Origin of the sequence: Brachybacterium sp. EE-P12 (assembly GCF_003711805.1) — a bacterium.
GTDB lineage: Bacteria > Actinomycetota > Actinomycetes > Actinomycetales > Dermabacteraceae > Brachybacterium.
Window position 1 is genome coordinate 174584 of sequence record NZ_QXCP01000001.1, and the last position, 57671, is coordinate 232254.

48 protein-coding genes (1 of these 48 cut by a window edge) are annotated in these 57671 nt (G+C 71.8%); 26 read left to right on the forward strand and 22 right to left on the reverse strand.

The genetic code is table 11. The features are described from left to right. The 6 genes from D1648_RS00840 to D1648_RS00865 all read right to left on the reverse strand — a co-directional run. Window positions 1-350: RpiB/LacA/LacB family sugar-phosphate isomerase (locus tag D1648_RS00840; protein ID WP_164518529.1), on the reverse strand; the 350-nt coding region annotated here is incomplete at its 3' end. 236 nt (window positions 351-586) lie between these two features. Then, window positions 587-2302, reverse strand: coding sequence for a dihydroxyacetone kinase family protein (locus D1648_RS00845; RefSeq protein WP_122938903.1), 1716 nt, complete (start codon window positions 2300-2302; stop codon window positions 587-589). A gap of 184 nt (window positions 2303-2486) precedes the next feature. Continuing rightward, window positions 2487-4001, reverse strand: a complete 1515-nt coding sequence (locus D1648_RS00850) for an SLC13 family permease (protein WP_122938904.1) — start codon at window positions 3999-4001, stop codon at window positions 2487-2489. Window positions 4002-4064: 63 nt separating this feature from the next. After that, window positions 4065-4967, reverse strand: a complete 903-nt coding sequence (locus tag D1648_RS00855; RefSeq protein ID WP_122938905.1) for a phosphogluconate dehydrogenase C-terminal domain-containing protein — start codon at window positions 4965-4967, stop codon at window positions 4065-4067. 145 nt (window positions 4968-5112) lie between these two features. After that, window positions 5113-5955 (reverse strand): sugar phosphate isomerase/epimerase, encoded by an 843-nt coding sequence (locus D1648_RS00860; RefSeq protein ID WP_122938906.1) that lies wholly within the window; start codon window positions 5953-5955, stop codon window positions 5113-5115. Between the two features lie 267 nt (window positions 5956-6222). Beyond that, a complete protein-coding gene (locus tag D1648_RS00865) occupies window positions 6223-6972 on the reverse strand; it encodes a FadR/GntR family transcriptional regulator (RefSeq protein ID WP_122938907.1) in 750 nt (249 codons plus the stop codon). 124 nt (window positions 6973-7096) lie between these two features. On the opposite strand from D1648_RS00865, the gene D1648_RS00870 reads away from it, so the two are divergent. From D1648_RS00870 to D1648_RS00915, 10 genes are all read left to right on the forward strand, one after another. Then, window positions 7097-8026 (forward strand): sugar phosphate isomerase/epimerase, encoded by a 930-nt coding sequence (locus D1648_RS00870; RefSeq protein ID WP_122938908.1) that lies wholly within the window; start codon window positions 7097-7099, stop codon window positions 8024-8026. Between the two features lie 34 nt (window positions 8027-8060). After that, on the forward strand, window positions 8061-8864 hold the full coding sequence (locus D1648_RS00875; RefSeq protein WP_122938909.1) for an SDR family NAD(P)-dependent oxidoreductase: 804 nt from the start codon (window positions 8061-8063) through the stop codon (window positions 8862-8864). A 244-nt stretch (window positions 8865-9108) separates the two neighbouring features. Then, entirely contained in the window at window positions 9109-10464 is a 1356-nt protein-coding gene (locus D1648_RS00880; RefSeq protein WP_206424747.1) for an MFS transporter, read from the forward strand. 183 nt (window positions 10465-10647) lie between these two features. Next, window positions 10648-11619, forward strand: a complete 972-nt coding sequence (locus D1648_RS00885; RefSeq protein WP_122938910.1) for a 3-hydroxyacyl-CoA dehydrogenase family protein — start codon at window positions 10648-10650, stop codon at window positions 11617-11619. Between the two features lie 183 nt (window positions 11620-11802). Further along, entirely contained in the window at window positions 11803-13203 is a 1401-nt protein-coding gene (locus tag D1648_RS00890; protein ID WP_122938911.1) for a GntP family permease, read from the forward strand. Window positions 13204-13246: 43 nt separating this feature from the next. Then, window positions 13247-14608 carry a four-carbon acid sugar kinase family protein gene (locus D1648_RS00895; protein ID WP_164518522.1) on the forward strand — a complete coding sequence of 454 codons (1362 nt, stop codon included), beginning with the start codon at window positions 13247-13249 and terminating at the stop codon, window positions 14606-14608. Between the two features lie 40 nt (window positions 14609-14648). Beyond that, window positions 14649-15539, forward strand: coding sequence for an NAD(P)-dependent oxidoreductase (locus D1648_RS00900; protein WP_122938913.1), 891 nt, complete (start codon window positions 14649-14651; stop codon window positions 15537-15539). A gap of 72 nt (window positions 15540-15611) precedes the next feature. Further along, window positions 15612-16916, forward strand: a complete 1305-nt coding sequence (locus D1648_RS00905; RefSeq protein WP_122938914.1) for an alpha-hydroxy acid oxidase — start codon at window positions 15612-15614, stop codon at window positions 16914-16916. After that, window positions 16913-17914, forward strand: coding sequence for a 2-hydroxyacid dehydrogenase (locus tag D1648_RS00910; RefSeq protein WP_122938915.1), 1002 nt, complete (start codon window positions 16913-16915; stop codon window positions 17912-17914). The genes D1648_RS00905 and D1648_RS00910 overlap by 4 nt, the downstream gene beginning before the upstream one ends. Further along, entirely contained in the window at window positions 17911-18705 is a 795-nt protein-coding gene (locus D1648_RS00915; RefSeq protein WP_122938916.1) for an SDR family NAD(P)-dependent oxidoreductase, read from the forward strand. Before D1648_RS00910 ends, D1648_RS00915 begins: the two co-directional genes overlap by 4 nt. Here the strand turns inward: D1648_RS00915 and D1648_RS00920 are convergent. The 3 genes from D1648_RS00920 to D1648_RS00930 all read right to left on the reverse strand — a co-directional run bounded on the left by D1648_RS00920 (window position 18680) and on the right by D1648_RS00930 (window position 22210). After that, window positions 18680-19948, reverse strand: coding sequence for a nitrate/nitrite transporter (locus D1648_RS00920; RefSeq protein WP_122938917.1), 1269 nt, complete (start codon window positions 19946-19948; stop codon window positions 18680-18682). The genes D1648_RS00915 and D1648_RS00920 overlap by 26 nt on opposite strands. A 7-nt stretch (window positions 19949-19955) precedes the next feature. Further along, on the reverse strand, window positions 19956-21062 hold the full coding sequence (locus D1648_RS00925) for a 2-keto-3-deoxygluconate permease (protein WP_241155300.1): 1107 nt from the start codon (window positions 21060-21062) through the stop codon (window positions 19956-19958). 203 nt (window positions 21063-21265) lie between these two features. Beyond that, window positions 21266-22210, reverse strand: coding sequence for a LysR family transcriptional regulator (locus tag D1648_RS00930; protein ID WP_122938919.1), 945 nt, complete (start codon window positions 22208-22210; stop codon window positions 21266-21268). Window positions 22211-22495: 285 nt separating this feature from the next. On the opposite strand from D1648_RS00930, the gene D1648_RS00935 reads away from it, so the two are divergent. The 3 genes from D1648_RS00935 to D1648_RS00945 are packed head-to-tail and all read left to right on the forward strand — an operon-like array spanning window position 22496 to window position 25756. After that, window positions 22496-23548 carry a tripartite tricarboxylate transporter substrate binding protein gene (locus tag D1648_RS00935; RefSeq protein ID WP_122938977.1) on the forward strand — a complete coding sequence of 351 codons (1053 nt, stop codon included), beginning with the start codon at window positions 22496-22498 and terminating at the stop codon, window positions 23546-23548. Continuing rightward, a complete protein-coding gene (locus tag D1648_RS00940) occupies window positions 23545-24192 on the forward strand; it encodes a tripartite tricarboxylate transporter TctB family protein (RefSeq protein WP_122938920.1) in 648 nt (215 codons plus the stop codon). The genes D1648_RS00935 and D1648_RS00940 overlap by 4 nt, the downstream gene beginning before the upstream one ends. Before the next feature lies 1 nt (window position 24193). Next, window positions 24194-25756: a tripartite tricarboxylate transporter permease gene (locus D1648_RS00945; RefSeq protein WP_122938921.1), complete on the forward strand. Its 1563-nt coding sequence runs from the start codon at window positions 24194-24196 to the stop codon at window positions 25754-25756. A 1-nt stretch (window position 25757) separates the two neighbouring features. On the opposite strand, the gene D1648_RS00950 is transcribed toward D1648_RS00945, so the two are convergent. Next, window positions 25758-26519, reverse strand: a complete 762-nt coding sequence (locus D1648_RS00950; RefSeq protein ID WP_122938922.1) for an SDR family NAD(P)-dependent oxidoreductase — start codon at window positions 26517-26519, stop codon at window positions 25758-25760. Between the two features lie 329 nt (window positions 26520-26848). Here D1648_RS00950 and D1648_RS00955 point away from each other — a divergent pair, with 329 nt between their 5' ends. The 3 genes from D1648_RS00955 to D1648_RS00965 are packed head-to-tail and all read left to right on the forward strand — an operon-like array spanning window position 26849 to window position 29992. Next, window positions 26849-27925: a zinc-binding dehydrogenase gene (locus tag D1648_RS00955; protein WP_122938923.1), complete on the forward strand. Its 1077-nt coding sequence runs from the start codon at window positions 26849-26851 to the stop codon at window positions 27923-27925. Beyond that, complete coding sequence (gene rhmD, locus D1648_RS00960) at window positions 27922-29106, forward strand: L-rhamnonate dehydratase (protein ID WP_122938924.1); 1185 nt, start codon at window positions 27922-27924, stop codon at window positions 29104-29106. Before D1648_RS00955 ends, rhmD begins: the two co-directional genes overlap by 4 nt. 37 nt (window positions 29107-29143) lie before the next feature. Then, window positions 29144-29992: a fumarylacetoacetate hydrolase family protein gene (locus D1648_RS00965; RefSeq protein WP_122938925.1), complete on the forward strand. Its 849-nt coding sequence runs from the start codon at window positions 29144-29146 to the stop codon at window positions 29990-29992. A gap of 91 nt (window positions 29993-30083) precedes the next feature. Here the strand turns inward: D1648_RS00965 and D1648_RS00970 are convergent, their stop codons facing one another. Continuing rightward, window positions 30084-30572, reverse strand: coding sequence for a hypothetical protein (locus D1648_RS00970; RefSeq protein WP_122938926.1), 489 nt, complete (start codon window positions 30570-30572; stop codon window positions 30084-30086). Continuing rightward, window positions 30569-32053 (reverse strand): Nramp family divalent metal transporter, encoded by a 1485-nt coding sequence (locus tag D1648_RS00975; RefSeq protein ID WP_122938927.1) that lies wholly within the window; start codon window positions 32051-32053, stop codon window positions 30569-30571. Before D1648_RS00975 ends, D1648_RS00970 begins: the two co-directional genes overlap by 4 nt. Window positions 32054-32420: 367 nt before the next feature. Between D1648_RS00975 and D1648_RS00980 the strand changes: the two genes are divergently transcribed. After that, window positions 32421-33389 (forward strand): C-terminal binding protein, encoded by a 969-nt coding sequence (locus tag D1648_RS00980; protein WP_122938928.1) that lies wholly within the window; start codon window positions 32421-32423, stop codon window positions 33387-33389. A 68-nt stretch (window positions 33390-33457) separates the two neighbouring features. Here D1648_RS00980 and D1648_RS00985 read toward each other — a convergent pair whose 3' ends face one another. After that, the gene (locus tag D1648_RS00985) at window positions 33458-34246 is read right to left on the reverse strand and encodes an SDR family NAD(P)-dependent oxidoreductase (RefSeq protein WP_122938929.1); all 789 of its coding nucleotides are present in this window, start codon (window positions 34244-34246) and stop codon (window positions 33458-33460) included. Window positions 34247-34436: 190 nt separating this feature from the next. On the opposite strand from D1648_RS00985, the gene D1648_RS00990 reads away from it, so the two are divergent. The 6 genes from D1648_RS00990 (at window position 34437) to D1648_RS01015 (ending at window position 41219) form a co-directional block, all read left to right on the forward strand. Next, entirely contained in the window at window positions 34437-35225 is a 789-nt protein-coding gene (locus D1648_RS00990; protein ID WP_241155301.1) for a FadR/GntR family transcriptional regulator, read from the forward strand. Between the two features lie 202 nt (window positions 35226-35427). After that, entirely contained in the window at window positions 35428-37146 is a 1719-nt protein-coding gene (locus D1648_RS00995; RefSeq protein ID WP_122938978.1) for an IlvD/Edd family dehydratase, read from the forward strand. Window positions 37147-37608: 462 nt separating this feature from the next. Beyond that, a complete protein-coding gene (locus D1648_RS01000; RefSeq protein ID WP_122938931.1) occupies window positions 37609-38961 on the forward strand; it encodes an enolase C-terminal domain-like protein in 1353 nt (450 codons plus the stop codon). A gap of 29 nt (window positions 38962-38990) precedes the next feature. Beyond that, entirely contained in the window at window positions 38991-39329 is a 339-nt protein-coding gene (locus D1648_RS01005; protein ID WP_122938932.1) for an L-rhamnose mutarotase, read from the forward strand. Next, complete coding sequence (locus D1648_RS01010; RefSeq protein ID WP_122938933.1) at window positions 39326-40342, forward strand: aldo/keto reductase; 1017 nt, start codon at window positions 39326-39328, stop codon at window positions 40340-40342. Before D1648_RS01005 ends, D1648_RS01010 begins: the two co-directional genes overlap by 4 nt. Further along, entirely contained in the window at window positions 40329-41219 is an 891-nt protein-coding gene (locus D1648_RS01015) for an amidohydrolase (RefSeq protein WP_241155303.1), read from the forward strand. Before D1648_RS01010 ends, D1648_RS01015 begins: the two co-directional genes overlap by 14 nt. Window positions 41220-41229: 10 nt before the next feature. Here the strand turns inward: D1648_RS01015 and D1648_RS01020 are convergent, their stop codons facing one another. Beyond that, complete coding sequence (locus D1648_RS01020) at window positions 41230-41922, reverse strand: FadR/GntR family transcriptional regulator (protein WP_122938934.1); 693 nt, start codon at window positions 41920-41922, stop codon at window positions 41230-41232. 173 nt (window positions 41923-42095) lie between these two features. On the opposite strand from D1648_RS01020, the gene D1648_RS01025 reads away from it, so the two are divergent. Then, window positions 42096-43385 (forward strand): alpha-L-fucosidase, encoded by a 1290-nt coding sequence (locus D1648_RS01025; RefSeq protein ID WP_122938935.1) that lies wholly within the window; start codon window positions 42096-42098, stop codon window positions 43383-43385. 30 nt (window positions 43386-43415) lie between these two features. Here the strand turns inward: D1648_RS01025 and D1648_RS01030 are convergent, their stop codons facing one another. Genes D1648_RS01030 through D1648_RS01040 form a run of 3 tightly spaced genes read right to left on the reverse strand, consistent with a single transcriptional unit; the run spans window position 43416 to window position 46565 of the window. Continuing rightward, a complete protein-coding gene (locus tag D1648_RS01030; protein WP_122938936.1) occupies window positions 43416-44309 on the reverse strand; it encodes a carbohydrate ABC transporter permease in 894 nt (297 codons plus the stop codon). 1 nt (window position 44310) lies between these two features. Beyond that, window positions 44311-45264 (reverse strand): carbohydrate ABC transporter permease, encoded by a 954-nt coding sequence (locus D1648_RS01035; protein ID WP_122938937.1) that lies wholly within the window; start codon window positions 45262-45264, stop codon window positions 44311-44313. Continuing rightward, entirely contained in the window at window positions 45261-46565 is a 1305-nt protein-coding gene (locus D1648_RS01040) for an extracellular solute-binding protein (RefSeq protein WP_122938938.1), read from the reverse strand. The genes D1648_RS01035 and D1648_RS01040 overlap by 4 nt, the downstream gene beginning before the upstream one ends. 254 nt (window positions 46566-46819) lie before the next feature. Here D1648_RS01040 and D1648_RS01045 point away from each other — a divergent pair, with 254 nt between their 5' ends. Further along, complete coding sequence (locus D1648_RS01045; RefSeq protein WP_122938980.1) at window positions 46820-48112, forward strand: glycosyl hydrolase; 1293 nt, start codon at window positions 46820-46822, stop codon at window positions 48110-48112. Window positions 48113-48156: 44 nt separating this feature from the next. Next, window positions 48157-51240 carry an alpha-mannosidase gene (locus D1648_RS01050; protein ID WP_122938939.1) on the forward strand — a complete coding sequence of 1028 codons (3084 nt, stop codon included), beginning with the start codon at window positions 48157-48159 and terminating at the stop codon, window positions 51238-51240. Between the two features lie 139 nt (window positions 51241-51379). Here D1648_RS01050 and D1648_RS01055 read toward each other — a convergent pair whose 3' ends face one another. The 5 genes from D1648_RS01055 to iolD all read right to left on the reverse strand — a co-directional run. Next, a complete protein-coding gene (locus tag D1648_RS01055) occupies window positions 51380-52555 on the reverse strand; it encodes a Gfo/Idh/MocA family protein (RefSeq protein ID WP_122938940.1) in 1176 nt (391 codons plus the stop codon). Between the two features lie 40 nt (window positions 52556-52595). Further along, a complete protein-coding gene (locus tag D1648_RS01060) occupies window positions 52596-53465 on the reverse strand; it encodes a sugar phosphate isomerase/epimerase (RefSeq protein ID WP_122938941.1) in 870 nt (289 codons plus the stop codon). A gap of 13 nt (window positions 53466-53478) precedes the next feature. Next, window positions 53479-54411 (reverse strand): TIM barrel protein, encoded by a 933-nt coding sequence (locus D1648_RS01065; protein ID WP_122938942.1) that lies wholly within the window; start codon window positions 54409-54411, stop codon window positions 53479-53481. A gap of 170 nt (window positions 54412-54581) precedes the next feature. Further along, window positions 54582-56078 carry a CoA-acylating methylmalonate-semialdehyde dehydrogenase gene (locus tag D1648_RS01070; protein WP_122938943.1) on the reverse strand — a complete coding sequence of 499 codons (1497 nt, stop codon included), beginning with the start codon at window positions 56076-56078 and terminating at the stop codon, window positions 54582-54584. Window positions 56079-56130: 52 nt separating this feature from the next. Then, on the reverse strand, window positions 56131-57671 hold the 3' portion of the coding sequence (gene iolD / locus D1648_RS01075) for a 3D-(3,5/4)-trihydroxycyclohexane-1,2-dione acylhydrolase (decyclizing) (protein ID WP_122938944.1). Its footprint extends 439 nt past the window's final position; 1541 of the gene's 1980 nt are visible here — the last part of the coding sequence; its start codon lies off the right edge, out of view; the stop codon is at window positions 56131-56133.

Here is a 57671-nt window from a genome sequence, read left to right on the forward strand (position 1 = left end):
CCGATCACGCGCTCGCCCATGGTGAGGACCTGGGCGTTGTTCGACAGCACCGAGCGCTGCACCGAGTAGAGGTCGTGCGCGGTCACGGCGCGGACGCCGGAGACCTTGTTCGCCGCGATCGCCACGCCCAGCCCGGTGCCGCAGACCAGCAGGGCACGATCCGCCTCGCCGGCGGCGATCTTCTCCGCCGCCTCAACCGCGACGTTCGGGTAGTAGGTGCCGTCCTCACGGCCGGTCACGCCCACATCGATGACCTTCTCCACGCGGGGGTCGTTCTCCAGCAGCTCCTTGAGCGCGGACTTGTGGCCGTAGCCGGCATTGTCGCTGCCGGTGACGATGGTCAGAGCCATGATGTTCTCCTTCAGATCAGATGATGCGCCGCCGGGACGACCCCGACGCGCGTGACGGTGATGGATCGGTGTGCGAAACGTGGACGAGCCGCCCGTGTCAGGATCTCAGCCGTTCCCGGGCCGGAAACGGCTGAGAACCTGACACTCGCGGACCACCCGGCCCCGGGGAGGGGCCGGAGCCGGGGAGGGTTGGGCCGGCGCCGGCCGGGGCCGGGCCGCGGACAGGTGCCCGACGGTCAGGACAGATGCTGGCCGAGCTCCTTCATGAGGATCGAGAAGGAGATCGCGCCGGGGTCCGGGGTGCCGACCGACTTCTCGCCGAGCACTCGGGCGCGGCCCAGGGTCGCGGTGATGTCGGCGGTCGCGTCGGCCGCGGTCCGGGCGACGTCCGCAGCCTGCAGGATCGCATCCGCCGCGTTCTCGCCGCTGAAGGCCTTCGCGAGCTCTTCGCGGAAGGGCACGGCGGCGTCGACCATGGTCTTGTCGCCCACCTGGGCGCCGCCGAGGCGCTGGATCGCGTCGATGCCCGCGTCGACCGCGTCGACGACGGTGCGCGCCTCCGCCCCGGCCTGGTCGTCGTAGACGGCACCGGCCGCGATGAGCGCCGCGCCCCACAGCGCGCCGGAGGTGCCGCCGGCGGACTCGGACCAGGCCTCCCCGGCCCGGACCAGCAGGGTGCGGGCCCCGGCGCCGTCCTCGAGCGCCTGCCGGGCCGCGGCCGCGGCGCCCTTGGAGCCGTAGGCCATGCCCTGGCCGTGGTCGCCGTCGCCGGCGATCGCGTCGATGCGGCCCAGCTCGGCCTCCTCGCGCACGCACACGGACTCGAAGAGGTCCAGCACCGCGGCGATCCTCGCGGCGACCTCGCGGGACTCCTCGCTCGCGGCGGGGGTCTCGTCGGTCCCGGCCTCCCAGAAGGAGGTGCGGCGCGGGCGCTCCGCCGTCGGCATGGCGCCGCGGTGGAAGGCGGGGGTGTCGACGGGCGCGAGCCAGTGCTGCTCGAGCTCCTCGTCCAGGAACACCAGGGTGAGCGACAGCCCCGCCATGTCCAGGCTGGTCACGAGCTCGCCGACCTCGGGGCGGACGGGGGTGATGCCTGCGGCCTCGAGCAGCTCGGCGACCTTCGCGTAGACGACGAAGAGCTCCTCGTACTTCACGGTGCCCAGGCCGTTGACGAGCACCGCGGCGCGGCCCTGGTAGCCGCCGTCCGTGCGCTCGGGCTGCTCGGCGAGCACGCCCTCGACCAGCATCGTCGCGATCTCCTCGGCGGTGCCGATCGGCTCGTCGCGTACGCCGGGCTCGCCGTGGATGCCCAGGCCCACGCCCATCTGCCCCTCGGCGACGTGGAAGAGGGCCTCGCCGGCGCCGGGCAGGGTGGGGCCGTCGAAGGCGACGCCGAAGGAGCGGGTCGCGTCGTTGGCCTTCCAGGCGATGCGCTCGGCCTCGGCGAGGTCGGCGCCGGCCTCGATCGCGGCGCCGGCGATCTTGAAGACGGGCAGGTCGCCGGCGATGCCGCGGCGGTCGCGGTGGTTCTCGGCCGTGTTGGAGACGATGTCGTCGCTGACCTTCACGATCCGCACGTCGATCCCCTCGGCGCGCAGCTTCTCCGCCGCGGCGCCGAAGTGCAGCACGTCCCCGGCGTAGTTGCCGAAGCCGAGGATCACGCCGCCGCCGTTCTCGGCATTGCGGGCGACGGAGTACACCTGCGAGGCCGACGGGGAGGCGAACACGTTGCCGCACGGGGCGCCGTGCCCCATGCCCGGGCCCACCCAGCCGGCGAAGGCCGGGTAGTGGCCGGAGCCGCCGCCGATCACCAGGGCGGGCTGGCCCTGCGGGGTCTCGGTCGCGCGGACCACGCCGCCGTGGACCACGGCGACGTGAGCGGGATGGGACAGGGCCAGGCCCTTGACCGCCTCGGCGGCGAAGGCGGCCGGGTCGTTGAAGAGGTACGTCATCGTGGGGGTCCTCCGTGTGCTGCCGTGCGGGGGCCGACGGCGCGGGGTCGTGGGGGAGCCGGGCGCGGGACGCCTCGGCCATCATGATCCTATAGGAAACGAACGTGGCCGGACAGGGCCGTCCGCCCCGGCTCCTGCGATGATGGGATGTCGCGGCGGGGGAGCAGGACGGATCCACCGGTGGTCAGACCACCAGCCACACCAGCGACAGCAGGAGCATGCTCGTGAAGCCCAGGACCGTGGTCAGCACGGTCCAGGTGCGCAGGCCGTCGGCCACGGACAGCCCCAGGAACTTCGTGGCGATCCAGAAACCCGAGTCGTTGATGTGGGAGAGGGAGACCGAGCCGAGCCCGATGGCGAGGATGATCAGGGCGATCTGCAGCGAGGAGTAGTCCCCCGCGAGCACCGTGCCCTGGACGATCCCCGCCGCGGAGAGCGTCGCGACCGTGCCCGAGCCCTGGGCGACCTTGAAGGCGAGGGCGACCAGGAAGGCGAGCAGGAGGATCGGCACGCCCGCATCCAGCAGCAGCCCGGAGACCGCATCGCCCACCCCGGTCTCGGTGAGGACCTTCGCGAACACGCCGCCCGCGCCGGTGACCAGGATGACGATCGCGGCCGGGCCGAGCGCGGCGTCCATGACCTCGCTGATCTGCGCGCGGCCCCAGCCGTGCATGAGGCCCAGCAGGTACATCGCGGCGAGGGTCGCGACCAGGAGCGCGAAGGCCGGAGCACCCAGGAAGGAGACCACGTGCGCGGCTGTGGAGCCCTCGTCGACCACGAGCCCGCCGACGGTGCCGACCGCGATCAGGATGATCGGCAGCAGGATCAGGGCGATGACGAGCGAGGCCGGGGGACGCCGCCCCTCGACGGGGCCGTCCGCGACCGCGACGGCGGAGCCGCCGGCGGTGTCCGGGCCGCCCTCGCCGGAGAGGGCCGCCCCGTCGGCCGACCGCGACGCGGCGGCACGGGAGCTCGCGGCACGATCCCCGCGGCGGCTGCCGTCGGCCTCCGCGGTGACCGCGGCGAGGTCCGCCGCGCCGGCTCCCGCGTACTTCTCCTGGATGTCGGAGGTGAGCACGAAGGCCCGCGCCGTGACGCGCCGACCGACCACGTGCACCAGCACGCACATCGGGATCGCGAGCACGATGCCGCAGAGCGTCACCAGCCCCATCAGGTCCTGGCCGAGCAGCGTCGTGGAGCCGACGATGCCCGGATGCGGCGGGACGGTGTTGTGGATGAACACCATGAACACCGCCACCGGCATGCCGATCGCGATCGGTGCGCGGTGCCCGGCGGCCTTCGCGAACGCGAAGATGATCGGGACCAGGATGATGAAGGCGACGTCGAAGAAGATCGGGATCGCCACCAGGCCCGAGGCGATCAGCAGCGCCTGGGCCAGGCGTTGCTCGCCGAGCACGCGCGCGGCGGCATGGGCGATGACCTCGGCGCCGCCGGTGCGCTCGATGATGCCGCCGAGCATCGCGCCGAGGCCGACGAGCAGGGCGACGCTTCCCAGCGTGCCGCCCATGCCCTCGATCATGAGGGGGACGACGTCCTGGACGGGGATGCCGCCGGCCAGCGCGGTGAGCACGGCGACGAAGAGCAGCGCGACGAAGGCCGGCCACTTGAGCTTGATGACGGTGAACAGCAGGATCGCGATCGCGCCGGCCGCGATGCCGACGAGGAGAAGGGGGTCCATCGGAACCTCTCGGAGAGAGCCGGGGCGATCGTCAGCGACCGCCCCGGCAGGTGGATGTGCTGGTCAGCGCTCGATCTTGTCGAGGTTCAGCATCTGGGCGAGGACGGTGTCGAGCTCCTCGTCGTCCCAGACCTTCGCCCAGTCGGGCTTGATGATGTTCTCGCGGCCGTAGTCCATGGCGCGCAGGCACGCCTCGGAGAACGGGTTCGAGCCGCGCAGGGCATTGGTCAGCGAGATGAAGATGTGCCCGTAGAACAGGGCCTTCACCGCCTTCTCGGGGATGCCGACCTCGTTGATCGCGTGGTCCATCGAGTCCTTGAGGAACTGGCCGATCATGCAGCCGGTGGTCTCCACCAGGGTCGGCTCGAGCTGAGCGAGCTGCTTGACCGTCACCCAGTGCACGTCGATGACAGGGGCGTAGATCGCGCGGATGACCTCCGCGGTGCGGTCGCGGACCTGCTCGTCCGCGCCCTCGTAGGCGGCCACGACCTCCTGCGGCGCGGCGATCCCGCCGAAGGTGTCGGCCCACTCGTCGGGCGTGGTGCGCTCGAGGAAGACCGACGGGTGGGCGGGGTGCGCGCAGGCCTGGTGGACGCCTTCGCGCTCGGCGAGCAGGCCGGCGTAGGCGGCCGCCGGATCGAGGGTCAGCAGCACCGAGCCGTCCTTCATCAGCGGCACGACCTGCTCGGAGAGCTTCCCGAGGATCACGTCGGGGACGGCGAGGATCACGACGTCGGCCGCCTGGGCGGCGTCCTCGAGGGTGCTGACCTCGCGGCCGAGCTCCTTCAGCCGCTGCTGACCCGCCTCGGACGCCTCGACGTAGAGGATCGGGGCATCGGTGAGGTTGAGGTTGTTGGAGACGCGGGTGCCCATCTTCCCGGCCGCGCCGACGACGGCGACGGTGATCGACGGGTCGAGCACGACGGTCTTTCCGTACAGGGGGTTCAGTTCCTTGCTGCTGGTCATCGGTGACTCCTTCTTCGGCGCGACGGATGTCGCGGGTGGGGGGGCGGCGGGGCCGCGGATCGGTGCGACACGAGGCCGCGGGATGGGGACCGGCGGGGCCGGTGCTGGTCGGGGCGGGCCGACGGGGTCGTCGTCGGCCGACGGGTCAGGCGGGGGAGAGGCGGTGCGCCTCGCGCCAGTCGCGCAGCGCCGCGAGGGTGCGGTCGGTCCAGGCGCGCTCGGTCTCGACGGTGGTGTCGAGGTCGCCCTGCCAGGGCAGCCAGTGCTCGACGATCGCGGACGGGGCACGGTCTCCGACCGACGCGGCGGGGTCGCCGGAGTAGACGTGGCGCAGCTCGTGGTCGAGGTCGAGCAGGCCCTCGCCGAGCGGGGCGCCGGAGTAGGTGAAGCCCACCCAGCCCTCCTGGCGTGCGAAGGCGAAGTCCTTCACGTGGAGGTTCACGGTGCGCGGGGCGCAGGCCTCGACCACGTCCTTCGGGTGCTCGAGCGCGGAGACGCAGTTGGCGGGATCCAGGCAGATCCCCACGTGCGGGGAGTCGAGCTCCTCGACGAGGCCGAGCAGCGTCCTGGTGGGGACCTGCTCGTAGGTCTCCAGGGCCAGGGTGATGCCGGCGCTCTCGAGGCGGGGGAGCGTGGCGCGCAGCTCGGCGACCGCGGCGGCGGGGCCGCCCTCGATCTCCTGGGACTGGACCATCGAGCGCAGCGTCCGTGCCCCGAGCGCCTCGGCGATCTCGACGTAGCGGCCCAGGTGCTCGCGGCCGATCGTGCGGGTGCCGAGCTCGAGCTCGATGCCGAGGAGCTCTGCCCGCTCGCGCAGGTCGTGCAGGCCGGCGGGGTCGAGCTGCTCGATGCGGGGGTCGTCGCAGATCTGGAAGACGTCGCAGCCGAGCTGCGCAGCGCGGTCGATCATCCCCGGGATGTCGAGTGGGGAGGGGTTGCGGCTCTCGAACTCCCAGAACAGGGAATAGCTGCCGATGCCGATCTTCATCGTTCGGGGTGCTCCGTCGTGATGGCGTGCGGGGGTTGGTGCCGTCACGGTAGACCCCCGGACGCCAACTGGTCAACCGGTTGGCCATGGGTGGGTGCGCGGGGCGGTTGGGTGGGTGCGCGGGGGCGGTTCGGGGCGCCGGGTGTCGAGGCGCGGGGCCATCCCGTCTGAGGTGTCGGAATCACCTGGTCATTCCGACAGCTCAGACGGGATGGATCCCCGTAGCGACAGCTCGGAGGAGCTGGAAGGTGTCCGCGGGCGGCGGGGTCAGCCCGCGTCGGCGCTCTCGTCGGCGTGCAGGATCCGCGCCCGGGCGGTGGCCATGTGCGCGATCATCGCCGAGGCGGCACGATCGCCGTCCCGCGCCTCGAGCGCCTCGAGGATCGCGGCGTGCTCCTCGAGGGCGATGCGCATGTCCTCGGCCTCGTGCACCGAGCGGTCGTTGTAGACGCGCAGCAGCTGCCGGCTCACGGCGAGCAGGTCGGTGACGATCGGGTTGCCCGCGGCGACGCCGAGGACCGCGTGGAAGGCCGCGTCCGCGGTGACGAAGGCGTCGAGGTCCTCGAAGCCCGCGCGCATGCCCTCGATCGACTCGCGCAGGGCGTCGATCTGCTCGGCGTCGATCCGCTCGGCGGCCAGGCGCGCGCAGTAGCTCTCGAGGCCCGCGCGCAGCTCCATGAGCTGGTCGGTGCTGCGCTCGCCGATCATGAGGCCCCAGCTGAGGGTCTGGGGGAGCAGCTCGCTCGCGCTGCCGCGCAGGTAGGTGCCGGAGCCGGGGCGCACGTCGACGATCCCGAGGATCTCGAGCGCCGCGAGCGCCTCGCGCACCGCGGATCGGCCCACTCCGAGCGCGCTCGCGAGCTGTCGCTCCGGCGGCAGTCGCGTGCCGGGCTCGAGGTCCCCGCCTGTGAACAGCTCGAGCATCTGCCCCGCGACGCCGGAGACCGGCGTTCCCGTGGGGACGGCGGACAGCGCCGCGGCGAGGGTGTCGGAGGTGCTGTCGGAGAAGGCGGGCATGTCTGGAAAGGTACCAAGAGGAGGGTGTGTCCCCTCGGACGACGCGGATCCGGCGACGCGCTTCCCCTCCACCCCAAGTTCCTATAGGATCGACGGCACGAGAGACCCCCGTGAAAGGACGACGATGTTCACCGCAGAGAACTGGCCCATCGGTGCCAACATGCTCTCGTTCGGCAGCACCACGCCGGACGGCACTCCCACCCTCGAGGCCTCCTCGAGCGTCTGGGCCTCCCAGCTGCGACAGGTCAAGGAGCTCGGCGTCGACCAGATCGACCCCACCGACGCCTGGCTGCCGCTCGCGAAGCTCTCCGACGAGCGGGTGGAGGAGTTCCGTCGCGTGCTCGACGGCGAAGGAATGACCCTCTCCTCGATCTCCATGACCCGCAACTCCGTCGTCGACGTCGAGGGCGGCGAGCAGAACCTCGCCGATGCGCTGCGCTTCATCGAGCTGGCCCCGAGCCTCGGCGTGACCGTGGTGAACACCGGCTTCATGCAGGCCCTCACCGAGGAGCAGTCCCGAGCGATCTGGTTCTGGCTCGCCGACGGCCACGTCGACGACCCAGCTCTGCGCGATCTCGCGATCGAGCGGGTCCGGATCCTCGGGGACGCCGCGAAGGCGCAGGGCATCGAGGTCAGCCTCGAGATGTACGAGGACACCTATGTGGGCACCGCCGACGAGGCCGTCGCCTTCCTGCGCGACGTCGACCACGAGAGCGTGGGCCTGAACCCGGACCTCGGCAACCTGGTGCGCCTGCACCGCGAGGTCGAGCCCTGGGCGGACATGTTCGAGAAAGTGCTGCCGCACTCGAACTTCTGGCACATCAAGAACTACACCCGCGACCTCGACCCGGCCACCGGCGCCTACTCGACCGCCCCCATGCCGCTGAAGTACGGCTACATCAACTACCGCCAGGTGATCCGCCGCGCCCTGGATCTCGGCTACACCGGACCGTTCTGCTGCGAGCACTACGGCTCCGACTCCCTCGGCGTGATCGCCGAGAACGTCCAGTACATCCGCCAGGTGCTCAGCTCGGCGCTGGCCGAGGACGCCTGAGCGCCCACCGCACCCGTTCGAAGGAGAGCCCCAGATGACCATCGAGACCCGCACCATCCAGCCCTTCCCTGCGCGCCGCACCGCAGTCGTCACCGGCGCCGGCGCGCCGCGCGGCATCGGCCGACGCGTCGTCCGCAAGCTGCTGGCCGAGGGCTGGAGCGTCGCCGCGGCCGACATCGACGCCGCGGCCGTCGAGGAGTTCGCGGCCGAGCTGAGCGCCGAGCTGCCCGCCGAGTCCGACGTGGCCGTGATCGGCGTCGGCGTCGACATCTCCGACCAGGCCTCGGTCGACGCCGCCTTCGCGCGCATCGACGCGGAGCTGCCGCAGGTGGTGGGCCTGGTGAACCTCGCCGGGATCCCCAGCCCGCACTCCTTCTTCGAGCTCACCTCGGAGATCTGGGACCGCGTCATGGACGTCAACGCCAAGGGCACGCTGCTGATGACCCAGGCTGCGGCGACGCGCATGATCGACGGCGGCGTGGGCGGGCGCATCGTCAACACCGCCTCGATCACCGCCCTCGACGGCGGCGGCACCTTCTCCAAGACCGGCTACGCCGCCGCGAAGGCCGCCGTGCAGGGCCTGACCCGCGGCTTCGCGCGCGAGCTCGGCCAGTACGGGATCACCGCGAACGTCATCCTCCCCGGACCGATCGACACCGACATCATGGGCGGCACCCTCACCGACGAGCGCAAGGAGGGGATGAGCTCGAACATCCCCCTGCAGCGCGTGGGGCAGCCCGAGGAGGTCGCCGGCCTGATCGCGTTCCTCGTCGGCGAGGACTCGAGCTTCGTGAGCGGCACGTCGATCAACGTCGACGGCGGCAAGCACATGCACTGACCCGCTGGACGGGCGCAGGGGACCGCCCCGACCCGACCACCGCTTCCCTCCCGTGGGGCCGACCGCCGACCGCGGCGGCCGGCCCCACGCCGCGCAGCATGCCTCAGCACGGCATCGCACGACCCCCTCATGCGGCACGCCGCCACCTCTCCGGATCCCCGGGGCCGGTGGGGCAGCTCCCTCCGAGCCGCCGCCCGCTCACCGCCGAGCCCGCTCATCGTCGAGCTCACCAGAAGGAGATTCCGTGTCCACCAGCTCCATCCCGCGGGGGACCTCCGTCGCCCAGGGCGACGAGGCCTACACCCCCGCGACGAAGTCCGCGACGCGCAAGGCGCTGAAGCGGCTGCTGCCGTTCCTGCTGCTGATGTACGTCATCGCCTTCATCGACCGCACCAACATCGGTTTCGCCGAGGAGTCGCTCGAGATCCATGCCGGGCTCTCGACCGCCGCCTACGCCTTCGGCGCCGGACTGTTCTTCATCGGCTACGCGGTCTTCGAGGTGCCGTCGAACCTGATCATGCACAAGGTCGGGGCGCGCTGGTGGATGGCGCGGATCATGATCACCTGGGGCATCGTCGCGACCCTGTTCATGTTCACCACCGGGCCGACGATGTTCTACATCCTGCGGTTCCTGCTCGGCGTCGCCGAGGCCGGCTTCTTCCCGGGCGTGATCCTCTACCTCACCTACTGGTTCCCGCGCCGCCGCCGCGCGCAGGCGACCGCGCTGTTCTACATGGGCCTACCGATCGCGAACATCGTCGGCGGTCCGCTCTCCGGCGCCCTGATGGAGCTCGACGGCTTCCTGGGCCTGTGGGGCCACCAGTGGATGTTCATGATCGAGGGTCTCATCGCGGTCGTCGTCGGCGTGGTCGCGTTCTTCTACCTCACAGACCGTCCGGCGAAGGCCGCCTGGCTCACCGAGACCGAGCGCACCGAGCTGCAGGCCACCCTCGACGCCGAGCACGAGCAGAAGCAGGAGACGCACGGGCTGAGCTGGTGGCGGGCCCTGGTCAACGGGCGCATCCTCTACTTCTGCTTCGTGTACTTCACGATCCAGGTCTCCGTGTACGGTCTGACCTTCTTCCTGCCCCGCCAGATCGCAGGAATCGCCGGGCGCGACGTCGGCCTGATCGTCGGGCTGCTCTTCGCGATCCCGTGGGTCATGGGCCTGCTCGCGAACTTCTTCTCGGGCCGCTTCGCCGACAGGTCCGGCAACTACCGCGACATCGCCACCGTGCTGCTCGTCGTCTCCGGGGCGGGGCTGCTGATCACCGGCCTGCTCGGGAACCCGGTGCTCGTGATGATCGGGCTGTGCCTGGCCGCCATCGGCTTCTGCTCCGCCCAGCCCATCTTCTGGAACATCCCCACCTCCTACCTCTCGGGTGCGGCGCTGGCCTCCTCGATCGGCCTCATCAACGGGGTCGGCAACCTGGGTGGCTTCGTGGCGCCGAATCTGCGCGTGTGGGTCGTGGACGTCTTCGGCACCGAGTCCGCGGGGCTGCTGATGCTCGCCGTCATGCCGCTGCTGGGCGCGCTGTTCCTCGCCGGCACCCGCCTGTTCGACGCGCACGATCGCCGACGGGGCGTGACGGCCGCGTGACCGGGGCGTGACCGGTCCCCGGCCGCGGACCGCCTCCGGGCCGGCCCGCGGCCACCCCTGGTCAATATCCAATAGGAATACTAGGCTCGACTGCACGAGCCCACCGGGAGCGCCTCGAGGAGGTGCCCACCCGCGTGACTGCGCCGCCGACCGAGCGGCGCCCCGGATGAAGGAGTCCCCCGAATGACCATCTCCACCGTGACCATCGTCGGCGCCGGCTACATGGGCGGCGGTATCGCCCAGGTCCTCGCCATCGCCGGCTTCGACGTCACCATCGCCGACGTCAGCGTCGAGACCGCGAACGCGTCCCTCGAGCGTCTGCAGCGCGAGGCGCGCGAGTTCGAGGAGCAGGGCCTGTTCTCCCCCGGCTCGGCCGAGCTCGTCGCGGAGAACATCACCGCCGGCAAGACGATCGAGGAGGCCGTCGCCGACGTCGACTTCATCGAGGAGGCCGTCTTCGAGCGCCTCGACGTCAAGCGCGACGTGCTCGGCACGATCTCCGCCCACGCCCGCCCCGACGCGATCATCGGCACCAACACCTCGACCATCCCGGTGGGGGAGCTGGTCAGCGCCGTGAAGAACCCCGAGCGGTTCCTCACCGTCCACTTCTCCAACCCCGCCCCCTTCATCCCCGGCGTCGAGCTCGTCGCGGGCGAGGCCACCACGGCCGAGACCGTCGCCGCGGTCAAGGAGCTGCTGGAGAGGTCCGGGAACCAGGGCGCCCAGGTCGCCGACACCCCCGGCATGGTGCTCAACCGCCTCCAGTACGCGCTGCTGAAGGAGGCCACCTCCATCGTCGAGGAGGGCGTCGCGACCGCCGAAGACGTCGACACCATCGTCCGCACCACCTTCGGCTTCCGCCTGGGCTTCTTCGGACCCTTCGCGATCGCCGACCAGGCGGGCCTGGACGTCTACGCGAACTGCTTCGTGACCTTCGAGGACGCCTTCGGCGACCGCCTGGCCACCCCGAAGATCCTCACCGACGCCGTCGCCGCGGACCGCAAGGGCGTCAAGAACGGCAGGGGCCTGCTGGGCGACTACGACGAGGCGACCTCCGCGGAGCTCATCGCCTACCGCAACAAGGCCTACGCCAAGATGTCCCAGCTCCTGGCCGAGCTGGGCCCCGCCCCGAAGGCCTCGCCCTCCGAGGGCTGAGCAGGCCGCGCCGTGCACGGCACCGCGCCTTCGAGAGATGTGTATTTCTGAGCCGCTTCCGGCTCGAAAGCGGTTCAGAAATGCACATTCCCCGGGCGGCGGCCGGGCCCGGCAAGGCCCTGCTCCGCTCTTCTCCGCTCCGCATCTCGCCCACCACCATCACCCTCGTCAACGGAGACGCCCATGGAAGACCTCGTCCTCGCAGATCGGCCCGTGTGGCTGCTGCTGACGATCGCCGTCGTCGCGATCGCCGTCCTGCTGTTCCTCATCATCAAGACGCGCCTGCACGCCTTCTTCTCCCTGCTCATCGTCGCCGTGCTCACGGGCCTCGCCGCCGGCATCGGCGTCGGCGACGTGATCGACGTGGTGATCGGAGGGTTCAGTACGACCGTCGGCACCGTCGCCCTGCTGGTCGGCTTCGGCGCCGTGCTGGGCCGGCTCATCGAGATCACCGGCGGCGCGCAGGTGCTGGCCGACAAGATGCTCGACACCTTCGGGGAGAAGCGGGCGCCGCTCGCCCTCGCCGTCGCCTCGCTGTTCTACGCCTTCCCGATCTTCCTGGACGCCGGCTTCATCGTGATGCTGCCGGTGATCTACACGGTCGCCCGGCGCCTGGGCGGCTCGTTCATGCTCTACGTGCTGCCCTCGATCGCGTCGTTCATGATGATGCACGCGCTCCTGCCCCCGCACCCGGGGCCCACCGCCGCCGCGACCGTCATGGGCGCCGACGTCGGCCTCGTGATCGTCGTGGGCCTCCTCATCGGCCTGCCCACCTGGTACTTCGGCGGTTACCTCGTAGCGCGCGTGATCGCCAGGCGGTTCCCGGACACCCCCGTCCCGGCCCTGCTCGGCGAGCCCCGCGACGTCCCCGTCGAGGAGCGGCCTGCCTTCGGCGCGATCCTGCTGGTCCTGCTCATGCCGCTGGTGCTGATCTTCTTCAACACGGGGCTGTCCACCATGGAGGCGGCCGGCTCGGTCACCGACGAGAACGTCCTCCTCCAGCTCTCCCGCCTGATCGGCGCGACCCCGGTCGCGATGGCGCTGTCCGCGCTGGTGGCGATGCTGCTGCTGTTCGTCCTCCCGCGCCGCCGCGCGGGGAAGCCCGTCGGCGGACTGCTCGAGGAGCTCGTGGACGACGCGCTGGCGCCGGTGTGCTCGATCATCCTGATCACCGGTGCGGGCGGTGCCTTCGGCGCGATCCTCACCGAGACCGGGATCGGCGGCGAGGTCGCCGAGGGCCTGGACCAGATGGGGCTGCCGCTGATCATCGCCGCCTATCTCGTGACCATGGCGATGCGCATCGCGCAGGGCTCGGCGACCGTGGCCGCGACCACCGGCGCGTCGATCATGGCCCCGGCGATCATGGCCGGCGACTTCGGGGCCGTCGCGGTCGCCGCCGTCGTCGTCGCGATCGGCGCCGCCTCCATCGGCTGGTCGCACGTGAACGACTCCGGCTTCTGGCTGATCGGCAAGTTCTGCGGCTTCGACACCGTCACCACGTTCAAGACCTGGTCGCTGGTCGGCACGACGATCTCGCTGCTCGGCTTCGCCCTGTCCTCGGTCGTCTTCGTGATCGCCGCGTAGCCTGCGGTCGTCCCCTCCCGCCCCGCTCCTGGAAGAAGGCCCCGTGTCCGTCACCGCACCCGCTGACCGTCGCCTGCTGATCCTCGACGACGACCCCACCGGCTCGCAGTGCGTCGCCGGGATCGACGTCGCCTTCGACCTCGACCCCGCGATCCCCGTCGGCGCCCTCGCCGAGCCGGGCAGCGCCTGCTTCGTCCTGACGAACACTCGCGCGCTGGACGAGGCGGAGGCCGTCGCGCTGAACCGCCGGGTCCTCGCCGGGGTGCTCGACGGGGGAGTGCCCCCGGCGGGGCTGCACGTCGTCTCCCGCTCGGACTCGACCCTGCGCGGGCACGTGATCGCCGAGCCCATGGCGATCGCCGACGAGCTCGGCGCGCGCGGCATCGACGTCGATGCGATCGTGCTGTGCCCCGCGATGCTCGAGGCCGGGCGCTTCACCGAGGGCGACGTGCACTACGCACGCGTCGACGGGGAGGCGGTCGAGGTGGCGCGGACGGACTTCGCCCGCGACGCCACCTTCGGGTTCAGCAGCTCCGACCTGCGGGACTTCCTCGAGGAGCGCTCCGGAGGCGCGGTGCGCGCGGGCGAGGTCCTGTCCCTCTCCCTCGCCGACATCCGCGAGGGCGGCGCCGCGCGGGTGCGGGAGCTCCTCGCCGCCGCCCGCGACCGCCGCTGGGTGGTCGTCAACGCCACCGAGTACGGGGACCTCGAGGTCGTCGCCGAGGCGATGGCCGGGCTCGAGGCGGAGGGGCGCACCTTCGTCACCCGCTGCGCCCCGTCCTTCGTGCGCCCGTTGGTCGGCCAGCACGGCGCCGAGGTCGTCGACCCGGCCTCGATCGAGATCCCGTCGGGGCGCCTCGACCACGGCCTGGTGGTCGTCGGCTCCCACGTCGGCCTGACCACCACGCAGCTGCGCGCCGTGCAGCGCCGCGGCACCCTGGCCGAGCTCGAGATCCACGTCCCCTCCGTGCTCGACGCCCGCCGCGAGGAGCATCTCGCCGAGGTCGCCGCGCGGGCGCAGCAGACCCTCGCGAGCTCCGACTGCGTCGTCTACACCAGCCGCGACCTGGTGGCCGCCGACGACCCCGCCGAGTCCCTCGCCATCGCCCGCAGCGTCTCCGACGCCGTGGTCGAGGTGGTGCGACGGGTGCGCGGGGCGAAGCCCGCCTGGGTCGTCGCCAAGGGCGGGATCACCTCCCACGAGGTCGCCGAGAAGGGACTCGGGATCCGCCGCGCCCGCGTCGAGGGGCAGTTCTGGCCCGGGCAGGTCTCGCTGTTCTCCGCCCAGGAGGCACCCGCCGAGGTGATGGGAGCCCCCTACGTCGTCTTCCCCGGCAACGTCGGCGGCGAGGAGGCGCTGGCCGATGTGGTCGATGTGCTCGCCGCCGCCGTCGCCGCCCGCTGACCCCCGCCCGTCCACGACGCCCCACCCCGAGGAGCTCACGATGACCACCGCCCCCGTCGTCGCCTGGATCGGACTGGGCGCCATCGGCGCCCCCATGGCCCGCGCCCTCGCCGGGGCCGGCCTGCCCCTGACCGCCTACGACCTCTTCCCCACCGCGCGCGAGGCGATCGCCGAGGTCGCCGCCACCGCCGCGACGGCGCGCGAGGCCGTGCGCGGCGCGGACGTCGTCGCGGTCATGGTCGCGACCCCCGAGCAGCTGGACGAGGTGCTCTTCGGCGAGGACGGCATCGCGAGCGAGCTCACCGGCGAGACGGTGCTGCTGATCATGTCGACCGTGGGCCCGGCCGCCGTCGACGCGGCCGCGGCCCGGCTCGCCCCGGTCACCTCCCGGATCGTCGACGCGCCCGTCTCCGGCGGCGCCGCCCGCGCGGCCGACGGCGACCTGCTGGTCATGGTCGGCGGCGCGGAGGCGGACGTCGCCGCCGTGCGCCCGGTGCTGGACGCCCTCGCCTCGAACGCCCCCGTCGTCGGCCCCCGCCCCGGCGACGGCCAGCGCTTCAAGATCGTCAACCAGCTGCTGTGCGGGGTGCACATCGCCGCCGCGGGGGAGGCGCTCGCCCTCGCCGACGCGATGGACCTGGACCTCCACCAGGTCCACGAGGTGCTCGGCACCGGCGCGGCCGCCTCCTTCATGTTCGAGGATCGCGGCCGGCGCATGGTCGACGGCGCCTTCGACGACGTCCGCTCCGCCCTGACCATCTTCGTCAAGGACATGGGGCTGGTCACCGAGACCGCCGCCCAGGTCTCCCAGGAGGTGCCGCTGGCCGCCTCGGCCCAGGGCCTCTTCCGCCGCGGCAGCGAGCTCGGCTGGGACCGCCGCGACGACTCGATCGTCTACCAGGTGCTCCGCGGCGGCGACCCGGAACCCTGACCCGACCCCGCCGGGGCCCGCCCGACCGGGCCCCGACCTGAACCATCCCCACGCTCGAAGGAGAGAGACACCATGGCAGAGACCCGGCTCAGCGGAGCCCTCGGTTTCGCGAAGATGCTCGCCGCGGGAGGCTTCCGCCTCGACCCGGTGGCCTCCGCCCCCTCGATCGAGGACCTCCGCCGCCTCGCCCGCAGGCGCCTTCCCACGATGGCCTTCGACATCGTCGACGGCGCCTCCAACCACGAGATCACCCTCGAGTCGAACGTCGAGGACCTGCGCGAGGTGCGCTTCCGCCCCCGCTGGCTCACCGACATCTCCCGCATCGACACCGCCACGAGCGTGGACGGCATGGACCTCCAGCGGCCCTGGGTGCTCGGCCCCCTCGGCCTGCAGCGCATGATCGGCGGGGAGGGCGAGCTCGGCGCGGTGCGCGCCGCGGGCCGCGCGAACATCCCCTTCACCATCTCCACCGCCTCGAACTGGACGATGGAGGAGCTCGCCGAGCAGGCCACCGGCCCGCTCTGGTACCAGCTGTACATGTACAAGTCCGACGCCATCGTCGAGAACCTCATCTCCCGCGCCGAGGGGATCGGCGCCGAGGCGCTCGTCGTCACCGTCGACGTGCCCCTGAACGGCAAGCGGTACCGCGACCACCGCAACGGCATGTCCATCCCCCCGAGGATCACCCCGCGCAACGCCGTGCAGGCGGTCCGCCACCTCGACTGGACCCGCTCGATCATGCGCCCGCCGACGATCGGCTTCCGCAACCTCAAGGACCAGATCCAGGGCGACAACGCCGTCTCCCACCAGGAGTTCGTCGCCAAGTACCTCGCGAACCTCACCCTGACCTGGGAGAAGATCGAGGAGGTGCGGCGGCGCTGGGACGGCCCGCTGTACATCAAGGGCATCCTCACCCCCGAGGACGCCCGCCGGGCCCGCAACGCCGGCGCCGACGGCATCTACGTCTCCAACCACGGCGGCCGCCAGCTCGACTCCTCGCCCTCCAGCATCCGCGCGCTGCCGCGGATCGTCGACGAGGTCGGCGCGGAGATGACCGTCGTGTTCGACTCCGGGGTGCGCACGGGCGACGACATCGCCAAGGCCCTCGCCGTCGGCGCCGACCTCGTCTCCGTGGGCCGCGCCTGGGGCTACGGCAACGCCGCCGCGGGGGAGAAGGGCGTGCAGCGCGCGATCGAGATCCTCGACGAGGAGCTCGAGCTGGCCATGGGCCAGCTCGGCGCGACCAGCATCGCCTCCCTGGACCGCGGCTTCGTCGAGTACCCCGAGGCCTGGCACGGCCAGGGCATGCACCGCGAGCCCGAGACCGCCGCCCCCGACGCCACAGCCGTCCCCGCCCGAGAGGAGTCCCGCGCATGAGCACCCCCTGGAAGCTCGCCGTCACCGCCGACTACGCCGAGGCCGACGGCTCCACCATCTACGGCGACATCGGCCTGTGCGGCCTCGCCCAGGACGGCATCGACTGGTCCCTCGTCGAGACGCCGATCCGCCCGGGCGCCCTCGAGGGTTATGACGCCGTGCTCCTGCTCAGCGGCACCCCGCTGGGCCGCGCCCAGCTCGAGGGGGTCACCACCCTGCGTCACGTGGCCCGTTTCGGCGCCGGCTTCGACGCGGTGGACCTCGAGGCCTGCGACGAGCGCGGCATCACCGTCACCAACGCCCCCACCGGGCTGCGCGTGCCGATGGCGCACACCGCGCTGACCTTCCTCTTCGCCCTCGCCCACTCCCTGCTGCCCAAGGACCGCCTGGTGCGCGAGGCGGACTGGGGCCGCAAGGCAGAGTTCCGCGGCCCGGGGCTCGGCGCCGCGACGATCGGCATGGTGGGCCTGGGCGGGATCGGGCAGGAGACCGTGCGCCAGCTGCGCGCCCTCGACCTCGAGGTCATCGCCTGGAACCGCTCCCCACGCCCCGAGTTCTGCGCCGAGGTCGGGATCGAGCAGCTCGAGCTCGACGAGGTGATCTCCCGCAGCGACCACCTCATCCTCACCGTCGCCGCGAACTCCGGTACCCGCCACCTGATCGGCGCGCGCGAGCTCGCGATGATGAAGGACACCGCCTTCCTCATCAACATCGCCCGCGGCGCCGTGGTCGACGAGGGCGCGCTGATCACCGCCCTGCAGGAGGGCACGATCGCCGGGGCCGGCCTCGACGTCTTCGAGGTCGAGCCGCTCCCGGCCGACAGCCCCCTGATCGGGCTCGAGAACGTGGTGCTCTCCCCGCACGCGCTGTGCTGGACCGCGGACTTCGCCGCCGCGACCGGTGCGGAGGCGCTCGCCGAGGTGCGCGCGGTCGCCGCCGGACGGGCCCCGCAGAACGTCGTGAACACACCGCGCAGCAGGACGGAGGCCGAGCGATGAGCGAGCGCTCCGCCGCCGACGAGGCCCGCATCGAACGCCTCACCTGCGTCATCACCGGCGCCGCCTCGGAGCGCGGCATCGGCCGAGGGGTGGCCCTCACCCTCGCCCGGCACGGCCGCCCCCTCGCCCTGCTCGACCTCGACGAGGACGGCCTCGTCACCGCTGCCGAGGCGGCCCGCGCGGCCGGGGCGCCGCACGTGGTCACCGCGCGCGTAGACATCGCCGACGAGGCCTCGGTCGACACGGCGCTCACCGCCGTCGAGCAGGACGAGGGAGCGCCCGCCGTCGGGGCGCTCGTCTCCTGCGCGGGCATCGCGAACCCCACCCCCTTCCTGGAGATGACCAGCGCGGCGTTCGAACGGACCCTGCGCATCAACACCCTGGGCACCTTCCACCTCGCCCGCCGCGTGCTGCCCGGCATGCTCGACCAGGGCCTGGGGCGGATTCTCGCGATCGGCTCGACCGCCGCGCAGGACGGCGGCGGCAATTACTCCACCAGCGCCTACGCCGCCTCGAAGGCCGGGGTGGAGGGGCTGCTGCGCGGCCTGGCGAAGGAGACGGCCGGCACCGGCGTCACCACCGCCGTGATCGCCCCGGCGAACATCGACACCGACATCATGGGCGGGCGCCTCGAGGGGGAGCGGCGCGAGCAGTTCGTGGCCCGCACCCCCGTGGGACGGCTCGGCACCACCGAGGAGCTCGGCGAGCTGGTCGCCTATCTCGTCGGCGCCCACGGCGGCTTCACCACAGGAGCGACCTACAACCTCAACGGCGGCCTGCGGGTCGGGTGAGGGACGAGCCGGCACCGGTGCGACCGGTGAGCAGCAGCCCGAGCGCGACGGCGGCCATGAGCACGCCCGTCGAGGCGAAGGCCGTGCGATAGTCCCCGAGCGTCGCCGCGCCGTCGGGGGCGCGCAGGTCGAGAACGACGCCGATCAGCAGCACCGCGAGCAGCGAGGTGGAGTACCCGCCGATGTTCACCATCCCGGTGGCGGTGCCGATCGCGCGCGTCGGCACCCCGGTGCGGGCGAGGTCGAAGCCGACGGAGCAGGTCGCCGAGCCGACCGCGAGCGCGACCATGAGCGGCACCAGCTGCCAGGCCGTGAGCGGCGTCGGGATGAGCAGGATCGCGGTCCAGGCCAGGACGAGGATCGCTCCCGCGATCCCGCCGAGCAGCACCCGGTGCTGCGGGAAGCGGCCGGTGAGGAGCCCGATGAGAGGGCCGAGAGCCACCATCACCACGACGTTCAGGGTCAGCAGCGCCCCCACCTCGGCCGCGCCGAGCCCGTGCCCCTCGGTGAGGAACGGGACGCCCCACAGGAACATGAAGGCGTTGACCGTCGTGAGGGTGAGCGCGTGGAGGAAGAATCCCGACCACGCCGGGCGCGAGGTGAACACGGCGCGCAGGAGCGCCCCTGCGCGCGCCCGCTGAGGCACCGCGGCGCCCGGCTCCTCGGGCGGCGCGTCCTGCACGAGGGCGAGCGCGAGCAGCACGCTGAGCAGCAGCAGGAGCGCGAGCCCAGACCAGGCAGCGGTCCATCCCGCGCCGAGCAGCAGGGCCAGGAAGGGCACCGCGGCGACCGCCTGCCCGAACTGGCCGATCATGGTCGCGAGCTGCGTGAACACCGGCACCTGCCCGGTGGGGAACCAGCTCGCGATCAGCCGGACCACGCTGATCAGCGTGGCCGCATCACCCATGCCGGTCAGCAGCCGCCCCAGCAGCGCCACCGGCACCCCGGTCGCGAGAGCGAGCAGCAGCTGCCCCACCGCCATCGTCACCGCCCCGAGGACCAGCATCCGGCGCGGCCCGATCCGGTCCAGCAGCAGGCCGGCGGGGATCTGGGCCGCGGCGTAGGTGCCCAGCTGCACCACGCCGAACAGGCTCAGCACCGTCCCGTCCACGCCGAAACGCGCTGAGGCCTCGACCCCGGCGACGCCGAAGGCCGCACGCCCGGAGACGGCGCAGAGGTAGGCGAACACCCCGACCGCCCAGACCAGGTGGGCGCGGGTGAGGCGGGGACGCGGGCCGGTCATCGATGCATCAGCGGCGTCCGGTGGCGGGGTCGAGGTCCTCGTCGCGGCCCTGTCCTGGCTCGGCGGCCGCGTGGACTCCCGCACCTGCCGCGGCGGGTAGCGGCTCGCCGCGTTCGTCGAGGCCGTCCTCGTCCGGGTTGCTCAGCGCTCCGTGGCGGCGCAGGAACCAGGCGGCGATGAGCGGGGCGGTGATCGCCGAGATCAGCACCGCGGTCGCGACCTGGACTGTCGCGACGTCCACGTACTGTTCGAAGCGGGGATCCGCGGAGGCGATGATCGCGGGGGTGACGATCGAGTTCCCCGCCGCGGTCCCGGCGGCGAAGCCGATCCCGGAGCGCTTCCCTCGGCGCAGCAGGAAGCGGTAGGCGAGGTACGTGGTGCCGCCGGTGAAGGGCGTGACGAGCAGGCCGAGCACGATCCCGGTGATCCCGCCGGTGAGGATCGCGCTGATGTCGATGCCGGTGCCCAGGCCGAAGGCGAAGAAGGGGATCACGATCGCCGGGACCGGTCGCAGGATCTCGGTCCAGCGGTGGTCGATGTTGCCCACCACGATCCCGAGCACGAGCGGGATGATGGCGGCAGCGAAGGCGTCCAGCGGGATGGAGCCGAGGCCCGCCGCGCCGATGAAGAGCATCGTGAAGAAGGGCCCGTCGTTCACTGCGGAGGCGACGTAGGCGCCGCGGTCGGTGCGCGTGCCGTACTTGCCCGTGAAGGCGAGCCAGATCCCGCCGTTGGAGTTGTCGAAGGTCGCGAGCATCGCGAGGATCGAGATCCCGAGCAGGCCGTCCAGGCCCACGGTGAAGCCGAGGCCCACCACGAGCAGGCCGGGGACGAGGGTCTTGCCCAGCAGGATCGCGCCCGTCGTGCCGGCGACCGGGCCGATCGAGCGAGGCGTGATCTGCATGCCGGTCGCGAAGATGACCAGCGCCATCAGCGGCATCGGGGTGGCGAAGAGGGCGGTGGTGAAGCTGCCGAGCTCGAGGACGCCGGGCGCGGTGGTGCCGACGATCGCGCCGAGCACGAGCGGGATCACCATGGTGCCGCCGGGGATGCGGTCCATCGTGCCGTACAGAGGGGAGCGGAGCGTCGAGGGATCGGGGGAGCGGTCGGTCACGGAAACTCCTTCTTGCCTCATCACGAGAAGGTCGGCGCGGTGGGTGCTGCCCGCTCGGTCAGGGCCGGAGAGCCCGAGGCAGCAGGACTATAGGATCTACGGTGCGCGGCGGGGCGTCAACCACCAGCCCCGTGCCGGGTGTCCCGGCGCCGCGCGCCGACGATCAGCGCCGCCCTGCGTGGATCAGCGCCACCCTGCGTGGATCAGCGCTGCGCGGGACGGACCCCGGCCGGCGGGGCGGCCGCGAGGATCGCGCGGAAGACGACGTCGACGCTCGGCGAGGGCGCCGAGCGTCGATCCCGGGTCGCCGCCACCTGGCGTCCCTCCGCCAGGGAGCCGACGGGAGCGACGACCATCCCGGTCGTGTCGCTGATGCGCGCCGCCAGGGCGTTCAACACCCCGACACCGAGCCCCGCCCGGGCCAGGTTCACCACCGACTGCGGCTGCTCGGACTGCCAGGCCAGCGGGATCTCCAGCCCCCAGGCGCTCAGCGCACCGCCCGTGTCGGGGTCGACGGCGGCACCGGGCCGGGCGATCGCGATCAGCGGGTGCTCGGTGAGGCCGTGCGGGTCCAGCGGCTCGCGCACCTGGTCGTCTACGGGAAGGAGCGGATGGCCCGGCGGCACCACGGCCACGAAGTGCTCGGTCCACAGGTGCACGCTGAGCAGGTCGTCGGAGGGCGGGTCGGAGGCGAGCGAGTGGATCGCGATGTGGAAGCGACCGGCGGCGATGCCCGAGACCAGGTCGGGGGTGGTGTGCTCGGTCAGCTGGACCCGCAGCTGCGGGTGCTCGGCGTGGACCGCCGCGAGCACTCCGGGGAGGAACCCCGCGCTCACGCTCGGATGGCAGCCGATGACCACGCGCCCGCGCAGCGTGCCGGAGTGCTCGTCGACCGCCTCTGCCCCGCGCTCGAGCGCCGCGAGCACCTCGCGGGCATGGGGGAGGAAGGCGCTGCCGAGCTCGGTCGGGCGCACGGGGCGATGGCTCCGATCGACCAGGATCCCGCCGAGGGCGCGCTCGAGAGCGGCGACGTGGGTGCTCACCCGGGACTGCGCCCGGTGCAGGGCCCGTGCCGCGGCGGAGAAGCTCCCGTGGTCGACGACGGCCACGAAGGTCTCCAGCCAGTCGGTCTGCTCGATGCGGGGCACAGGGGTCCTCTCAGGTCGGGTGCGGGCGGGTCACGATCTGATCTCGCGGCCTCGTGAGCTGTCGTCGTCGGCGCAGGTCAGCCGCCGTCTGTGACGCATCTTACCAATCTCGGATATAGGATTTCGCGATCGCGGATCGCCGCCACGCCGAGCCGCGACGACCTCGTTGGTAGCTTTCTGAGCACCTCGACGACGAGGCCTCCAGCCCTTCCCCGCACGCCGCAGTGCGGAGGAGCCCGCCTCGTCGTGACCGTCCTCGACCCGCACGACGAAGTGGAGTCCGTCATGACGCACACCCCCCGCCCCCGCTCCCGCAGCCTGGTCTCCGGTATCGCCGGCCTCGCCGCGCTCGCCCTCGTCGCCGCCGGATGCTCAGGCGGCGCCGGAGGCGGAGGCGGTGCCGACTCCGAGGCGATCCAGGGCTGCAACGACATCGCCCCCGACTACCCCAGCGGTCCCGTCGAGCTCATCGTGCCCTGGGCGGCCGGCGGCGGCACCGACGGCGTCGCCCGGCTCATCGGCGACCAGCTCTCCGGCCAGCTCGGCACGAACGTCAACGTCGTCAACCGCACCGGCGGCTCGGGCGTCGTCGGCCATCAGGCGATGGTGGACGCCGAGCCCGACGGTCAGACGATCGGCCTGGTCACCGTCGAGATCGGGATGATGCACCACCAGGGCCTGACCGACATCAGCGGCGAGGACCTCGCCGCGATCTCGCAGATGAACGAGGACGGCGCGGGGATCACCGTCGCCGCCGACGCCGAATGGGAGACCGCCGAGGACCTGCTGAGCTACATCGAGGAGCATCCCGGCGAGGTCACGGCCTCCGGGACCGGCCAGGGCGGCATCTGGCACCTGGCGCTGCTGGGCATGCTGCTGGACAACGACCTCCCGGTCGACGCGGTGAACTTCGTGCCCTCCGACGGTGCGGCGCCGGCCCTCCAGGAGCTCGTCGCCGGCGGCATCGACATGACCACCAATGCGCTCGGGGAGTCGAAGACCATGCTCGACTCCGATCGCGCCAAGGCGCTGGGCGTGATGGGCACCGAGCGCGACCCGAACTTCCCCGACGTCGAGACCCTCGAGGAGCAGCTCGGCTCGGACTACTCGATGTCCGTCTGGCGGGGGATCGCCGGGCCGAAGGGCCTGGACGCGAACGTCGTCGAGGAGCTCGAGTGCCACCTCGGCCTGATCGCGGAGTCCGAGGAGTTCACCCAGTTCATGGCCGACTCGGGGCTCGGCGTGAAGTACGCCGGAGCGGAGGACTTCCAGACCCTGATGCGCGAGGACGACGTGCAGAAGGGCGAGGTCATGGAGCAGGCGGGGCTGGCCGAGTGACCGCCGCCGATCCGATCTCGACGCCCCCGCGCGGGCCGCTGCGGCAGAACCTCCTCATCGGCGTCCTCTCGGTGCTCGCCGGGGCGGTCGTCATCCCCTACGGCGCCTCCATGCCGTACATCCGCGAGGGGATCCCCGGCCCCGGCCTGTTCCCGATGATGATCGGCGGCCTGCTGATCCTCTTCGGCGTGCTGCTCCCGCTGTCCACCTGGATCGGCGCTCGCCGGGAGGGGCGCCGTCGGCACCGGGCCGGCGCCGGCGGGGGCGCCGCCGCGCCCGGGGACGGGGACGGGTCCGAGGCCTTCGCCCTGCCCGGGGCGGCCGTCCAGGACGCCGACGGGGACACCCCGGTCGAGGCGCTCGAGACCGCCGGCGTGATGGACACCGACGTCGGCTCCGACGGGCCTCGACGCTGGATCAACGGCGCGATCCTCCTGGTAGGCATCCTCGCCTACGTGCTGCTCGCACCGGTGCTGGGCTTCCCGATCACCATGGCGCTGCTGGTCATCGCCATCGTGCGGTCACTTCGGGCCTCCTGGCTCGCAGCGGTCCTCACCGGCGTCCTGGCCTCCCTGGGGCTGTGGGGGCTGTTCGAGCAGGTGCTGCTGGTGCAGCTCCCCGACGGCCTGATCAGGGGGTTCTGAGATGATCCAGGATGTCGAGAGCGCCCTGCTGCTGGTCGCCGATCCGACCACGATCCTGGTCGTCGTGCTGTCGGCCGTGTTCGGACTGGTGATCGGCGCGCTGCCGGGGATGACCGCGACGCTCGCGGCGGCTCTGCTGGTGCCCTTCACCTTCTTCCTCGACCCGGTCCCGGCGATCGCGGCGATCATCACCATGTCCGCGATGGCGATCTTCGCCGGCGACATCCCCAGCGCGCTGCTGCGGATCCCCGGCACCCCCTCCTCGGCGGCCTACACCGAGGACGCCTTCGCCCTGACCCGCAACGGGAAGGGGACGATCGGCCTGGGCATCTCGCTGGTCGCCTCGGTCCTCGGCGGACTCTTCGGGTCCGTGCTGCTCATCTTCGTCTCCCCGATCCTCGGGGAGTTCGCCCTGCGCTTCACGAGCTACGAGTACTTCTGGGTGGCCGTGCTCGGACTCACCGCAGCGGTCATCGTCTCCAAGGGGTCGCAGCTCAAGGGCGGGATCGCGCTGATGGCGGGACTGCTCGTCTCCACGGTCGGTCTGGACGTGACGCTCGGGCATCCGCGCTTCACCTTCGGTCAGGAGCAGCTGTACCGGGGTGTGGACTTCATCGCCGCGATGATCGGCCTGTTCGGGCTCTCCGAGGTGCTGCGCGCGGTCACGGCGAGGCGCGGCGACTCGATGCCGATCCCGAAGATGGAGGGCAGGGGCACGATCCGGCCGACCCTGAGGGGCATCTGGCGGAACAGGGCACGAGTGGGCTCCGGCTCGGTGATCGGCGGCGTCGTCGGCGCGCTGCCCGGCGCGGGCGCGGACATCGCGGCCTGGATCGCCTACGCCGTCACCCGCTCCACGAGCCGGGTCCGTCCGGGCAGGGGCAGGAGCGAGAAGGAGGCTGCGGATGATCAGCGCATCGAGGCGATCAGCGGTGCCTCCAGCGCGAACAACGCCGGGATCGCCTCCGCCTACGTGCCGACCCTCGCCTTCGGCATCCCCGGGGACACCATCACGGCGATCCTCATCGGCGTGCTGCTGGTCAAGGGCATCACGCCCGGTCCGGACCTGTTCCTCTACCAGACCGACACGCTGTACTCGCTCTACATCATCTTCATCGTCGCCAACCTGCTGCTGCTCCCGCTCGGCTTCCTGCTGATCCGCGTCTCGGGCATGGTGCTGCGCATCCCGCGCTCGATCCTCATGGGGCTGATCGTCGCGATCTCGATCTGCGGGGCCTTCGCCATCAACAACGGCTACCTCGAGATCGGGCTCATGGTCCTGTTCGGGGTGATGGGCTATCTGTTCGAGAAGGGCGGGATCCCGCTCGCACCGGTGGTGCTCGGCATCGTCCTGGGCCCGATCGTGGAGCGGAACTTCATGCAGTCGGTGATCAAGACGAACTGGGACCTCACGCAGTTCTTCACCCGCCCGATCAGCGCAGTGCTCATCGTGCTGGTGGTCCTCGCGATCGCCTCGGTGCCCCTGATGGGCTGGCTGGGACGTCGCGCCGAGAGGGCGGTGTCGCGGCAGGGGGCCGAGGGCCGCACTCCCGCGGGGGCCTGACTCAGCTGCGCGTGCGCAGGTTCGTCATCCCGCCGTCGATCGGCAGCAGCACGCCGGTGGTCGAGCGGTTGCGCGGCGAGGCGAGATAGCAGTGCGCCTCGGCGACCTCCTCCGGCTCGACCAGCCGCCCGTGGGGCTGGCGGGCGTCCAGCGCGGCGCGCTCCGCCTCCGGGTCGTCGGCCTTCTCGAGGAGGCGGCCGATCCAGGGCGTGTTCGCCGTGCCCGGGACCACGGCGTTGACGCGGATCCCGTCGGCGACCCAGTCCGCCGCCATCGCGAGGGTCATCGACTGCACTGCGCCCTTCGAGGCGGAGTAGAGCACCCGATCGGGCAGGCCGAGCACCGAGGCGATCGATGCGGTGTTCACGACCGCGGCGGCCTCGGAGCGGCGCAGGTGGGGGAGCGCGGCGGTGGTCACGCGGGCCACCGAGACCACGTTCACGTCGAGCACGCGCGCCCACTCGGCGTCGTCGTTCGCGTCGACCTCGCCCTGGGCGCCGATGCCGGCGTTGTTGATGACGATGTCGATCCCGCCGAGCTCCTCGGCCGCACGGTCCACGGCGGCGCGCACCGCTGCGGTGTCGGTGACGTCGACCTGGATCCGCAGCGCACCCTCCGGAGCGCCGCTCGGGTCGAGATCGAGGGCGGCGGTCGCGGCGCCGCGTGCCTGGAGCGCACGGATCGTGGCCGCGCCGATGCCGGCGCCGCCCCCGGTCACGATGGCCGTGAGTCCGGCGAATTCCAGCTCGGATGCAGCAGTCATGGGGTGTTCTCCTCGTCGAGTGGTCTTCCGTGCAGGATATGGGATGAGCGCGCGACGGGGGAGAGGGGATCGCCCCATGATCGCGAAGGACGAAGCGATGACGGTGCCGAACCCCGCCACGGCCTCTGACGTCCCAGGTGAGGCGCGACATAGAGCTGCTCTCCCCGCTCCGGATACTGGATTCCCGGAAGGCGGATGATGTGCAGGCCCGTTGGGGGTCGCACCGCTGATAGCGTCGGTGAGCGAGCATGGAGTGCCGCGACGCGACGTCGCCGACCCCGCGGACATCCTATGTCTCGCCCTCTTCTCCCGACCGCCCAGGAGCCCTCGTGCGAGCACTCGTCCTGACCGACTTCCACCAGCTCGACCTCGTCGAGGTCGAGCGCCCCGAGCCCGGGCCGGGCGAGGTGCTGCTGCGGATCTGCGCGACCGGCATCTGCGGCTCCGACTTCCACGGCTTCACCGGCGAGAACGGTCGGCGCGTGCCCGGCCAGATCATGGGGCACGAGTCCTCGGGAACGATCGCCGCGCTCGGCGAGGGCGTGGACCCCGCGACACTGCCGCTCGGCGCCCCGGCGACGTTCAACCCCGTCGTCGTGCCGCCGGAGCAGGCCGAGGAGTTCCGCGGCCGCGAGCAGCACGCCCCCGGGAAGCAGGTCATCGGGGTGGCCCAGGATCGCGCCGCCTCCTTCGCGGACTACGTGGTGGTGCCCGCCCGCAACGTGCTGCAGCTCGACCCGGCCATGCCGCTGCCGCTCGGCGCGCTCATCGAGCCCCTCGCCGTCGCCGTCCACGCCGTGGGCCTGGCCCGCCCCCTCCCCGAGGAACGGGCGCTCGTCGTCGGCGGCGGCCCGATCGGTCAGAGCGCGGTCCTCGCGCTCCAGCGGGCCGGGCTCACCGCGATCGCGGTGTCCGAGCCGGACCCGCAGCGCCGCGAGCTCATCACCTCCCTCGGCGCGGCCGCGCTGGACCCCGCCGACGGGCCCCTGCCCGAGCAGCTCGCCGCCGCCCTGGGCGGCCCCGCGGACCTCGCCGTCGACGCCGTCGGCGTCACCCCCACCCTCGCCGACGCCCTCACCGCGACCCGGCTCGGCGCCCGCATCGTCCTGGTGGGCATGGGCTCGCCGCGGCTCGAGCTCTCGGCCTTCGCCGTCAGCACCGAGGAGCGCACGATCCACGGCTCCTTCACCTACACCGCCCAGGACTTCGCCGACGCGACCGCCTGGATCGGCGAGCACGCCGAGCAGGCCGCCGTGCTGGTCAGCCGCATCATCGGCCCCGAGGAGGCGCATGAGGCCTTCACGGCCCTCGCCGCCGGGCGCGGCCCGGCCGGCAAGATCCTGGTCCGCTTCGACCACGACGAGACCGACCCCGCCACCGCCGAGACCGAGGAGGCCCGCGCATGAGCGCCTCGCACCGCACCATCGCCCACGTCCGCGCGTTCACCGTCACCGGCGGCGGCGCCGACTACCACGACCAGGGCGCGGACCACTGGATCGACGACCACATCTCGACCCCCATGTCCGTCTACCCCGAGTACGCGCAGTCCCGTCAGTCCTTCGGGCTGAACGTGCTGGGCACTCTCATGGTCGAGATCGAGGCGGACGACGGCACCGTCGGCTTCGCCGTCTCGACCGGCGGGGAGATCGGCGCCTGGATCGTCGAGAAGCATCTCGCCCGCTTCCTCGAAGGGGCCCGGGTCACCGACATCGAGCGGATCTGGGACCAGATGTACCGCTCGACCCTCTTCTACGGCCGCCGCGGCATCGTGCTGAACACGATCAGCGCTGTCGACCTCGCCCTCTACGACCTGCTGGGCCGGCTCCGCCAGGAGCCCGTCTTCGCGCTGCTCGGCGGGCCCGTGCGCGAAGAGCTGACCATGTACGCCACCGGCGCCCGGCCGGACGTCGCGAAGCAGCTCGGGTTCATCGGCGGGAAGATGCCGCTGCACCACGGCCCGGCCGACGGCGAGGAGGGCATGGAGAAGAACATCGCCCTGCTCGCCGACATGCGGGAGAAGGTGGGTGACGACTTCTGGCTCATGTACGACTGCTGGATGTCGCTCGACCTCGACTACGCCACCCGCCTCGCCCACCGCGCCCACGAGCACGGGCTGCGCTGGCTCGAGGAGGCGCTGATCCCCGACGACTACTGGGGCTACCGGCAGCTGCGCCGCGACGCGCCGAAGGGCATGCTCATCACCACCGGCGAGCACGAGGCGACCCGCTGGGGCTTCCGCCAGCTGCTCGAGATGGGCTGCGCCGACATCATCCAGCCCGACGTGGGCTGGTGCGGCGGCATCACGGAGCTGCTGAAGATCTCCGCGCTCGCCGACGCGCACGGCGCGATGGTGGTCCCGCACGGCTCCTCCGTGTACTCGTACCACTTCGTCGTCACGCGCACGAACAGCCCCTTCAGCGAGTTCCTCATGATGCATCCGACGGCGGAGGAGATCGTGCCGATGTTCTCCCCGATGCTGCTGGGCGAGCCGGTGCCGGAGAACGGGAGGATCCGCGTCCCGGACACCCCCGGCTTCGGGGTCGAGTTCAACCCCGAGATCCCCACCCGCCGCCCCTACACCCACTGACACACTGGTCATGATCCGCACCTGCGAAGGAGAACCCATGGAACTGCGACGACTCGGACCCCTCGGCGCGGAGAAGCCCGCCCTCGTCGGCGACGGCGTCACCTACCGCCTCGAGTCCCTCACCGACGACATCACCGGCGCCTTCCTCGCGGACGGCGGCATCGAGAAGGCCGCCGCGGCCCTCGCCGCCGGCGACCTGCCCGTCTGGGAGGGCGCGGAGAGCGAGCGCATCGGCGCACCGATCGCCCGCCCCGAGGCCGTGATCTGCATCGGCCAGAACTACGCCGAGCACGCCGCGGAGTCCGGCGCCGAGCCGCCCAGCACCCCGATCGTGTTCTTCAAGCACCCGAACACCGTGGTGGGCCCGAACGACGAGGTGCCGATCCCGCCGCGCGCGACCAAGGTCGACTGGGAGGTCGAGCTCGGCGTGGTGATCGGCCGCCGCGCCTCCTACCTGAAGGACGAGCAGGAGGCGCTCGACGTCATCGCCGGCTACGTCACCAGCCACGACGTCTCCGAGCGCGACTTCCAGATCGCCGAGTCCGGCGGCCAGTGGTCCAAGGGCAAGTGCGCCGAGAACTTCAACCCCGTCGGCCCCTCGCTGGTGCCGGCCGCCGAGATCGAGCCGCAGGCGCTGCGCCTGTGGTCGAGCGTGAACGGCGAGGCGCGCCAGGACTCGACCACGTCCTACATGATCTTCACGGTCGCGCAGCTCGTGCACCACCTCAGCCAGTTCATGGTGCTCTCGCCCGGCGACCTCCTCAACACCGGCACCCCGCAGGGCGTGGCCCTCTCCGGCCGCTTCCCGTATCTCACGGACGGCGACGTGGTGGAGATGGGCATCGAGGGCCTGGGCGAGCAGCGCTCGGTCTTCGTCCAGCGCTGACGCGGTCGGCCGCCGGGCCGAGCCCCGGCGGCCCGGCGGCGCGATGCCGTGCGGGCGCCGCGCAGCCGCCAGGCAGGCGCGGCGGGCAGGGTCAGCGGGCGGCGGCCAGCCCCTCGTCGATCCGGTGCACGGCCCGGGCATTGCGCCACATGAGCACCACGGCGGGGAGCGCGAGCAGCAGCAGCGCCAGTGCGAAGGCCGGATTCCATGCCCAGGCCACGGTCGCCAGGCCGCCGACCAGCACCGTGAGCAGCAGCATCACCCGACGATTGCGCTCGTAGGCCTCGCGCATGTCGGCGAGCTCCGCCTTGAGCGCGTCCTGCTCGGCTGACGTGCGGGCCTTCGGCCCGCGGGCTGCCGCCACCGCGTCCCGGCGCGCCCGACGGGAGGTGGTGACCAGTCGCATCGCATAGGCGACCGCGCCGACCAGCACGAGCGCGAACCCGATCCAGTTCTCCCGGGAGGCGAACAGCCAGGAGAGCACGAGGCACGAGGCGATCGCGATCAGGTAGACGGGGGTGCGCATGTTCCCGGATCCTCTCACGGCGGTCGTCGGTCCGGAGGCGGAGGCGGTGCTCATCCCAGGAAGTCCTGGAAGAACTGGACCAGCGCGACGAGTCCGAATCCGAACAGCGCCAGGGAGCTGATCGCCACCAGCACCTGGAGCGGCCGCCTCATCCGGAACTCGGGAGCGAGCACCTTGTACTCGGTCCAGAGCTGCGCGAAGCCCCAGAGGCCCAGGGACAGCACGCCGCCGAGGATCCCCGCGAAGGAGATCACCGCGGTGTAGCTGATGCCGCTGAACAGCAGCACCGTCGCGCCCACGAACGTGTACGCGGCCACGCCGGTGCGCACCTTCTGCCAGTTCGCCGGGTCCCGCAGGGCCTTGAAGCTCGGGGCGAAGCTCTCGCGGAAGGTGTACGGGTAGATCGTCGAGAACAGCGCCTGCAGGGATCCGAAGAAGGCCGCCCAGATGGCGAGCTGGTACAGGTAGACCAGCACCGGGGAGATCATCGAGAAGAACGCCGCCTGGTCGGTGAGGATGTCGTCGTCCCCGGGCACGGTGCGCGCCGCCTCGGTCCCCAGCACCACGTCGCCGAGCACCAGGAAGGTGACCGCGAGGATCGCCACGGAGACGAAGGAGGCCAGCACGTCCAGCTGCACCGCTCGCAGCCAGGCGCGCCCGTTGCCGAGGTTCTCGGCGTCGGCGGCCAGCGGGATGCGCGCCGAGTCGGTGTCCAGGCGGCGCAGCTTCTCCTCGAGCTCGGCGTGGTTCGGCGAGCCCAGCAGGCCCCAGCGCTTCTCGCGCAGGGAGCCCACGTAGCCGATGTAGTCGTAGGTGCCGCCGCCGAGTGCGCCGAGATAGGCGATGATCTCGAGAGGGATCGGGCGGGAGGCGACGTCCGGGAAGTCGTCGCGCACCCAGGCGGGGTACTCGCCGGGCACGTTGGGGATCAGGCCCTTCAGCGCGTCGAGCCACGGCGGGTTCGAGACGAACACCGCGACGAAGGAGAACAGCACCATCAGGCCGACCACCACGGTCTGGAAGTTCTCGACGATCTTGAAGCTGCGCAGGAACACCGTGGCGAAGCCGATGATCCCCCAGACCATGCCCCAGATCATGGGGTCGATGTCGGTGTGGAAGGCCCAGTTCGACCACTGGCCGAGTCCCTTGAAGTAGGCCACCGCCCAGGAGGGGAAGCAGACCACCGCCAGCACGCCAAGCAGCAGCGCGAGCCAGTTGCGGGGCCCGGGAATGATCTCCGCCCAGCGCTGGAAGGGGTGCTCGCCGGTGAGGACGATGTACCGCCCGCCGGAGTAGACGATCGCGGCCTTCATGATCGCGCAGAACACGAAGGTCCACAGGATCGCCATCCCGAACACGGCCCCGCCGCGGGAGGAGGAGAAGATCTCGCCGTTGCCGATGGTGACGGAGGCGAGGATCATCCCGGGGCCGGTGAACGCGATCAGGTTCCCGAAGCTCCATTTCTTGAGCCGGGGGTCGGCCTCGGGGAACCTCAGCTCCCCGAGCCCGAGCTTCTCTGGCTGTCCTGTGGTCATCTCTGCTGGTCCTCCTTCGGGCCGAGCGGGGATCCCGGGGAGGGACGGCGACGTCGCCGTGCAGGTCCGACGGGAGGTGGGACGGGCGGTGCGTGAGGTGCGGGCTCCCGACGACGGGGGCCCGCGTCGCGAGCTCGCACCGGGGTGATGCGGGCCACGTCACGTACGGCCTGAACAGTAGGTGCGTCGGAACGGCTCGTCAAGCATTTCCTACAGGATCGAGGTGTGTCGGCGAGGCGTGTGCGGGCGGTCGGGCCGTCTTCGCCTCGATCGGTCGATGGTGCTCGTTCGGATCCAATAGGAAGACTATCGTCGGCAGGGCCCGCTCCACCTGACGGAGCGTTCCAGCGAGCACGAGGAGTGAGCGATGAAGATCGTCATCGTGGACAGCGACAACGAGAGCTTCGAGCAGGAGGAGGAGGTCACCTCCCGGCTCGGCATCGAGCTCACCCGCGCCCAGGCGACCGACGAGCAGCAGGTGATCGACGCGGCCCGCGACGCCGACGGGATCCTGGTGCAGTACGCCCCGCTCAGCGCCGCCGTGATGGATGCCCTGCCCGGGCTGAAGGCCATCGGCCGCTACGGCGTCGGCGTGGACACCGTCGACGTCGAGGCGGCCACCGCGCGCGGCATCGCCGTGTGCAACGTGCCCGACTACGGCGTGCAGGACGTCAGCGACCATGCGATCGCGCTGACCCTGTCGGTGGTGCGCGGCACGGCCCAGCTCGACCGCCTGGTTCGCGCGGGCGAATACGGGCTGGTCCCGGTCAAGCCGCTGCACCGCGTCTCGACGCTCCGCTTCGGCGTCGTGGGCCTCGGTCGGATCGGGGCGGCGACCGCGGTGAAGGCCCGCGCGCTCGGCTTCACCGTCGTCGGCAGCGACCCGCAGCTCGAGGTGGGCACCCGCACCGCCGACGGCATCGAGGTGGTTGACTTCGACACCGTGCTCGCCACCAGCGACGTGATCAGCCTGCATGTGCCGCTGATCCCGTCCACCCACCACCTGATCGGCGAGCAGACGCTGGGCCGGATGAAGCCCGGCGCGGTGCTGGTGAACACCTGCCGCGGCGGGGTCGTGGACCCCGCCGCGCTCGCACGGGCCCTGCAGGACGGGCGGCTGAAGGGCGCGGGGCTGGACGTCTTCGAGCAGGAGCCGCTGCCGGCGGACAGCCCGCTGCTGGACTGCCCCAGCGCGGTGCTCACCCCGCACGCCTCCTGGTACAGCGAGGAGTCCTACGCCGAGCTCAAGACCCGCGTCGCCGAGGCGGTCGCCGCGGTGATCCGCGGCGAGAGCCCGCGCGACATCCTGAACCCCGAGGTCCTGGACCGCGCCTGACCTGCGCACATGCCGCAGGTGGTGTCCCCGCGGGAACGCCCCTTCGTCATGCGGTCCGGGGCGCCCGCTCAGTGGATGTGGGAGCCGCCGTTGATGTCCAGGGTGACGCCGGTGAGGTAGCCGCCGTCGCGCCCCAGCAGGAAGGCGATGCCGCCCGCGACGTCCTCGACCGTGCCCACGCGGCCCACCGGCAGCTCCTGCAGCAGGAACTCCTTGCGCTCGTCGCTCAGCCGGCCGCCCATGATGTCGGTGTCGATCGAGCCCGGCGCGACCGAGTTCGCCGTGATCCCGTACTCGCCCAGCTCCCGCGCCCAGGTCTTCGCCATGCCCAGCAGCGCGGCCTTCGACCCGGAGTACGCGGCCCGGCCGTACACGCCGCCGCCCCGCTCGGCGGAGGCGGAGGAGACGTTCACGATCCGGCCCAGGCTGTGGCGCCGGAACACCTCCACGGCCTCGCGGGTGACGAAGAAGGTGCCGTGGACGTTCACGTCGAACACCCGCTTCCACTCCTCGGTGGAGACCTCGGTGAACGGGGTGGGGGAGGAGATCCCGGCGTTGTTCACCACGCCCACCAGCTGTGGCAGCTCCTCGTCGACGCGGCGCACCGCCTCGATCACCGCCTGCTCGTCGGCGATGTCGACGCCGAGCCCGAGCGCAGGGGTGCCGTGCTCGCGCGTGATCTGCTCGGCGACCTGAGCCGAGGCGTCCCCGTCGAGGTCCAGCACCGCGACGGCCCAGCCCTCCCTCGCCAGCCGGTGAGCGGTCGCGCGGCCGATCCCGCGCTCGGAGGCCGCGCCGGTGACGATCGCGGTGGGGGTCTCGGGGAAGTCGGAGGCCGGGTACGGGGTGAGCGCCATGGTCAGGGGGCTCCTTCGCGATGAGGGGGCGTCGTTGCTGCCGGTGACACCGTACGACGGCCCGGCGCGGCGGCGCCCCGGGCGTCCCCGGGCTGGGATCGGCGCCGAGGCCGGGCGCGACCGCTCGGGCGCGACGGATCGGAACCGGCGGATACTGTGGCGCGCAGTCCCGCCGATCCGAGGAGGCGCCGTGCCCGCACCCGTCCTGCACAGCGAGGTGGTCCGCGTGCTGGGCGAGGAGATCGTGGGCGGGGTGCTCCCCGCGGGCCACGTCCTGAGCCTCGCCGGGATCGAGGAGCGCTTCTCCCGCTCCCGCACCGTGGTGCGCGAGGCGGTGCGGGTGCTCGAGTCCCTGGGGCTGGTGGTCCCGAAGCGCCGCGTAGGCGTGACGGTGCAGCCCAGCTCCGCCTGGTCCGTGCTGTCGCCGCAGGTGATCGCGTGGCGGCTGGCCTCCGACGCCCGGGAGGAGCAGCTGCGCAGCCTCACCCAGCTGCGGCAGGCGGTCGAGCCCGCCGCCGCCCGGGCCGCGGCGCTGCGGGTCGCCGAGCACCCCGGCGGCGCCCGGAAGGGTGGAGGCCATGCTGCCGCGCCCGACAGCGCCGACGCTGATCCGTCGGCCGACGACGCGGGTGCCGACCACCAGCCGGTGGCCGCGCTCCTCGCCGCCGCCTCGCGCCTCCACGAGCTCGGCCTGCGCGGGGAGGGTACGGGGGAGGAGTACATCGAGGCCGATGTCGCCTTCCACGGCCTGCTCCTGCGGGCGAGCGGGAACGAGATGTTCGCGGCGCTGGAGTCGACGATCGCGGAGGTCCTGCGCGGCCGGGCGCAGCTGGGCCGCAATCCCGAGTGGCCGACCCGTCGGGCGCTCGACCTCCACCTCGAGCTCGCCCGCGCGATCGAGGAGGGGTGTGCAGAGGTGGCCGAAGCGGCCGCGCACGCGATCGCGGGCGACGTCCTGCGCGAGATCGGCGGCGAGTAGCCCGGGCGGGTCCCCGTCCCCGGGTCCGTGCCCGCCTGCGCGCCAGGGCGCCGGGTCGTGCCCGGAGTGCCCAGCAGCTGCAAATGGTGTTACCTTTTGCGTGATGCGTCGCCCGCGCTCCACCGTCGGAGCGTCCGAGGTCTCCACCGCCGGAACCCCCGTCGGCCGCGGCGCCCACCGCACTCCCGAGAGGATCTCCGACATGTCGGATCTGCGCAGCGCCCAGTGGTACGTCGGCGATGACCGCAACGCCTACATCCACCGCGCATGGATGCGGCGCGGTCTGCCCGCCTCCGCCTTCGAGGGCACCCGCCCCCACATCGCGATCGCGAACACCGCGAGCGACCTCGTGCCCTGCAACATGCACCTGGGCGAGGTCGCCCGCTCTGTCTCGAACGGCATCCACGAGGCAGGCGGCATCCCCCTCGAGCTGCCTGTGATGGGACTCGGCGAGACTCTCGTCCGCCCCACCGCGATGCTCTGGCGGAACCTCGCCGCGATGCAGATGGAGGAGATGGTCCGCGCCAACCCCGTCGATGGCGTGGTCCTGCTCGGCGGCTGCGACAAGACGATCCCCTCGCTGCTCATGGCCGCCGCGTCCGTCGGGATCCCCGCGCTGGTCGTGCCCGGCGGGCCGATGCTCTCGGGCACCTTCCGCGGCAAGCCGCTCGGCTGCGGCACCGACGTGTGGAAGCTCAGCGAGGACGTGCGCGGCGGAGGGCTCTCCGAGAAGGACTTCCTCGCCTCGGAGTCCTCCATGATCCGCTCCAAGGGGCACTGCAACACGATGGGCACCGCCTCGACGATGGGTCTGGTCGCCGAGGCGCTCGGCATGGTGCTCCCGGGCCTCGCCGGCACCCCGGCCCCCGATGCGCGGCTGCTCGAGGGCGCCCACGCGAGCGGACGTCGGATCGTCGAGGTGGTCGGCGAGGGGCTCACCCCGCAGCGCGTCATCACCGAGGCCTCCGTGCGCAACGCGATCGTGGCGCTCGCCGCGATCGGCGGCTCCACCAACGCGGTCGTGCACCTGCTCGCGATCGCGGGGCGACTGGGCCTGGACATCTCGCTGGACGACTTCGACAGCGTCGGGGCCGACGTCCCGCTGCTGGTGAACCTCCAGCCCTCCGGGCAGCACCTGATGGACGACCTCTTCCGCGCCGGCGGCTTCCTCGCCGTGCTGAAGGAGGTCCGCGACCTGCTGGACACCTCGGCGCTGACCGTCTCCGGCCGGCCGCTCGTCGATCACCTCGAGGATGCCCGCAGCTGGGACCACGACGTGATCGCCACGCGTGAGGAGCCCCTGCAGGAGAAGGCCGGCATCGCCGTGCTGCGCGGCAGCCTCGCCCCGGGCGGCGCGATCGTGAAGCCCTCGGCCGCGACCCCGGCGCTGCTCCAGCACCGCGGGCCCGCCGTCGTCTTCGACTCGATCGAGGACTTCCGCGCCCGCATCGACGACCCCGACCTCGAGGTCGACGAGCACTCCGTGCTGGTGCTGCGCGGCTGCGGTCCCAAGGGCTACCCGGGCATGCCCGAGGTCGCGAACATGCCCCTTCCCCGCAAGCTCCTGGAGCGCGGGGTGCGGGACATGGTGCGCATCTGCGACGGCCGCATGAGCGGCACCGCGTACGGCACCGTGGTGCTCCACGTGACCCCGGAGGCGGCCGACGGCGGGCCGCTGGCCCTGGTGCGCACCGGCGACATCGTCGTGCTGGACGTCGCGGCGCGCCGCCTGGACGTGGAGGTCGACGCCGAGGAGCTCGCCTCCCGCACCCCGGACGAGGCCACCCTCGCCGGCTGCGCGAAGCCCGAGCGCGGCTGGCAGCGGCTCTACGTCGAGCACGTGACCCAGGCGAGCACCGGCGCCGACCTGGACTTCCTGGTCGGGGCCAGCGGGCACGAGGTGCACCGTGAGTCGCACTGAGGCCTGGCCGGCCCGCTGCGGGCCCGTGCGCCGGGCTCGCCGTGCGGGGCCACGTGCTGAGCTCCCCCTCCCCGGGCCCGCTCGGCTCGCTGCGCGACCTGGCATGGTCAGGCGCTGGCGGTGGGCGTCCGGCTGTGCCACATGTGGCGTAGTGGTACGCCCACCGCCACCAGGTGACCACGGCCGGGTCCAGTCTGCCCCGAGCCGCCCCGAGCCGCCCCGAGCGCTCCGATGAGTGCGCCGCCATCTGCTGCGCGCGACCCGCTGGCCTGCTCGCTTGACGTCACGCTGCGACCGCACGAAGATGGTGCCGATCAAAGATCCGATGTCTGATCGTGTCGGACGCTCCGAGCCGCGACGGCTCCGCCCGCCCGCACCGCGCCCGCACCCCGCCCGCGTCCCACTCGCATCGCCGCGGCAGGGCACGGCAGGCACCGGTCCGACCCAGGAGAGACGCTGCCGATGAGCACCTTCACCGCCCTCGACGTCCAGGACGTCCGCTTCCCCACCAGCCGCGACCTCTCCGGCTCCGACGCGATGAACCCCGACCCCGACTACTCCGCCGCGTATCTCACCGTGCGCACGGACGCGGATGATGCCGGGACCTCGCTCGTGTTCACGATCGGCCGCGGCAACGACGTGCAGGGCGCCGCCATCGCGGCGCTGGCCCCGCATCTGCTGGGCCGCGACGTCGAGGAGATCCTCGCGGACCTCGGCGGGCTCCACCGCCGCCTGACCGACGACTCGCAGCTGCGCTGGCTGGGCCCGGAGAAGGGCGTGATGACCATGGCGATCGGCGCCGTGGTCAACGCCCTGTGGGACCTGCGCGCCCGGCGCGAGGGCCGCCCCCTGTGGCTCACCCTCGCCTCCCTCACCCCCGAGGAGCTGCTGGACCTCGTGGACCTGCGCTATCTCGAGGACGTCCTCACCCGCGAGGAGGCGCTCGAGATCCTGCGCCGCGGCGCCGAGGGCAAGCAGGAGCGGATCGCCGCGCTGCGCGAGAGCGGCGTCCCCGCCTACACCACCACCCCCGGCTGGCTCGGCTACAGCGACGAGAAGCTCACCCGGCTGCTGCACGAGGCCCGCGACGAGGGCTTCGAGATGGTCAAGCTCAAGGTCGGCGCCGATGCCGCGGACGACGAGCGCCGCATGCGCATCGCCCGCGAGGTGATGGGGCCGGGCTACCCGATCGCGGTGGACGCGAACCAGCGCTGGGGCACCGCCGCGGCGATCGAGGCCATCCGGGCGCTCGCCCCGCACGACCCGTACTGGATCGAGGAGCCCACCTACCCCGACGACGTCCTCGCCCACGCCGCGATCCGCGAGGCCGTCGCCCCGGTGCGGATCGCGACCGGCGAGCAGGGCGCGAACCGGATCCTGTTCAAGCAGCTCCTGCAGGCCGGCGCGATCGATGTGCTCCAGGCCGATGCGACCCGCGTCGCCGGCATCACCGAGAACCTCGCGATCCTCCTGCTCGCGGCCAAGTTCGACGTGCCCGTCTGCCCGCACGCGGGCGGGGTGGGGCTGTGCGAGATGGTCCAGCACATCGCCTTCCTCGACGCGGCCGCGATCGCGGGGGAGGATCCGCGGCGTCGGATCGAGTTCGTCGACCACCTCCACGAGCACTTCGAGGTGCCCGTGCGGATCGAGCGCGGCGCCTACATGCCCCCGGAGGAGCCGGGCGGCGGCGCGCGGATGCACGAGGCATCGGTCCGCGACCACCTCTTCCCGGACGGTCCCGTCTGGCGGGAGATCCTCGCCGACGGCGAGCGCGCCGCCACCGCGCCCGCCGCCACCGCGCCCGCTGCCCCCTGACCCTCCGCCCCACGACGAGGAGACCGCCCATGGAGCACATCGCCCTGCACACCCGGATCGCCGAGGGCCACGAGGAGGACTACGAGCGCGAGCACGCCCGCATCCCCGACGAGCTCGATGCCGCGCTGCGCGCCGCCGGGGTGCATGCCTGGCGGATCTGGCGCGACGGCCGCGACATCTTCCACCTCGTCGAGGTCGAGGACTATCGCGCCATGCGCCGCCGCCTCGCGGAGGACCCCGCCAACCAGCGCTGGCAGGAGCACATCAACCAGTTCCTCGAGGTCGTCGACGACTACGGCGGCGAGGACGACGGGATCCGCCCTGTCTGGTCCCTGCCCGCCGACGCGCCGGGGGAGGGGCGCGCATGAGCGCCGCCGAGCCGTCGGCCGCCGCGCCCGAGAGCCCCCCGCTCGCCCTGCCGCCGCTGGGCTTCGGCGCCGCGCAGCTCGGGAACCTCTACCGGGCCACCACCGACGAGGAGGCCGCAGGCGCCGTCGCCGCCGCGTGGGAGGGCGGGATCCGTTACTTCGACACCGCCCCGCACTACGGCATCGGCACCTCCGAGCGTCGCCTCGGCGCGCTCCTGCACGAGTACCCGCGGGAGGAGTATCTGCTCTCGACGAAGGTCGGACGTCTGCTGCGTCCCGGGCCGGGCACCGGGGACGACATGGCGCACTCCTTCGCGGTCCCGGACGACCACGTGCGGCAGTGGGACTTCTCCGAGGCCGGCATCCGCCGCTCCCATGCGGAGTCCCTCGAGCGCCTCGGGATGGACCGCGTGGACATCCTCCTCGCCCACGATCCCGAGGAGGGGCCGACGGAGCAGGCCTTCGCCGAGGGGCTGCCCGCCCTCGCCCGGATGCGGGAGGAGGGGCTCGTGCGCGCCGTCGGCGTCGGCTCCAAGGACGCCGACGTGCTCACCCGCGCGGTCCGCACGGGACTGATCGACCTGGTCATGCTCTCGGGCCGGTACACGCTGCTGGAGCAGGCGGCCTCGCGGGAGCTGCTCGCCGAGTGCGAGCGGTGCGGCGTCGGCGTGATCGCGGTGTCCGTGTTCAACTCCGGCCTGCTCTCCCGGCACGAGGTGCCGGCCGACGCGACCTACGAGTACGCGCAGGCCCCGGCGGCGATGCTGCAGCAGGCGCGGGAGCTCGCCGCGCTCGCCGAGCGCCATGGCGTGACCCTGCCGGACCTCGCCGTGCAGTACCCGCTGCGGCATCCGGCCGTGCGCTCGGTCGCCCTCGGGATGCGCACCGCCGCGCAGGTCCGCTCGAACGTGGAGCGGATGGCGGCGCGGATCCCGGAGGAGGCGTGGGAGGATGTCGCGCGCCTCGAGCGCGCGGCTCCGTCGGCCGGGGGCGCTGCCGATGCCGCCCGCTGAGCCGATGCCGGGCCCCGCCCCCGTCACCGACGCCCACCTCCACCTCTGGGATCTCGCCGAGAGCGACTACGCCTGGCTCGCCGGGGCGCCGGAGCCGCTGCGCCGCACGGTCGCCGTCGAGGACGTGCGCGAGGGCCTGCTCGACCTCGGCGTGACCCGTGTGATCCTGGTCCAGGCCGACGACACCGCGGAGGACACCGCCCACCTCCAGCGCACCGCCCGTGCGATCGAGGCCGACGGGCGACTCGCCCGCGCCGACGTGGTCGGCTGGCTGCCGCTGACCGACCCCGGCGTCGTCGCGGAGGCGCTCGCCGACCCGCGGCGCACGGACCATCTCGTCGGCGTGCGCCATCTCGTCCACGACGAGCCCGACCCCGGGTTCCTCGACCGGCCCGAGGTCGCTCGGTCCCTGGACCTGCTGGCCGCGGCCGGTCTGCCGCTCGACGTGCCCGACGCCTTCGAGCGACACATGGGCCAGGTGGCGCGCCTCGCGGCACGGCATCCCACGCTCACCGTCGTCCTCGACCACCTGGGCAAGCCGCCGCTCGGCGACGAGGCCGCGATGGGGCGCTGGCGCACGCAGATCGCCGCGATCGCCGAGCGTCCCAACACTGTCGCGAAGCTCTCCGGCCTCGCCACCAGCGGGAACGGCGACTTCGAGGAGGCTGCGGAGCACGCCCTCGCGCTGTTCGGGCCGCAACGGCTCATGATCGGCTCGGACTGGCCGATCGCACCGCGCGCCCTCGACCTCGGCTCCGGCTTCGCGCCCCTGCTCGCGCACGTGCGCACCTGGTCCCCGGCCGACGTCGCCGCGGTGACCCACGGGACCGCGCAACGCGTCTACCGCCGTCTCGGCGAGGCGGCTCGGACCGGGTGACCGGGTGAGATCACTCCGCCGGCGGCTCGCCCTCCTGCAGCAGCCACGACTCGACCCCGGCCACGTGTGCCGCCGCATAGGTGCGGGCGAGGTCGGGGCGCCGGGCCCGCAGCGCATCGAGGATGCGGCGGTGCTCGGCAAGCGTCCGCTCCACGGCCGAGTCGTCCGTCAGACCGCGCCAGATCCGCGCGCGCGCCGTCGAGCCCCCCAGGCTCTCCAGCAGCGTGGAGAGGTAGTCGTTGGGGCAGCGATCGTTGATCAGGCGGTGGAAGGCGACGTCCGCGTCGACCAGCTCCTCGATGCCGGAGCTCGCGTCGAGGTCCTCCATGATCCGCTCGAGCGCGGCGAAGTCCTCCTCGGTCAGGTGCGGGCAGGCCTGCTCGACCGCGACCGGCTCGAGGAGCCGTCGGATCTCGAGGATCTCGACGTAGCTGGCGTCCTGGTGCAGGTCCAGCACGAAGGCGAGGGACTCCAGCAGCTGCTCGGGCTCGAGCGCGGTGACATAGGTGCCGTCGCCCTGGCGCACGTCGAGCACCCGGATCACGGACAGCGCCTTGACCGCCTCGCGAAGCGAGTTGCGGGAGACGCCGATCCGTTCGGACAGCTCCTTCTCCGGCGGCAGCCGGTCCCCGGGCTTCAGCTCGCCGTCGACCACCATCTGCTTGATGGCGGTGATGGCGCGGTCGGTGACTGCGGAGGCCATGGTGCCCTCCCTTTCCCTTGCATGCCAGGCATGATCGGATGTCTGCCCCGGAACTGATTCAAACACGACTCGCCGCTCGACGCCGCCCGGCCCTGCCCGACCGTCGTCACGAGCGTTCCGCACACCGACCCGCTCGACCGCCACGCACCCTCTACGGAAAGCGAGACACCGCCATGGACGACTCCTCGAGGTGGGACACCCTCCCGCAGCGACTGCCCGACTGGTTCCGCGACGCGCCGCTCGGCATCTTCATCCACTGGGGCCCGTATTCCGTGCCCGCCTGGGCCGAGCCCACGGCCGAGCTCGGCGAGGTCCCGGACGACGCCGGCTGGTTCGCGCACAACCCCTACGCCGAGTGGTACTTCAACACCATCCGGATCGAGGGCTCCCCGGCGGCAGCACACCACCGGGACGTCCACGGCGACGCCCCCTACGACGACTTCCTGGACCGGTGGGACACCTCCGCCTTCGACCCCGCCGCCTGGGCTGACCTGTTCCGGCGCGCGGGCGCGGACTACGTCGTGCCCACCACGAAGCATCACGACGGCGTGACCCTGTGGGACGCGCCCGGCACCGGGGACCGCAACACCGTGCGCCGCGGCCCGCAGCGCGACCTCGTCGGCGAGATCGCGAGCGCGGTCACCGACGCGGGCCTGCGCTTCGGCGTCTACTACTCCGGCGGTCTGGACTGGCATGTGCGGCCGACGGAGCCGCTGGTCAGCGGAGAGGACGTGCATGACCTGAAGCGTCCGCGGGACGACGAGTACGGGAAGTACTGCAGTGCCCACGTGCGCGACCTCATCGACCGCTACGCCCCGGATGTGTTCTGGAACGACATCGGCTGGCCCGACGAGAACTTCCACTTCGACGAGGGAGGGCTCGGCGAGCTGCTCGAGCACTTCTACGCCGAGCGGCCCGAGGGCCTGATCAACGACCGTTTCGCCGGTGCGCACCAGGACTTCGTGACCACCGAGTACCAGGCCGGAGAGATCCCCGAGGGGCAGCCCTGGGAGAACTGCCGCGGCGTGGGCCTGTCCTTCGGCTACAACCAGGTCGAGGACGCCGCCCAGTACATGACCGGCGCGCAGGCCGTGCGCCACGTCGTCGACGCGGTCTCCAAGGGCGGACGGGTGCTGCTGAACGTCGGCCCCCGCGCCGACGGCTCCCTCCACGAGCTGCAGGTCGCCGCGCTCGAGTCCCTCGGCGAGTTCATGGCCGAGCACAAGGCGCACCTGGCCGGCTCCCGCGGGCTCGGCGAGCTCGCGCTGGAGGGCGTGGGCTGGGCGCGCGCGGTCGAGAAGGACGGGATCTGCCATGTGTTCCTCAGCGGCGAGGCGGGGGAGGCGCACCTGGACGCGTCGGCCCTGCCGTCGGGCTACGACTGGCCGAGGGGCGGGATCGCCGTGACGCTGCCCGGCGAGGACGCGGCCCCGGTGGCGGTCTCCGCCGCTGCGACCACCTGACCGCGCGGCCCCCGGCCTCGCCCTGGCCCCTCACTCCTTGACGCCGCCCTCGGCGACCCCGCGGAAGAAGACGCGCTGGAGGGCGAGGAACAGCACCACCAGCGGCGCGACCGCGATGATCGTGCCCGCCGCGACCACGCGCGGGTTGTCGGCGAAGGTGCCCTGGAGGTAGTTCAGCCCCACGGTCAGCGTGTACTTGTCGGGGTCGGAGAGGATCAGCAGCGGCCAGAGGAAGTCGTTCCAGCTGCCCATGAAGGCGAGCAGCGCGACGACCGCGAGGGTTCCCTTCACCGACGGCAGGCCGAGGCGGAGGAAGCGCTGCCAGGTGTTGGCGCCGTCGACGATCGCCGCCTCGTCGACCTCCTTGGGCAGGGCGAGGAACGCGTTCCACATCAGCAGCACGCTGATCGCGCTCATCATCGTGGGCAGGAACACCGCGACCAGGGTGTTCCCCAGGCCCATGCCGTTGACCAGCTGTGTCAGGGCGATCATCGAGCTCTCCTGCGGGATCAGGAGCGTCGCGACGAAGACGCCGATGCCCAGGAGCTTGCCGCGGAACTCGAGCCGGGCCAGCGCATAGCCGGCCAGCGCGCAGCCGATCAGGCTGAGCGAGACGTTGCACACCGCCACGAACACCGAGTTCCCGACATACGACCACACCGGGATCACCTCGGTGACCTGGGAGTAGGCCGAGAGGGTGAACTCCTCGGGCCAGAACGACGGCGGCATCGAGTAGAGGTCCTCGCCGATGCTCTTGAGGGAGGTGGCCAGCTGCCACAGGAACGGGCCGATCGAGATCAGGATGACCACGAGCAGCAGCAGGTAGCGGACGACGAGTTCCCGGCGGGTGGCGGTCTCCCCGTCGGAGAGGAGCACGTGGCGCGCACGTCGCGCCCCGGAGCCGTGGGTGCGAGGGAGCGACATCTCAGCTCTCCTTCCGGTAGGTCAGGCGGAGGTTCACGACCATCAGCGCCAGCGTGAGCAGGAACAGCACGATGGACACCGCGGACGAGTAGCCGAGCCGCCCCGAGAGCCCGGTGCCGGCCTCGCGGATCAGCATGACCAGGGAGCTCGAGCGCCCGCCCGGCCCGCCGGTGCCGCCGGAGAGCACGAAGATCTCGGAGAACACGCGGAACGCGGCGAGCGAGGAGATGACGCCGATGAGCAGCATCGTCGAGCGCATCGCCGGGAGCGTCACGGTGAAGAAACGGCGCACCGGCCCGGCGCCGTCCATCATGGCCGCCTCGTGGAGGCTCCTCGGGACATTGGCGAGCACCGCGAGGTAGACCACCATGTAGTAGCCCAGGCCCTGCCAGACCGTCACCAGGATCGAGGAGAACAGCAGCAGGAACTCGTCGGTGAGGAAGGGGATGGGGGCGGAGATGACGCCGAGCCACTGCGCCATCGAGTTGACCAGACCGCGGGAATCGAGGATCCAGGTCCAGATCAGTCCCGTGACCACGACCGAGGCGATGACCGGGGTGTAGATCGCGGTGCGGATCGCGCCGATGCCGGGCACCGACTTGCGCACCAGCATCGCCAGCAGGAGCGGGAGGATCACCAGCGGTGGAACCGCCCCGACCACGTAGATCAGGCAGTTGCGCAGCGCGATCCAGAACATCGGATCGGCGAGCAGGTCGCGGTAGTTCTGCAGCCCGTTGAAGCTCCCGCCGACGAGCGGTCGCGCATCGGTGAAGGAGAGCACGACGGTGTTCAGGAACGGGAACAGCACGAACACGATCGCGGAGAGCAGCGCGGGCGCCATGAGCAGCCATGGGGTGAGCGGCGCATGGGTGCGCACCCGCACGGGCTTCGTGCGTCGCGCAGGGGCCGACGAGGTCCGAGGAGTCTCCTGTGCGGAGAGGGCGGTGGTGCTCATTCGCTCACCCCCGCGAGCCGGTTGGCCTGCTCGACGGAGGCGTCGAGAGCCTCCTGGGCGCTGATCCGGCCGATGACGGCGTCCGAGAGCTGGCGCTGCAGCTCGACGCGCATCTCCTCGGTCCAGATCGGCGGCGTGTAGCTCACGGCGTCCTCGAGCTGGCCGGCCGCGGCCACGCGCACCTCGCTCGTGTCGGAATCGTCCACCTCGGTGAAGTACGGATCGTCGAGCGCGCCACGCGTGGAGGGGAAGACGTCGACGATGCGGGAGAACTCCTTCTGCTTCTCGTCGGAGGTGAGGAACTCGGCGAAGGCGATCGCGACCTCGGGATGCGCGGTGCGGGAGCTGACCGCGATGCCCTGGGAGTACATGTTCGCGTGACCGGTCTCGGTGAGGGCCTCGGTGATCCCGAGGTTCGCGTACAGGTCCGGTGCGTTCTCCTCGAAGTTCGCGACGTCGTAGGCAGAGCCGCCCGAGAGGGCGACCTGCCCGCTCTGGAACCGCTCGCCGGCATCGGTGTAGGTCAGGACCGTGGCGTCGGGCAGCAGTCCCTTGCGCTCATAGGCCTGCCGGTAGCGGTCGACCATCTGCACCGCCCTCTCGTCGTTGAAGGTGAAGCGCTCGCCTCTCTCGTCCAGCAGCTGCACCCCGTACATGCCGAGGTCGGCGATGGCGGGCAGCTGCCCGATCATGTAGAACGCGCCGTCGACGGCGTCCCCCATGGCGTCGGCCTGGTCGAAGAGGTCGTCCCAGGAGCTCGGAGGGGCGTCGGGATCCAGCCCGGCCTGCTCGAACAGCGCCCGGTTGTAGAAGATGGGGCCGGTGTTGAGGTACCAGGGGAAGGCGAAGGTCGTGCCCAGCACGGCATCGCTGTAGTCGGCGACGGAGCCCTCCGTGTACGCCTCGAGGGTCTCGGGGCGTGCCTCCGAGAGGTCGAGCAGGAGCTCGGCCTGGGCGAGGGGGAGGGCGAGATCGGGGGCGACGTTGAGGACGTCGGGGAGATCCAGGTTCGAGGCGTCGACCTGGAGGTTGTCGGCGTAGCCGTCGGCCGGCTGGTCCACCCAGTCGATCGAGGTGCCGGGGTGGGCGGTGACGAATTCGTCGATGAGGCCCTCGAAGTACTCGAGATAAGCGCTGCGCAGGTTCCAGGTCTGGAACCTGATCGCGCCCTCGAGCTCGATGTCGGTGGCGATCGGCCCGGAGGCGACCGTCCGGCCGCCGGTCGGTCTCAGGCCGCATCCGCCGAGCAGCGCGGCCGCTGCGAGGGAGCCTCCTGCGAGGAGGCCTCGGCGTGTGAACATGTGCTCCTTCTTCCTGCGTCGTCGGAGTTCTCGAGCACTGGCGGTGCGCTGGTCGCCGGGCGTCCGGAACGGACGTGCGACCTGCACGGAGGGCGGGGGAACGGCGTGGAGGCCCCACGTCGCGGCCCGTTTACTACAGCGCTTAAGTTCCCGACCACTGTACAGCCGCCGCCCCTGTGCTCCATGAGCGCGGACCCCAGGATCGACTGATAGCGTTAACCGCTTAAGCACAGTCGATGACGCAGGAGCGGAACGTGTCGGACGCCAAGCTCGGAGCCAACTACACCCCCCGACGGGGCTGGTTCCACACCTGGGGAGAGCTCGACCCCGGACAGGTCGCGGAGGACCTCGCCCAGATCGCAGATCTCGGACTCGACCACGTGCGGATCTTCCCGCTGTGGCCGCACCTCCAGCCGAACCGGACGAGGATCTCGACGGCCGCGGTCGATGAGCTGCTCTCCGTCGTCGACATCGCCGGCGAGCAGGGGCTCGACATCTCCGTGGACCTCCTCCAGGGCCATCTGTCGAGCTTCGACTTCCTGCCCGCGTGGGTCTCGACCTGGCACCGCCGCAACCTCTTCACCGACCCCGAGGTCCTCCAGGCGCAGCAGGCGCTCGCCGCGGTGCTCGGGGACGAGCTCGCCGCCCGCGAGCACGTCACCGGCATGACGCTCGGCAACGAGATCGGCCAGTTCGCCGTCTCCTACCACCCCGACCCGCATCCCGTCGCCGACGCGGAGGCGACCGACTGGACCCGTGCGCTGCTCGAGACCGTCGACCAGCACCTCCCCGGCCGGCGCAACCACCACAGCTTCGACGACACCCTGTGGTTCAAGGACGATCATCCCTTCACCCCGGCCGACGCCGTCACCCTCGGCGCCTCGACCACTGTGCATTCCTGGGTCTTCACCGGTGCCGGGCAGACCCTCGGGCAGGGCCACCCCGCCCTCGCGCTCTTCGGCCGCTACCTGATCGAGGTCGCCGAGCTCTGGCAGCGGCTGCTCGGCGCGCCCCGGGACCGACGGATCTGGCTGCAGGAGATCGGCGCGCCCGTCCCGTGGGTCGCCCCCGAGGACGCCGCCGAGTTCGCGACGACGAGCATCCGCGCCGCCGTCTCCCACCGGTCTGTCGAGGCCGTGACCTGGTGGTGCTCGCACGACGTGAGCCGCGACCTCGCTGACTTCCCCGAGGTCGAGCACAGCCTCGGCCTGTTTGACGAACGGGGCCGCGTGAAGCCCGTCGGCGAGGCGATCGGTGCCCTCGCCGCCGAGCTGCGCGAGCCCGGGACGGATCCGGACGGGATCGCGGAGCAGAGCGTGCAGGATGGAGACGCGGCCGACGGCTTCCCCGTCCCGGAGCTCGCCCTCGACGGTGCGAACCGTTCCGTCCTCGGCCCGCGCGGCGAGGTGTTCGCGCGCTGGGCCGCCGAGGCCCTCGAGGGCCGGGTCCGACCGCTCGTCGTCGACTCGTCCGTCACCGAGGACACCATGCGCCACAGCGCGAGCCCGTCGAACCCTGTGGACGCCGAGCGTGTCTTCTCGTCCTGACCGCACCCCGCCCTGCCTGCCCACACCCCTCGAAGGAGAGCCCTGTGCACGACAACCGACCCACCAGCGAGGACCGCGTCCGCCGCTTCCTGCGCGAGCAGCTGCCCGCCCGTCGCCATCTCGACACCGCGCCCCTGACCATCGAGGCCTGGGAGGTGCCGGACGAGCCCGTCCCCTTCGCCGTGGCCCGGGAGCAGGAGTACACCCCGATCTCCGTCGGCGACCGCTGGGGGAGGCCGTGGTCCACGCTGTGGCTCCACGTCACCGGCACGGTCCCCGAGCACTGGGCGAGCGACGCCGAGCGCGACATCGAGCTGCAGGTCGACCTGTCCTTCACGAACATGCCCGGTTTCCAGGCCGAGGCGCTGATCTGGACCCCCGAGGGCGGGACCGTCAAGGCGATCAACCCCTACAACCAGTACCTGACCCTCGAGCCCGGTGAGCGGATCGACTACTACCTCGAGTGCGCCGCGAACCCGAACGTGCCCGGGGACTGGACCTTCGCCCCTACCGCAATGGGCGACAAGGCGACCGCCGGCGAGGAGCCGATCTACGACCTCACCCGGCTCCGCCTCGCCTGGCGCAGCCGCAGCATCTGGGAGCTCGAGCAGGACGTCGTCGCGCTGAACGGGCTGATGCACACCCTGCCGGAGCAGTCCCCGCGACGCTTCGACATCCTCACCGCGCTGACCGCCGCGCTCGACGCCGCCGACCCCGACGACCTGCACGCGAGCGCCCCGGCCGCCCGTCGGGAGCTCGAGCCCGTGCTCTCCGCCCCCGCCAACGCCTCCGCCTTGACCGTGATCGCTACCGGCCACGCGCACATCGACTCCGCCTGGTTGTGGCCGCTGCGGGAGACGAAGCGCAAGTGCGCCCGCACCTTCTCGAACATCTGCTGGCTGCTGGAGCACTACGAGCAGCTGAACTTCTCCTGCTCCTCCGCCCAGCAGTACGCCTGGATCCGCGACGAGTACCCCGGGCTGTGGGAGCGGATCAAGGGACACGTGGCCGACGGCCGCTTCATCCCCGTCGGCGGGATGTGGGTCGAGTCCGACACCAACATGCCCGGCTCCGAGGCGATGGCCCGGCAGTTCCTGCACGGCAAGAAGTTCTTCCTCGACGAGTTCGGGATCGAGACCAAGGAGACCTGGCTGCCGGACTCCTTCGGGTACTCGGCCGCCCTGCCGCAGATCTGTGCGCTCGCGGGCAACGACCACTTCCTCACCCAGAAGGTGTCCTGGAACCAGTACTCGACCTTCCCGCACCACACCTTCCGCTGGGAGGGCATCGACGGCACCACCCAGTTCACCCACTTCCCGCCGATCGACGCGTACAACGGCCAGCTCACCGCCGCCGAGCTCGCGTACTTCGAGAAGAACTTCAAGGACAAGGGCGCCAGCCACATCGGCCTGACCCCCACCGGATGGGGCGACGGCGGCGGCGGGCCCACTCGCGAGATGCTCGCCTCCCAGGAGCGCTTCGCCGACCTCGACGGCGCCCCGAAGGTCGAGTGGTCCACGCCGCAGGACTTCTTCACCCGCGCCGAGGAGGAGTACCCGGACGCCCCGGTGTGGAACGGGGAGCTGTACCTCGAGCTGCACCGCGGCACCTACTCCTCGCAGATCCACGGCAAGCAGGGCAACCGCCGCTCCGAGGCGCTGATGCACGACGTCGAGCTCTGGAGCGCGACCGCTGCCCGCCTGGTGGACGGCTTCGAGTACCCGCACGAGCGGATCGATGCCCTGTGGTCCACGCTCCTGCTGCTCCAGTTCCACGACATCCTGCCCGGCTCCTCGATCGCCTGGGTGCACCGGGAGGCCGAGCACTCCTACGAGCACATCGCCGAGCAGGGCGAGCAGCTCGTCGCGACGGCGCTCGCCGCCCTCGAGGACACAGGCGGCACGCCGCAGCAGGTCAACGCGCGTTCCCGCGCCGCCCGCGGCGTCCCGGCCCTGGGCGCCGGGCCCGCCGAGGCGCCCTCCGACGCGCCGACCGTCGGCCGTGACGGGGGCTCCGTCGTGCTCGACACCCCGGCGCTGCACGTCGAGATCGACGAGAGGGGCCTGCTCACCTCGCTGCGCGCCGGAACGGAGGGCCGTGAGGCGATCGCCCCGGGAGCGGCCGGGTCGCTGCTGCAGCTGCACCGCGATGCGCCCAACGCCTGGGACTCCTGGGACATCGACGAGTTCTACCGTCACGTGCACCGGGATCTGGTGGCGGAGTCGGCGCCCGAGGTGAGGACCGAGGAGGACGGCACCGTGCGCGTCGCCGTCGCCTATCGCACCCGTCCCGAGGGCGCCGCGGAGCGCCCCTACGCCGCCGCCCCGTCGGTCGGTGCGGGCTCGCGGATCGTGCTGACCTACTCCGTCGCCCCCGGCGCGAGCGAGCTGGGCATCGACCTCGACGTGGACTGGCGCGAGCGCAAGAAGGTCCTCAAGCTCGCCTTCCCGTTGGACGTGCGCGCCGCGACGATGAGCAGCGAGATCCAGTTCGGCCACATCGACCGCCCGATCCCCGTGAACACGAACGAGGACTTCGGTCGCTTCGAGACCTGCGCGCACCGCTGGGTGCACGTGGGCGAGCCGGACTTCGGGATCGCGCTGTCGAACGACTCCTCCTACGGTCACGACGTGCGCCGGGTGCTGCGGGAGAACGGCGGCGGCACCACCACCGTCGTCCGGGCCACCGTGCTGCGCGCGGCCGAGTTCCCGGACCCGAAGGCCGAGGAGGACAGCTACTCGCTGCGCTACGCCATCCGGCCCGATGCGGGCATCGCGGAGGCGATCGACATGGGCGAGGCCCTGAACCAGGCCGAGCGCACCGTGCGTCGCAGCACCCCGCTGGCGCCCGTGGCGGAGCTGGCCGAGAGCAGTGCCCGCATCCAGACCGTGAAGGCCGCTGAGGACCGCTCCGGCGACCTGGTGGTGCGGCTGTACGAGTCCGAGGGCCGACGGGCGCGCACCGCGCTCACCGTGCCGGGAGCGCGCAGGCTCACCGTGGTGGACCTGCTGGAACGGCCGCTGGGGGAGGAGTCGCCGCTCGCCTCCCGCGCGGCGAGCACCGAGGGGGAGCGGATGGAGCTCGAGCTGAACCCCTTCGAGATCACCACGGTGCGCGCCGCCTTCTGAGCCCGTCATCGGCCGGCCCGTGCGGTGCGGTCGGCCGGCGTGCGCGGCCCCTTGTCGGCCGGCGTGCGCCGGGCTCGTCACCCGGCGTGCGCTAACTTCTGCGTGTGGGCATCTCTGCGAGGGATTCAGTGCGCGGGTTTCACCCCTGCGCGACGGCCTCCCAGCTGCGCGAGGCGGCGGACCTCACGATCGCCTCGCACACCTCGGCCGCGGCGAGCCCGTCCTCCGCGCTCGGCGCGAGGGAGGTGCCGTGCACCGCGTCGGAGAGAAAGGCGGCGGCCTCGATGGTCTTGAGGTCGTCGAAGCTCATCGGGATGCCGGGACCGGGCTGGAAGCGGGCGTACTCGCCGTGGCCGGGGCCGGCGAGCACGGTGGTGTAGCCGTGCTCGGTGCCGCCCTCGCCGAGCATCACCTCGAACTCGTTCATGCGGGTGAAGGACCAGCGGGCCGAGCCCTCGGTGCCGAACACCTCGAGCGCGTAGTCGCTGCGGTGGCCGCGGGCGACGCGGGAGGACTCCAGCGTCGCGTGCGCCCCGCCGTCGAGCCTCGCCAGCGCCGCGACCCAGTCCTCGTTCTCCACCGCGCCGCGCTCCTCGCTCACGGCGACCGCGCCGTGGCCGACCCCCGCACCGAGCGGCAGGGGACGCTCGGGGATGAACGTGTCGGTGGTCGCGGAGACCTCGGCGATGCGCTGCCCGGTGACGTGCTGGACCAGGTCCGCGCCGTGGGAGAGCAGATCGCCGATCACGCCGCTGCCGCCCTTGGAGCGGTCGTAGCGCCAGGTCAGCGGACCGTCGGGGGAGGAGGCATAGTCGGCGATCAGCCAGCAGCGCACGTTCGTGATGCGGCCCAGTCGCCCGGAGGCGACCAGCTCGCGCAGGTGCGCGATCGCCGGGGCGTGGCGGTAGTTGAAGCCCACCGCCGTCGCGATCCCCGCGCCGTCCCTCGCCGCGGCGGCGGCGTCGCGGATCTCGCGGGACTGCCCGGCATCGACGCCCATCGGCTTCTCGATCCAGAACGGCTTCCCGGCCGCGGCCGCCGCGAGCGCGAAGTCGCGGTGCAGGAAGTTCGGGGAGCAGATCGAGACCGCCTCCACCTCCGGATCGGCGAGGACCTCGTCGATCGAGGCGACGGCCTTCTCGAACCCGAACTGCTCGCGCGCGGCGACCTGGTTCTCCTCGAGAGGATCCGCGGCGACGACGAGCCGCGGTCGGATCCCGAGCTCGGGGAAGCGGGAGGGGATCCGCTGGTAGGACGAGGCGTGCAGGCGCCCCATCCAGCCCAGGCTCACCACGCCGATGCCGATGTCACGCATGTCGTCTCCTCCTTGAGTCCTGGGGTCCGCGGAGCGCGGCTCAGCCGGCGCCGAGCTCCTTCTGGATCCGCTCGCGCATCCGCACGTTGATCGCGTCGGCCTCCTCCTCCCAGCCGAACACGCACACGGACACGGGCCCGTCGTACTCGCGCTCGCGCAGGTAGGCGAAGGCGGCGTCCCAGTCGATCTCGCCGTTGCCGATCTCGTTGTGCTGGTGGATGCGGGCGTCGACCCCGGGCGGGTTGATGATGTAGCGGTTGCCGACGTTCGCGGTGTGGTCGAAGACGTCCGCGATGTGCAGGTGCTTCAGGCGGTCCCCGGCGTAGTCCATCATCTCGCGAACATCCCGGGCGCCCTGGCCTAGGTGGTACGCGTGCGGGAAGCAGAACTCGTAGTTCAGCCAGTCGCGGTCCACGCCGCGGATGATCTGCACGGCCCGGTCGTTCTCCTCGACGAAGTCGTAGGGGTGCGCCTCGATCGTGCACTCGAGCCCGTACTTCTCGAAGACGGGCACCAGCTCCTCCATCGACTTGTAGAACTGGCCCTCGCTCTGCCGGGGACGGTTCGGGTCCCCGGAGAACTCGGTCGCGATCAGCGGCACCTCGAGCGCGTCGGCGATCTCCAGCAGCCGCTTCCAGTTGCGCACCTGCGCCTGGCGCTCCTGCTCGTCGGGGCTCGCCCAGTCGAAGACGGGGTTCATGGTCCAGATCTTCACCCCGGTGTCCTTCATCGCCTGCTTGACCTCGGCGATCTGGTGACGGTCGACCTTGGGGTAGTGGTGCCACTCGTGGAAGTCGGCGCGGGGCGAGAGCTCGAGGTACTCGTAGCCCAGCTCGGCCGCCTTCGCGAGCTCGCCGGCGACGCTGAGATGCGGGTGGTACATGGACGGGTCCAGCAGGATCTTGACCATCAGAGGTCTCCTCTCACTTCACGCCCAGGCCGCACTCGGCCAGGAACTCACGGGTGGCGATCGCGTTGGGCAGCGGGAGCGCCGGGTCGCAGGGGTAGAGGTCCTGCTCGCAGATCACGTACAGCTCCTTGTCGAGCGTGGTGAGCTTCGCGACCAGGTCCTTCATGTCGGGCAGGCCCGCGGGCGGACGCACCGAGGCACCCTTGGCGACGGCCTCCCCGAACGGCCAGTCCTTCTCGTGCGCCTCGCGGGTGAGATCCGGGTCGAAGGCCTTGATGTGCACGTACCCGATCCGCTCCGGGTACTCGTCGATCATCGTCACCGGGTCCCCGCCGCCGTAGATGATGTGCCCGGTGTCCAGGCAGAACGAGACCAGCTCCGGATCGGTCGCCTCGAACACGCGGGCGATCTCCTCCGGGGTCTCGATGTGGGAGTCACCGTGGGGGTGCAGCACCATCGTGAGGCCGTAGTCCTCCTTGAGCAGCCTCCCCAGCCGGTTCGCGTTCTCGACGTACAGCCGCCACGCGTCCCCGGTCAGCTCGCGCTCGTCGGTGAACTCCCAGGTCTTGTCGTCGCGGTAGAGCGGAGGCAGGTGCACCATGTACTCCGCGCCGACGGCCGCGTGGGTCTCGGCGATCGCGCGGAAGGTCCGCTCGGTCTCCGCCCAGGCCTCCTCCTTGTGCAGGATCCCCCAGCCGGTGCCGGCCACGACGCGGAAGCCGTGCTCGTCCATGACGGACTGCAGCTCCTTCGCGTCCTTCGGGAAGTAGCCCCACGGCCCGGTCTCCATCACGGAGAAGCCGGCCTCGGCCATCTCGCCGAGCGCGGTGCGCCAGGGGATCTGCTTCTCGTCCTCGGGGAACCACACGCCCCACTGGTCCGGGCACACGCCGATGGTGAGCTTGTCGAACGGCGCCTCGGGGTTGCGCGAGCGGTCGGTGTTCATGGTGTCTCCTTCGACGAGGGGCGTGGCGAGGGGCCGGGACCCGGGATCCGGACGGGCAGTCGGGCGGGTCCGCGAGCGGGGTCAGTCTGACGGATGCGTCGTTCTCAGCCGCCTCCGGCCCGGAAGCGGCTGAGAACGACGCAACGGTGGCCCGATGCGGGCCGACGAGCTCAGTCGTGCGTCGGGAAGCTCATCGAGGACTCGACGGTCTCGTTCTGCGAGGGCCAGCGGGTGGTGACGGCCTTCTGGCGGGTGTAGAAGCCGACGCCCTCCGGGCCGTGGGCGTGGTGCTCGCCGAACAGGGAGTCCTTCCAGCCGCCGAAGGAGTAATAGCCCACCGGGGTCGGGATCGGGACGTTGATGCCGATCATGCCCACCTGGATCTCGTCCTCGAAGCGGCGCGCGTAGTGGCCGGAGTCGGTGAAGATCGCGGTGCCGTTGCCGAACGGGGAGGAGTTCACGAGCTCCACGGCCTCGTCGAAGTTGTTCACGTGCATCACCACGAGCACCGGGCCGAAGACCTCCTCGGTGTAGGTGGGATGGTCGGCGGCGAGATCGGTGATGACCGTCGGCCCCACGAAGTTGCCGTTCTCGTGTCCCTCGACCACGAGCCCCCGGCCGTCGACCACGATCGTGGCCCCGGCGGCCTCGGCCTCGTCGGTCATGCGGATCACGCGCGCCTTCGCATCGGGCGTGATCACCGGCGGCATGTCGGTCTCGGGGTTCGCGCCCGGGCCGACGACGAGCTTCTCGGCCTCGGCCTTGATCGCCTCGAGGAACGCCTCGTGCGCATCGCCGACGGTCACGGCGACCGGGACGGCCATGCAGCGCTCGCCGGCGGAGCCGAAGGCGCCCGAGGCGACCTGGCTCGCGGCGAACTCGATGTTCGCATCCGGCATCACGACCGCGTGGTTGTTCGCGCCGCCGAGGGCCTGGACCCGCTTGCCGGCGGCGGAGGCGGTCTGGTGGACGTGCTTCGCGATCGGGGTGGAGCCGACGAAGGACACTCCGGAGATCCCGTCGTGCGTGCACAGCGCGTCGACGACGCTCTTGCCGCCGTGGACCACCTGGAAGACGCCGTCGGGCAGGCCGGCCTCCCGGTAGAGGCGGGCGACGATGTTCGAGGCGGAGGGGTCGCGCTCGGAGGGCTTGAGGATGAAGGCGTTGCCGGTCCCGATCGCGATCGGGTGCATCCAGAAGGGCACCATCGCCGGGAAGTTGAACGGTGTGATCCCGGCGACGACGCCCAGCGGCTGGCGCAGGGTGTGCGCGTCCACGCCGGTGGAGACGTTCTGGGAGAAGCCGCCCTTGAGGTCCTGGGTGATGGAGGTGGCGAACTCGAGGGTCTCCAGGCCGCGGGCGATCTCGCCCTTCGCGTCGCCCAGGGTCTTGCCGTGCTCGCGGGTGATGACCTCGGCGATCTCGTCGGTCGCGGCGATCACCAGCTCCCGCATGCGGTAGAGGATCTGGGTGCGCTTGGCGAGGGAGACCTGCTGCCACTGCTTCTGTGCGGCGACGGCGACCTGCACGGCGCGGTCGACGGTGGAGGCGTCGCCGAGCTGCAGCGTGCCGACCTCCTCGCCGGTGGCGGGGTTCATGATCGGCTGGGTGGAGCCGGTGCCGACGACCTCCTGGCCGTCGATGACGTGGCTGATGTCGTATCCCATGGGGTTCTCCTCGGGGTGTTGCGGGTCTGGGGGCTGGTGGGGCGCGGGCGGATCAGTCCGCCGGGCGGAGGTAGTGGCGCTGCGGGGCGAGGTCCTGCTCGTACTGGGCTCGCGCCTGCTGGGTGGACTCGAGGCGGGAGACGGCGCTGACCGGCACGTCCCACCAGCCGATCCCGGGCGGGTTCGGGCCGTACAGGTTCGTGTTGACCACGATCGCGGTCGCCTCGGTGGAGGCCTCCGCCCGCCGGTACGCCTCGCGGAAGTCGGCGGTGCTGGAGACCTCCTGCACCTCGAGGCCGTAGGAGCGGATGTTCGCGGGGATGTCGAAGGGCAGCTTCTCGCCGTCGAGCATCCCGCTCTTCTCGTCGCGCATGCGGTACTTGGTGCCGAAGCGCTGGGAGCCGTGGGACTCCGAGAGCGAGCCGATCGAGGACCAGCCGTGGTTCTGCAGGATCACGAGGATGACCTTGATGCGCTCGGCGACGATCGTGGCGATCTCCTGCGGCGCCATCTGGAAGGTGCCGTCGCCGATGATCGCGACGACCTCCGCATCGGGCGCGGCCATCTTCGCGCCGAGCGATGCGGGCAGCTCGTAGCCCATGCAGGAGTAGCCGTACTCGAGGTGGTACTGCTGCGGGGAGCGGGCCTTCCACAGCGCCTGCAGGTCGCCGGGCATGGAGCCGGCGGCGTTGATGACGATGTCCTCGTCGCCCATCAGCTCGTTCAGCGCCCCGAAGATCTCGGTCTGGGCTGGCAGCTCCTGGTCGTGCGGGGCGAAGCAGGGCTCGACAAGCTCCTCCCACTGTGCGCGCAGCTCGCGGGCGCGCTCGCCGTGCTCGGCCGGGGCCTGCCAGCCCTCGAGCCCGGCCTGCAGCGCGCCGAGGCCCTCGCGGGCGTCGGCCACCAGCATGGTCGCGGCGTGCTTCGCGGCGTCGAAGGCCTTGACGTTGAGGTTCACGAAGCGCACGTCGGGGTTGCGGAAGGCGGTGTGGGAGGCGGTGGTGAAGTCGGTGTAGCGGGTGCCCACGCCGATCACCACGTCGGCCTCCGCGGCGAGGGTGTTCGCCGCGTCGTTGCCGGTCGCGCCGACGCCGCCGATGCACAGTGGATGGTCGGCGCTCAGCGCACCCTTGCCGGCCTGGGTGTCGAGCACCGGGATGCCGGTCGCGTCGGTGAAGGCCGCGAGCGCCTCGCTCGCCTCGGAGTAGACCGCGCCGCCGCCGGCGATGACGACGGGGCGCTTCGCGCCGCGGATCACCTCGAGCGCGCGGTCCAGCGCCGCGGGCTCGGGCACGGGGCGGCCGACGTGCCAGGTGCGCTCGGCGAACAGCTCCAGCGGCCAGTCGTGCGCCTCGGCCTGCACGTCCTGGGGGAGGCAGATCGTCACGGCGCCGGTCTCGGCGGGGTCGGTGAGCACGCGCATCGCGGCCAGCAGCGAGGGGATCAGCTGCTCGGGACGCCAGATGCGGTCGAAGTAGCGGCTGACGGGGCGGAACGCGTCGTTGACGGTGACGTCCATGGCCCGCTCGTCCTCGAGCTGCTGCAGCACCGGGTCCACGGCGCGGTTGGCGAAGACGTCGCTGGGCAGGATCA

Coding starts and splice junctions, on each gene's coding strand:
- D1648_RS00985 (WP_122938929.1), bottom strand. CDS start 34,246: ATGGCGCTCACCCCGTACCCGGCCTCCGACTTCCCCGAGACCCCCACC.
- D1648_RS00870 (WP_122938908.1), top strand. CDS start 7,097: ATGTTCACCGCAGAGAACTGGCCCATCGGTGCCAACATGCTCTCGTTC.
- D1648_RS00915 (WP_122938916.1), top strand. CDS start 17,911: ATGAGCGAGCGCTCCGCCGCCGACGAGGCCCGCATCGAACGCCTCACC.
- D1648_RS01055 (WP_122938940.1), bottom strand. CDS start 52,555: ATGCGTGACATCGGCATCGGCGTGGTGAGCCTGGGCTGGATGGGGCGC.
- D1648_RS01010 (WP_122938933.1), top strand. CDS start 39,326: ATGAGCGCCGCCGAGCCGTCGGCCGCCGCGCCCGAGAGCCCCCCGCTC.
- D1648_RS01030 (WP_122938936.1), bottom strand. CDS start 44,309: ATGTCGCTCCCTCGCACCCACGGCTCCGGGGCGCGACGTGCGCGCCAC.
- D1648_RS00845 (WP_122938903.1), bottom strand. CDS start 2,302: ATGACGTACCTCTTCAACGACCCGGCCGCCTTCGCCGCCGAGGCGGTC.
- D1648_RS01035 (WP_122938937.1), bottom strand. CDS start 45,264: ATGAGCACCACCGCCCTCTCCGCACAGGAGACTCCTCGGACCTCGTCG.
- D1648_RS00980 (WP_122938928.1), top strand. CDS start 32,421: ATGAAGATCGTCATCGTGGACAGCGACAACGAGAGCTTCGAGCAGGAG.
- D1648_RS00865 (WP_122938907.1), bottom strand. CDS start 6,972: ATGCCCGCCTTCTCCGACAGCACCTCCGACACCCTCGCCGCGGCGCTG.
- D1648_RS00885 (WP_122938910.1), top strand. CDS start 10,648: ATGACCATCTCCACCGTGACCATCGTCGGCGCCGGCTACATGGGCGGC.
- D1648_RS01025 (WP_122938935.1), top strand. CDS start 42,096: ATGGACGACTCCTCGAGGTGGGACACCCTCCCGCAGCGACTGCCCGAC.
- D1648_RS00850 (WP_122938904.1), bottom strand. CDS start 4,001: ATGGACCCCCTTCTCCTCGTCGGCATCGCGGCCGGCGCGATCGCGATC.
- D1648_RS00935 (WP_122938977.1), top strand. CDS start 22,496: ATGACGCACACCCCCCGCCCCCGCTCCCGCAGCCTGGTCTCCGGTATC.
- D1648_RS00890 (WP_122938911.1), top strand. CDS start 11,803: ATGGAAGACCTCGTCCTCGCAGATCGGCCCGTGTGGCTGCTGCTGACG.
- D1648_RS00855 (WP_122938905.1), bottom strand. CDS start 4,967: ATGACCAGCAGCAAGGAACTGAACCCCCTGTACGGAAAGACCGTCGTG.
- D1648_RS00905 (WP_122938914.1), top strand. CDS start 15,612: ATGGCAGAGACCCGGCTCAGCGGAGCCCTCGGTTTCGCGAAGATGCTC.
- D1648_RS00995 (WP_122938978.1), top strand. CDS start 35,428: ATGTCGGATCTGCGCAGCGCCCAGTGGTACGTCGGCGATGACCGCAAC.
- D1648_RS00965 (WP_122938925.1), top strand. CDS start 29,144: ATGGAACTGCGACGACTCGGACCCCTCGGCGCGGAGAAGCCCGCCCTC.
- D1648_RS00945 (WP_122938921.1), top strand. CDS start 24,194: ATGATCCAGGATGTCGAGAGCGCCCTGCTGCTGGTCGCCGATCCGACC.
- D1648_RS01000 (WP_122938931.1), top strand. CDS start 37,609: ATGAGCACCTTCACCGCCCTCGACGTCCAGGACGTCCGCTTCCCCACC.
- D1648_RS00910 (WP_122938915.1), top strand. CDS start 16,913: ATGAGCACCCCCTGGAAGCTCGCCGTCACCGCCGACTACGCCGAGGCC.
- D1648_RS00860 (WP_122938906.1), bottom strand. CDS start 5,955: ATGAAGATCGGCATCGGCAGCTATTCCCTGTTCTGGGAGTTCGAGAGC.
- D1648_RS00970 (WP_122938926.1), bottom strand. CDS start 30,572: ATGAGCACCGCCTCCGCCTCCGGACCGACGACCGCCGTGAGAGGATCC.
- D1648_RS00950 (WP_122938922.1), bottom strand. CDS start 26,519: ATGACTGCTGCATCCGAGCTGGAATTCGCCGGACTCACGGCCATCGTG.
- D1648_RS01020 (WP_122938934.1), bottom strand. CDS start 41,922: ATGGCCTCCGCAGTCACCGACCGCGCCATCACCGCCATCAAGCAGATG.
- D1648_RS00920 (WP_122938917.1), bottom strand. CDS start 19,948: ATGACCGGCCCGCGTCCCCGCCTCACCCGCGCCCACCTGGTCTGGGCG.
- D1648_RS00900 (WP_122938913.1), top strand. CDS start 14,649: ATGACCACCGCCCCCGTCGTCGCCTGGATCGGACTGGGCGCCATCGGC.
- D1648_RS01060 (WP_122938941.1), bottom strand. CDS start 53,465: ATGGTCAAGATCCTGCTGGACCCGTCCATGTACCACCCGCATCTCAGC.
- D1648_RS01070 (WP_122938943.1), bottom strand. CDS start 56,078: ATGGGATACGACATCAGCCACGTCATCGACGGCCAGGAGGTCGTCGGC.
- D1648_RS00875 (WP_122938909.1), top strand. CDS start 8,061: ATGACCATCGAGACCCGCACCATCCAGCCCTTCCCTGCGCGCCGCACC.
- D1648_RS00975 (WP_122938927.1), bottom strand. CDS start 32,053: ATGACCACAGGACAGCCAGAGAAGCTCGGGCTCGGGGAGCTGAGGTTC.
- D1648_RS01040 (WP_122938938.1), bottom strand. CDS start 46,565: ATGTTCACACGCCGAGGCCTCCTCGCAGGAGGCTCCCTCGCAGCGGCC.
- rhmD (WP_122938924.1), top strand. CDS start 27,922: ATGAGCGCCTCGCACCGCACCATCGCCCACGTCCGCGCGTTCACCGTC.
- D1648_RS01005 (WP_122938932.1), top strand. CDS start 38,991: ATGGAGCACATCGCCCTGCACACCCGGATCGCCGAGGGCCACGAGGAG.
- D1648_RS01015 (WP_241155303.1), top strand. CDS start 40,329: ATGCCGCCCGCTGAGCCGATGCCGGGCCCCGCCCCCGTCACCGACGCC.
- D1648_RS01065 (WP_122938942.1), bottom strand. CDS start 54,411: ATGAACACCGACCGCTCGCGCAACCCCGAGGCGCCGTTCGACAAGCTC.